General features: G+C 72.9%; 51 protein-coding genes and 1 pseudogene (2 of these 52 cut by a window edge). 19 read left to right on the top strand and 33 right to left on the bottom strand.

What is annotated here, in order from left to right; all coding sequences use genetic code 11:
- Nucleotides 1–802, bottom strand: the 5' portion of a protein-coding gene (locus AC1UE4_RS10485) for an asparaginase (protein WP_482917170.1). It extends 185 nt beyond the left edge of the window; 802 of the gene's 987 nt are visible here — the first part of the coding sequence; its start codon is at nt 800–802; its stop codon lies beyond the left edge, outside the window.
- A 67-nt stretch (nt 803–869) separates the two neighbouring features.
- Here AC1UE4_RS10485 and gltB point away from each other — a divergent pair, with 67 nt between their 5' ends.
- From gltB to AC1UE4_RS10465, 4 genes are all read left to right on the top strand, one after another.
- Nucleotides 870–5429, top strand: coding sequence for a glutamate synthase large subunit (gene gltB, locus AC1UE4_RS10480; RefSeq protein WP_482917169.1), 4560 nt, complete (start codon nt 870–872; stop codon nt 5427–5429).
- Between the two features lie 2 nt (nt 5430–5431).
- The gene (locus tag AC1UE4_RS10475; protein WP_482917168.1) at nt 5432–6946 is read left to right on the top strand and encodes a glutamate synthase subunit beta; all 1515 of its coding nucleotides are present in this window, start codon (nt 5432–5434) and stop codon (nt 6944–6946) included.
- Between the two features lie 68 nt (nt 6947–7014).
- Nucleotides 7015–7404, top strand: a complete 390-nt coding sequence (locus tag AC1UE4_RS10470) for a DUF7144 family membrane protein (RefSeq protein ID WP_482917167.1) — start codon at nt 7015–7017, stop codon at nt 7402–7404.
- A gap of 42 nt (nt 7405–7446) precedes the next feature.
- A complete protein-coding gene (locus AC1UE4_RS10465; protein ID WP_482917166.1) occupies nt 7447–8397 on the top strand; it encodes an ROK family protein in 951 nt (316 codons plus the stop codon).
- Here AC1UE4_RS10465 and AC1UE4_RS10460 read toward each other — a convergent pair.
- From AC1UE4_RS10460 to AC1UE4_RS10450, 3 genes are all read right to left on the bottom strand, one after another.
- The gene (locus AC1UE4_RS10460) at nt 8394–8996 is read right to left on the bottom strand and encodes a LysE family translocator (RefSeq protein ID WP_482917165.1); all 603 of its coding nucleotides are present in this window, start codon (nt 8994–8996) and stop codon (nt 8394–8396) included. The two genes, AC1UE4_RS10465 and AC1UE4_RS10460, sit on opposite strands and share 4 nt — an antisense overlap.
- 84 nt (nt 8997–9080) lie before the next feature.
- Nucleotides 9081–11534, bottom strand: coding sequence for a penicillin acylase family protein (locus tag AC1UE4_RS10455; RefSeq protein WP_482917164.1), 2454 nt, complete (start codon nt 11532–11534; stop codon nt 9081–9083).
- 49 nt (nt 11535–11583) lie between these two features.
- Nucleotides 11584–13557: a hypothetical protein gene (locus AC1UE4_RS10450; protein WP_482917163.1), complete on the bottom strand. Its 1974-nt coding sequence runs from the start codon at nt 13555–13557 to the stop codon at nt 11584–11586.
- 126 nt (nt 13558–13683) lie between these two features.
- Here AC1UE4_RS10450 and AC1UE4_RS10445 point away from each other — a divergent pair, with 126 nt between their 5' ends.
- The 5 genes from AC1UE4_RS10445 to AC1UE4_RS10425 are packed head-to-tail and all read left to right on the top strand — an operon-like array spanning nt 13684 to nt 18829.
- Nucleotides 13684–14985 carry a flavin-containing monooxygenase gene (locus AC1UE4_RS10445; RefSeq protein ID WP_482917162.1) on the top strand — a complete coding sequence of 434 codons (1302 nt, stop codon included), beginning with the start codon at nt 13684–13686 and terminating at the stop codon, nt 14983–14985.
- A complete protein-coding gene (locus AC1UE4_RS10440; protein ID WP_482917161.1) occupies nt 14982–15605 on the top strand; it encodes a TetR/AcrR family transcriptional regulator in 624 nt (207 codons plus the stop codon). The genes AC1UE4_RS10445 and AC1UE4_RS10440 overlap by 4 nt, the downstream gene beginning before the upstream one ends.
- Entirely contained in the window at nt 15606–16574 is a 969-nt protein-coding gene (locus AC1UE4_RS10435) for a hypothetical protein (RefSeq protein ID WP_482917160.1), read from the top strand.
- A 17-nt stretch (nt 16575–16591) separates the two neighbouring features.
- Nucleotides 16592–17263: a cobalamin B12-binding domain-containing protein gene (locus tag AC1UE4_RS10430; RefSeq protein WP_482917159.1), complete on the top strand. Its 672-nt coding sequence runs from the start codon at nt 16592–16594 to the stop codon at nt 17261–17263.
- Between the two features lie 24 nt (nt 17264–17287).
- Nucleotides 17288–18829 (top strand): 4-coumarate--CoA ligase family protein, encoded by a 1542-nt coding sequence (locus tag AC1UE4_RS10425; protein WP_482917158.1) that lies wholly within the window; start codon nt 17288–17290, stop codon nt 18827–18829.
- Here AC1UE4_RS10425 and AC1UE4_RS10420 read toward each other — a convergent pair.
- Both AC1UE4_RS10420 and AC1UE4_RS10415 read right to left on the bottom strand, forming a co-directional pair.
- Complete coding sequence (locus tag AC1UE4_RS10420) at nt 18826–19800, bottom strand: NAD-dependent epimerase/dehydratase family protein (protein WP_482917157.1); 975 nt, start codon at nt 19798–19800, stop codon at nt 18826–18828. The two genes, AC1UE4_RS10425 and AC1UE4_RS10420, sit on opposite strands and share 4 nt — an antisense overlap.
- A 26-nt stretch (nt 19801–19826) precedes the next feature.
- Nucleotides 19827–21035: a PucR family transcriptional regulator gene (locus AC1UE4_RS10415; RefSeq protein ID WP_482917156.1), complete on the bottom strand. Its 1209-nt coding sequence runs from the start codon at nt 21033–21035 to the stop codon at nt 19827–19829.
- A gap of 74 nt (nt 21036–21109) precedes the next feature.
- Here AC1UE4_RS10415 and AC1UE4_RS10410 point away from each other — a divergent pair, with 74 nt between their 5' ends.
- Nucleotides 21110–22027 (top strand): acyl-CoA desaturase, encoded by a 918-nt coding sequence (locus tag AC1UE4_RS10410; protein ID WP_482917155.1) that lies wholly within the window; start codon nt 21110–21112, stop codon nt 22025–22027.
- A gap of 1 nt (nt 22028) precedes the next feature.
- Here AC1UE4_RS10410 and AC1UE4_RS10405 read toward each other — a convergent pair whose 3' ends face one another.
- Nucleotides 22029–23180 carry an SMP-30/gluconolactonase/LRE family protein gene (locus tag AC1UE4_RS10405; RefSeq protein WP_482917154.1) on the bottom strand — a complete coding sequence of 384 codons (1152 nt, stop codon included), beginning with the start codon at nt 23178–23180 and terminating at the stop codon, nt 22029–22031.
- Nucleotides 23177–24685, bottom strand: coding sequence for a flavin monoamine oxidase family protein (locus AC1UE4_RS10400; protein WP_482917153.1), 1509 nt, complete (start codon nt 24683–24685; stop codon nt 23177–23179). The genes AC1UE4_RS10405 and AC1UE4_RS10400 overlap by 4 nt, the downstream gene beginning before the upstream one ends.
- A 70-nt stretch (nt 24686–24755) precedes the next feature.
- On the opposite strand from AC1UE4_RS10400, the gene AC1UE4_RS10395 reads away from it, so the two are divergent.
- Both AC1UE4_RS10395 and AC1UE4_RS10390 read left to right on the top strand, forming a co-directional pair.
- A complete protein-coding gene (locus tag AC1UE4_RS10395) occupies nt 24756–25403 on the top strand; it encodes a class II aldolase/adducin family protein (RefSeq protein WP_482917152.1) in 648 nt (215 codons plus the stop codon).
- Nucleotides 25400–26329: a carbohydrate kinase family protein gene (locus tag AC1UE4_RS10390; RefSeq protein WP_482917151.1), complete on the top strand. Its 930-nt coding sequence runs from the start codon at nt 25400–25402 to the stop codon at nt 26327–26329. Before AC1UE4_RS10395 ends, AC1UE4_RS10390 begins: the two co-directional genes overlap by 4 nt.
- A 61-nt stretch (nt 26330–26390) precedes the next feature.
- Here AC1UE4_RS10390 and AC1UE4_RS10385 read toward each other — a convergent pair whose 3' ends face one another.
- Nucleotides 26391–26840 carry a hypothetical protein gene (locus AC1UE4_RS10385; protein WP_482917150.1) on the bottom strand — a complete coding sequence of 150 codons (450 nt, stop codon included), beginning with the start codon at nt 26838–26840 and terminating at the stop codon, nt 26391–26393.
- A gap of 72 nt (nt 26841–26912) precedes the next feature.
- Between AC1UE4_RS10385 and AC1UE4_RS10380 the strand changes: the two genes are divergently transcribed.
- The 3 genes from AC1UE4_RS10380 to AC1UE4_RS10370 all read left to right on the top strand — a co-directional run bounded on the left by AC1UE4_RS10380 (nt 26913) and on the right by AC1UE4_RS10370 (nt 29115).
- Nucleotides 26913–27623 carry a TetR/AcrR family transcriptional regulator gene (locus tag AC1UE4_RS10380; protein ID WP_482917149.1) on the top strand — a complete coding sequence of 237 codons (711 nt, stop codon included), beginning with the start codon at nt 26913–26915 and terminating at the stop codon, nt 27621–27623.
- A 113-nt stretch (nt 27624–27736) separates the two neighbouring features.
- On the top strand, nt 27737–28804 hold the full coding sequence (locus AC1UE4_RS10375; protein WP_482917148.1) for an alpha/beta fold hydrolase: 1068 nt from the start codon (nt 27737–27739) through the stop codon (nt 28802–28804).
- Between the two features lie 131 nt (nt 28805–28935).
- Nucleotides 28936–29115 (top strand): hypothetical protein, encoded by a 180-nt coding sequence (locus AC1UE4_RS10370; RefSeq protein WP_482917147.1) that lies wholly within the window; start codon nt 28936–28938, stop codon nt 29113–29115.
- A gap of 155 nt (nt 29116–29270) precedes the next feature.
- On the opposite strand, the gene AC1UE4_RS10365 is transcribed toward AC1UE4_RS10370, so the two are convergent.
- From AC1UE4_RS10365 to AC1UE4_RS10330, 8 genes are read right to left on the bottom strand one after another with little or no spacing between them, the layout of a single operon-like run.
- Nucleotides 29271–29606, bottom strand: a complete 336-nt coding sequence (locus AC1UE4_RS10365) for a TfoX/Sxy family protein (RefSeq protein WP_482917146.1) — start codon at nt 29604–29606, stop codon at nt 29271–29273.
- Nucleotides 29607–29611: 5 nt separating this feature from the next.
- On the bottom strand, nt 29612–30853 hold the full coding sequence (locus AC1UE4_RS10360) for an esterase/lipase family protein (RefSeq protein ID WP_482917145.1): 1242 nt from the start codon (nt 30851–30853) through the stop codon (nt 29612–29614).
- Nucleotides 30854–30901: 48 nt separating this feature from the next.
- Complete coding sequence (locus AC1UE4_RS10355) at nt 30902–31648, bottom strand: glutathione S-transferase family protein (RefSeq protein ID WP_482917144.1); 747 nt, start codon at nt 31646–31648, stop codon at nt 30902–30904.
- Nucleotides 31641–31829, bottom strand: a complete 189-nt coding sequence (locus tag AC1UE4_RS10350) for a hypothetical protein (RefSeq protein WP_482917143.1) — start codon at nt 31827–31829, stop codon at nt 31641–31643. Before AC1UE4_RS10350 ends, AC1UE4_RS10355 begins: the two co-directional genes overlap by 8 nt.
- Nucleotides 31830–31834: 5 nt before the next feature.
- Entirely contained in the window at nt 31835–33088 is a 1254-nt protein-coding gene (locus AC1UE4_RS10345; protein WP_482917142.1) for a hydroxyacid-oxoacid transhydrogenase, read from the bottom strand.
- On the bottom strand, nt 33085–33519 hold the full coding sequence (locus AC1UE4_RS10340; protein WP_482917141.1) for an acyl-CoA thioesterase: 435 nt from the start codon (nt 33517–33519) through the stop codon (nt 33085–33087). Before AC1UE4_RS10340 ends, AC1UE4_RS10345 begins: the two co-directional genes overlap by 4 nt.
- Nucleotides 33516–34643 (bottom strand): XdhC family protein, encoded by a 1128-nt coding sequence (locus AC1UE4_RS10335; RefSeq protein WP_482917140.1) that lies wholly within the window; start codon nt 34641–34643, stop codon nt 33516–33518. Before AC1UE4_RS10335 ends, AC1UE4_RS10340 begins: the two co-directional genes overlap by 4 nt.
- Before the next feature lie 10 nt (nt 34644–34653).
- On the bottom strand, nt 34654–35124 hold the full coding sequence (locus tag AC1UE4_RS10330) for an HIRAN domain-containing protein (protein WP_482917139.1): 471 nt from the start codon (nt 35122–35124) through the stop codon (nt 34654–34656).
- A 24-nt stretch (nt 35125–35148) separates the two neighbouring features.
- Here AC1UE4_RS10330 and AC1UE4_RS10325 point away from each other — a divergent pair, with 24 nt between their 5' ends.
- Nucleotides 35149–36351, top strand: coding sequence for an alpha/beta fold hydrolase (locus AC1UE4_RS10325; RefSeq protein ID WP_482917138.1), 1203 nt, complete (start codon nt 35149–35151; stop codon nt 36349–36351).
- Nucleotides 36352–36466: 115 nt separating this feature from the next.
- Complete coding sequence (gene glgP, locus AC1UE4_RS10320; protein WP_482917137.1) at nt 36467–38602, top strand: alpha-glucan family phosphorylase; 2136 nt, start codon at nt 36467–36469, stop codon at nt 38600–38602.
- 43 nt (nt 38603–38645) lie between these two features.
- Here the strand turns inward: glgP and AC1UE4_RS10315 are convergent, their stop codons facing one another.
- Nucleotides 38646–39302 (bottom strand): sterol desaturase family protein, encoded by a 657-nt coding sequence (locus tag AC1UE4_RS10315; protein WP_482917136.1) that lies wholly within the window; start codon nt 39300–39302, stop codon nt 38646–38648.
- 88 nt (nt 39303–39390) lie between these two features.
- Between AC1UE4_RS10315 and AC1UE4_RS10310 the strand changes: the two genes are divergently transcribed.
- Nucleotides 39391–39966: an SPW repeat domain-containing protein gene (locus AC1UE4_RS10310; protein ID WP_482917135.1), complete on the top strand. Its 576-nt coding sequence runs from the start codon at nt 39391–39393 to the stop codon at nt 39964–39966.
- Nucleotides 39967–40084: 118 nt separating this feature from the next.
- Here the strand turns inward: AC1UE4_RS10310 and AC1UE4_RS10305 are convergent, their stop codons facing one another.
- From AC1UE4_RS10305 to AC1UE4_RS10290, 4 genes are all read right to left on the bottom strand, one after another.
- Complete coding sequence (locus AC1UE4_RS10305) at nt 40085–40765, bottom strand: DcrB/PsbP domain-containing protein (RefSeq protein WP_482917134.1); 681 nt, start codon at nt 40763–40765, stop codon at nt 40085–40087.
- Nucleotides 40766–40959: 194 nt separating this feature from the next.
- The gene (locus tag AC1UE4_RS10300) at nt 40960–42441 is read right to left on the bottom strand and encodes a glycosyltransferase family protein (protein WP_482917133.1); all 1482 of its coding nucleotides are present in this window, start codon (nt 42439–42441) and stop codon (nt 40960–40962) included.
- Nucleotides 42442–42635: 194 nt separating this feature from the next.
- The gene (locus AC1UE4_RS10295; protein ID WP_482917132.1) at nt 42636–44111 is read right to left on the bottom strand and encodes an alkaline phosphatase D family protein; all 1476 of its coding nucleotides are present in this window, start codon (nt 44109–44111) and stop codon (nt 42636–42638) included.
- Nucleotides 44112–44144: 33 nt separating this feature from the next.
- Complete coding sequence (locus AC1UE4_RS10290; protein ID WP_482917131.1) at nt 44145–45440, bottom strand: hypothetical protein; 1296 nt, start codon at nt 45438–45440, stop codon at nt 44145–44147.
- 162 nt (nt 45441–45602) lie between these two features.
- Between AC1UE4_RS10290 and AC1UE4_RS10285 the strand changes: the two genes are divergently transcribed.
- Complete coding sequence (locus tag AC1UE4_RS10285) at nt 45603–47270, top strand: O-antigen ligase family protein (protein ID WP_482917130.1); 1668 nt, start codon at nt 45603–45605, stop codon at nt 47268–47270.
- 342 nt (nt 47271–47612) lie between these two features.
- Here AC1UE4_RS10285 and AC1UE4_RS10280 read toward each other — a convergent pair.
- From AC1UE4_RS10280 to AC1UE4_RS10230, 11 genes and pseudogenes are all read right to left on the bottom strand, one after another.
- A pseudogene (locus AC1UE4_RS10280) lies at nt 47613–47918 on the bottom strand (transposase); the annotation flags it as partial.
- 180 nt (nt 47919–48098) lie between these two features.
- On the bottom strand, nt 48099–48476 hold the full coding sequence (locus AC1UE4_RS10275; protein WP_482917129.1) for a GNAT family N-acetyltransferase: 378 nt from the start codon (nt 48474–48476) through the stop codon (nt 48099–48101).
- Between the two features lie 190 nt (nt 48477–48666).
- Nucleotides 48667–49401: an ABC transporter ATP-binding protein gene (locus tag AC1UE4_RS10270; protein WP_482917128.1), complete on the bottom strand. Its 735-nt coding sequence runs from the start codon at nt 49399–49401 to the stop codon at nt 48667–48669.
- Between the two features lie 178 nt (nt 49402–49579).
- Nucleotides 49580–50464, bottom strand: a complete 885-nt coding sequence (locus AC1UE4_RS10265) for an ABC transporter permease (protein WP_482917127.1) — start codon at nt 50462–50464, stop codon at nt 49580–49582.
- A gap of 22 nt (nt 50465–50486) precedes the next feature.
- On the bottom strand, nt 50487–51359 hold the full coding sequence (locus AC1UE4_RS10260) for a glycosyltransferase family 2 protein (protein ID WP_482917126.1): 873 nt from the start codon (nt 51357–51359) through the stop codon (nt 50487–50489).
- Nucleotides 51356–52144 carry a CDP-alcohol phosphatidyltransferase family protein gene (locus AC1UE4_RS10255; RefSeq protein WP_482917125.1) on the bottom strand — a complete coding sequence of 263 codons (789 nt, stop codon included), beginning with the start codon at nt 52142–52144 and terminating at the stop codon, nt 51356–51358. Before AC1UE4_RS10255 ends, AC1UE4_RS10260 begins: the two co-directional genes overlap by 4 nt.
- Nucleotides 52110–53168: an iron-containing alcohol dehydrogenase family protein gene (locus tag AC1UE4_RS10250; RefSeq protein WP_482917124.1), complete on the bottom strand. Its 1059-nt coding sequence runs from the start codon at nt 53166–53168 to the stop codon at nt 52110–52112. The genes AC1UE4_RS10255 and AC1UE4_RS10250 overlap by 35 nt, the downstream gene beginning before the upstream one ends.
- A complete protein-coding gene (locus tag AC1UE4_RS10245; protein ID WP_482917123.1) occupies nt 53156–53887 on the bottom strand; it encodes a phosphocholine cytidylyltransferase family protein in 732 nt (243 codons plus the stop codon). Before AC1UE4_RS10245 ends, AC1UE4_RS10250 begins: the two co-directional genes overlap by 13 nt.
- On the bottom strand, nt 53884–54573 hold the full coding sequence (locus tag AC1UE4_RS10240; RefSeq protein ID WP_482917122.1) for a DUF5941 domain-containing protein: 690 nt from the start codon (nt 54571–54573) through the stop codon (nt 53884–53886). The genes AC1UE4_RS10245 and AC1UE4_RS10240 overlap by 4 nt, the downstream gene beginning before the upstream one ends.
- Complete coding sequence (locus tag AC1UE4_RS10235; RefSeq protein WP_482917121.1) at nt 54570–56561, bottom strand: CDP-alcohol phosphatidyltransferase family protein; 1992 nt, start codon at nt 56559–56561, stop codon at nt 54570–54572. Before AC1UE4_RS10235 ends, AC1UE4_RS10240 begins: the two co-directional genes overlap by 4 nt.
- Before the next feature lie 16 nt (nt 56562–56577).
- Nucleotides 56578–56645, bottom strand: the 3' end of a protein-coding gene (locus tag AC1UE4_RS10230) for a glycosyltransferase family 4 protein (RefSeq protein ID WP_482917120.1). It continues 1417 nt past the right edge of the window; 68 of the gene's 1485 nt are visible here — the last part of the coding sequence; its start codon lies beyond the right edge, outside the window — the gene reads right to left on this strand; it ends in the stop codon at nt 56578–56580.

The following is a 56645-nucleotide window of genomic DNA, read 5'->3' as shown; positions in this document are numbered from 1 at the left end:
GCCGCACCGCGACCGCGACCGGCGTGCCGGCGTCGACCGCGCGGCGCACGCGGGCGAGCACGGCGGGGGAGACGTGGCCCGCGCCGAGGGCGACGAGCACGACGCCGTCGGGCCCGGACGCCAGCACGGCGTCGAGCACCCGCCCGTCGTCGCCGAGGAACGTCGGCACGACCGGCACGTGCAGGCCGTCGAGCGAGCGGACGCGGAGCGGCGGCGTCCGGTTCGGGGCCGCCCGGACGTCGAGGCGGACATGACCCTCCGCCACGCAGCCCGCCGGCCCGGTCCGCGGCGACCCGAAGGCGACCGGCGAGACCGAGTCGGTCTTGCGGACCTCGCGCGCGAGATGCAGCTCACCCGCGAAGGCGACCCACGTACCGCCGTCGAGCGCGCGGGCCGCGGCGACGGCGTCGAGGAGGTTGGCCGGGCCGTCGGCGCCCGGCGAGCTCGCGGGGCGGATCGCGCCCGTGAGGACCACCGGCCCGCCCTCCCCGTCGTCGTGGAGCACGTCGATCAGCACCGCCAGCTCCTCCAGCGTGTCGGTCCCCGTCGTGAGGACCACGCCGTGGCCGGCCTCGGCCTCGCGAACGGCCTCGCGAGCGACCTCCAGCGCGTCGCCGAGGCTCAGGTGGACCCCCGGCAGCCCGCGGACGGTCCTGGCCTCGTCGACCGCCAATCCGGGCACGCCGGAAACCAGCGCATCCGCGCTGAGCGCGGGCGTTGCGCCTGACCCTCCGTCAGCTTGCATCGAGATCGTCCCACCGACCCCGAGCACCACGATCTTGCGCCTTCGCTCTACCGGCATCGAGGCCCCATGCTCTACCATCGCCCCTCCACCTCGGTGCCCTGACCGCCGGCCCCACGGCACTTCCATGACTTCACTTGATCAGCAGGCCATCGGCCTCTACGACCCCCGCTACGAGCACGACGCCTGTGGTGTCGCCTTCGTCGCACGCCTGGACAACGAGCCGACCCACGAGGTCGTCGAGATGGGCCTGCGGGCGCTCGAGAACCTCGAGCACCGCGGCGCGGCCGGCGCCGACCCGCTGACCGGCGACGGTGCCGGGATGCTCGTCCAGATGCCCGACGACTTCTTCCGCCAGGTCGTCGACTTCGAGCTGCCGCCCGTCGGCCAGTACGGCGTCTGCGTCGCGTTCCTCCCGCAGGACGAGACGCGCCGGCGCAAGCTCGAGGAGCTGCTCGAGCTCAACGTCCGCGTCGAGGGCCAGCGGGTCCTCGGGTGGCGCGACGTGCCGGTCGACGAGGAGCACGTCGGCGTCACCGCGAACCGGACGCGCCCGGCGATGCGGCACCTCTTCGTGGGGGCGGGCCCCGGGTTCGAGTCCGACCAGGACGCCTTCGAGCGCAAGCTCTACGTGATCCGGCGCATCGTCGAGCTGGCCGCCGGCCCCGACTTCTACGCCGCCTCGTTCTCGAGCCGCACGGTCGTCTGGAAGGGCATGCTCATGGCCTCCCAGCCGCGCGGCTTCTTCCCCGACCTCGCCGACCCGCGTATGAAGAGCGCGCTCGCGCTCGTGCACTCGCGCTTCAGCACGAACACGTTCCCCAGCTGGGAGCTCTCGCACCCGTACCGCGTGATCGCCCACAACGGCGAGATCAACACGCTCATGGGCAACGTGAACTGGATGCGCGCCCGCGAGAGCGAGCTCGCCTCCGAGCTGTTCGGCCGCGACCTCGACAAGGTCATGCCGATCGTGCGCCCCGGCGGGTCGGACTCGGCGACGTTCGACAACGTGCTCGAGCTGCTCATGCTCGCCGGCCGGTCGCTGCCGCACGCGGTGATGATGATGATCCCGGAGGCGTGGCAGGACCGCGACGACATCCCGGATCACCTCAAGGGCTTCTACGCGTACCACTCCTGCCTCATGGAGCCGTGGGACGGCCCGGCCGCGGTGGCGTTCACCGACGGGCGTGTCATCGGCGCGACGCTGGACCGCAACGGCCTGCGCCCCGGCCGGTGGGTCGAGACGAAGGACGGCCACGTCGTCCTCGGGTCGGAGGCCGGCCTGCTCGACTTCCCGCCGAGCGAGGTCGAGCGCCTCGGCCGCCTGCAGCCCGGCAAGCTCTTCCTCATCGACCTCGAGCAGGGCCGCATCGTCGAGGACGAGGAGGTCAAGCGCGAGGTCTCGACGCAGCGCCCGTACGGCGACTGGTTCGAGCAGAACACCGTCCACTTCTCGGACCTCCCCGAGGCGCACGTGACGCTCACGGGCGTCGAGCCGAACCGCACGCGCCAGCTCGCGTTCGGCTACTCGCAGGAGGACCTGCGGGTGCTCATGGCGCCGATGGCCGCCTCGGGCGCCGAGCCGATCGGCTCGATGGGCAACGACAACGCGCTGCCGGTGCTCTCCGACAACGCGCCGCCGCTCTTCAGCTACTTCAAGCAGCTCTTCGCGCAGGTGACGAACCCGCCGATCGACCCGATCCGCGAGGAGATCGTCATGAGCCTCGGCACCGGGATCGGGGCCGAGCGCAACCTGCTCGAGGAGACGCCCGAGCACGCGCACCAGCTGGTCATGGACCAGCCGATCCTGCGCAACCACGAGCTCGAGACGCTGCGCAACGTCTCGCACGACATCTTCAGCGCGCACACGCTCGACATCACCTGGCCGGTGGCCGAGGGGCCCGAGGGGCTGCAGAAGCGCCTGGCGGTCGTGTGCGACGAGGCCTACGACGCGATCCAGCAGGGCGTCAACGTCCTGATCCTCTCCGACCGCCGCGTCAAGCGCGACCGTGCGCCGATCCCGTCGCTGCTCGCCGTCGCCGCGGTGCACCAGCACCTCGTGCGCGCGGGCACGCGCCTGCGCGCGGGCCTGGTGCTCGAGTCCGGCGAGCCGCGCGAGGTCCACCACTTCGCGACGCTCATCGGCTACGGCGTCAGCGCGATCAACCCGTACCTGCTCTTCGACTCGGTGGACGAGATGGTCGCCGAGGGGCGCATCCCCGGCGTCACCGACGTCCGGACCGCGCAGAAGAACGTCGTCAAGGCGATCGGCAAGGGCCTGCTCAAGACGATCTCGAAGATGGGGATCTCGACGACGCAGTCCTACTGCGGCGCGCAGATCTTCGAGGCGGTCGGGCTGGAGCGCGACTTCGTCGACCGCCACTTCACGGGCACCGCGTCGCGCATCGGCGGCATCGGGGTCGAGGTGCTGGCGCGCGAGACGCTCGAGCGCCACGCCCGTGCGTACCCCGAGCCCGGCGCCCTGCTGCCGGTCGGCGGCGTCTACGCCTGGCGCCGCGACGGCGAGCGCCACATGTGGAACCCGGAGACCGTCGCGTCGCTGCAGCACGCGGTGCGGGCGAACGACGGGTCGGCGCAGGCGAAGTACGACCAGTACGCCGCGCAGTGCAACGACGACGCGACGAAGCGCTCGACGCTGCGCGGGCTCATGAAGATCCGCACCGACCTCGAGCCGATCCCGGTCGACGAGGTGGAGCCGGCCAAGGAGATCGTCAAGCGCTTCGCCACGGGCGCGATGTCGCTCGGCTCGATCTCGACGCCGGCGCACGAGACGCTCGCCAAGGCGATGAACCGCCTCGGCGGCAAGTCGAACACGGGCGAGGGCGGCGAGGACCCGCGGCGCTTCGCCGACGACCGCCGCTCCGCGATCAAGCAGGTCGCCTCGGGCCGCTTCGGCGTGACGATCAACTACCTCGTCAACGCGGACCAGCTGCAGATCAAGATGGCTCAGGGCGCGAAGCCCGGCGAGGGCGGCCAGCTGCCGGGCCACAAGGTCGACCGCTACATCGGCTCGATCCGGCACTCGACGCCGGGCGTCGGCCTCATCTCGCCGCCGCCGCACCACGACATCTACTCGATCGAGGACCTCAAGCAGCTCATCTACGACCTGCGCTGCTCGAACCCGAAGGCCTCGGTGTCGGTGAAGCTCGTGAGCGAGGTCGGCGTCGGCACGGTCGCCGCGGGCGTCGCGAAGGCGAACGCCGACCACGTGCTCATCGCGGGCCACGACGGCGGCACCGGCGCGTCGCCGCTGTCGTCGATCCAGTCGGCCGGCGTGCCGTGGGAGATCGGCCTGGCAGAGACGCAGCAGACGCTGCTGCGCAACGACCTGCGCTCGCGGATCGTCGTCCAGACCGACGGCCAGCTCAAGACGGGCCGCGACGTCGCGATCGCCGCGATGCTCGGCGCCGACGAGTACGGCTTCTCGACCGCTCCGCTGATCGCGACGGGCTGCATCATGATGCGCGCCTGCCACCTGAACACCTGCCCGGTGGGCATCGCGACGCAGGACCCCGAGCTCGTCAAGCGCTTCAAGGGCCAGCCCGAGCACGTCGTGAACTTCTTCTTCTTCGTGGCGGAGGAGCTGCGCGGCATCATGGCCTCGCTCGGCATCCGCACGATGGACGAGCTGATCGGCCGCACCGACCTGCTCGAGGCCGACAAGGCGATCGAGCACTGGAAGGCCCGCGGCGTCGACCTCTCGCACGTGCTGGCGTTCCCCGAGCTGGAGGACGGCGCCCCGCGCCGCCGCGTCGAGCCGCCGCCGCCGGTGCTCGAGGACAACATCGACTGGGAGATCGTCGAGGCGGTCCGCTCCGCGATCGACTCGCGCGAGCCGATCGCGATCGAGCGGCCGGTGCGCAACATCGACCGCTGCGTCGGCGGCATCCTCTCCAGCCACGTCGCGCAGAAGCACGGGCTCGAGGGCCTCGACGACGACTGCATCCGCATCGACTTCCGCGGCACCGCCGGCCAGTCGTTCGGCGCCTGGCTCGCGCACGGCGTGACGTTCGTCCTGCACGGCGAGGCCAACGACTACACGGGCAAGGGCCTGTCGGGCGGCACGCTCGTCGTGCGCCTGCCCGGGGACGCGGCCTATCGCGCCGAGGACAACGTCACTATCGGGAACGTCGTGCTCTACGGCGCGACGTCCGGCAAGGCGTTCTTCCGCGGCAACGCCGGCGAGCGCTTCTGCGTGCGCAACTCGGGCGCCTCCGCGGTGGTCGAGGGCGTCGGCGACCACGGCTGCGAGTACATGACCGGCGGCCGCGCGGTGATCCTCGGCCGGACCGGGCGCAACTTCGCGGCCGGCATGAGCGGCGGCCTGGCGTTCGTGCTCGACGAGGACGGCACGTTCTCCTCGCGCGTGAACCCGACGATGCTCGACCAGCTCGAGGCGCCGGAGGAGAGCGACTTCATCGAGATCCACACGCTCGTCAGCGAGCACGTGGAGCGGACCGGCTCGCCCGTCGGGCAGCGGGTGCTCGACGAGTGGGAGTCGCTGAAGGGCAAGTTCGTGAAGGTCTTCCCGGCCGACTACAAGCGCGTGCTCGCCGAGCTCGCCGCCCAGGAGGACGCGCAGACCTACGAGGCCGACGAGGAGGCGGGCGACGAGACCGTCGACGTCGTCGGCGTCCCGTCCGTCCGCAAGGGCGAGGGGGAGTAGCCATGGGTGAGATCGGCGGCTTCCTGAAGATCGAGCGCTCGGCGCAGAAGTACCGCGACCCCACGCAGCGCGTCGCGGACTACCGCGAGTTCCTCGTCGAGCGTGCCCCGGCCGAGATCAGCGAGCAGGGCGCGCGCTGCATGGAGTGCGGCATCCCGTTCTGCCACAACGGGTGCCCGGTCGGGAACCTCATCCCCGACTGGAACGACCTCGTCTACCGCGACCGCTGGCAGGACGCGATCCGCCAGCTGCACGCGACGAACAACTTCCCCGAGTTCACGGGCCGCCTGTGCCCGGCGCCGTGCGAGGCCTCCTGCGTGCTCGAGATCCGCGAGGGCGACGCGGTCACGATCAAGCAGATCGAGAACGCGATCATCGACCGCGCGTGGGCCGAGGGCTGGGTCGTGCCGCAGCCGCCGTCGCACGAGACCGGTTTCGCGGTCGCCGTCATCGGCGCCGGCCCGGCCGGCATGGCCGCCGCGCAGCAGCTGCGCCGCGAGGGCCACCGCGTCGTGCTGTTCGAGCGCGACGAGGCCGCGGGCGGGCTGGTCCGCTTCGGCGTGCCGGACTTCAAGATCGAGAAGTGGGTCGTCGAGCGGCGCGTGCAGCAGCTCGTCGACGAGGGCGTCGACCTGCGGCTCGGCGTCGACGTCGGCACCGACGTGTCGGTCGAGGAGCTGCGCGAGGAGTTCGACGCGATCGTCATCGCGACCGGCTCGCGCGAGCCGCGCGACCTGCCGGTCCCCGGCCGCGAGCTCGAGGGCATCCATCCCGCGATGGACTACCTCTACGGCCGCAACCGCTGGGTCGCCGACGAGAGCTACGAGGCGCCGATCAGCGCGGCCGGCAAGAACGTCGTCGTGATCGGCGGCGGCGACACCGGCGCGGACTGCGTCGCGCAGTCCGACCGCGAGGGCGCGCTGCAGATCGTCCAGCTCGAGGTGCTCCCGGAGCCGCCCACGTCGCGGCCGGACGATCGCACGCCGTGGCCGCTGTGGCCGCAGAAGTTCCGCCTCTCGTACGCGATGGAGGAGGCGCGCGCGCTCGGCAAGGGCGAGCAGGACTTCCTCGTGGCGACGACGTCGTTCACGGGCGAGGACGGGCGCGTGACGACGCTGAACGCGGCGCGGGCGAACCCCGAGAACCCGTTCGGCCCGCCGCTGCCCGGCACCGAGTTCGAGATCAAGGCCGACCTCGTCCTGCTCGCGATGGGCTTCCTCCACCCCGAGCAGCCCCTGCTCGACCAGCTCGGCATCGCGAAGGACCCGCGCGGCAACGCGAAGGCTCCGACGTACGCGACGACCGAGGAGGGCGTGTTCGCCGCGGGCGACGCCCGCCGCGGCCAGTCGCTCATCGTGTGGGCGATCAACGAGGGCCGCCAGTGCGCCCGCATGGTCGATCGCTACCTCGGCACGCTCGAGCCCCGTGACGAGATCCGGACCGGCAACGTCGAGGCCGAGGACACGGGCCCCGAGGGCCCGCCCGGCCGCGCGCGGTACGGCATCACCGTCTCGTAGCTTCCGTAGGCCCGTTTCACCCCATCGGGATGAGCCGGGCCGCGGCGAGGCGTGGTTGCGTCTCCGGCATGACCACTTCGACCGCACGGCCGGCCGGCGCGGGCTGGTTCACGTTCGCCGGGATCATGTTCGTCATCTCCGGCGCCTCGAACCTCCTGTGGGGCATCGGCGCGCTCGACACCAAGGAGTACCTCCCCGAGGACGGCCTGCTCTTCAGCGACCTGACGCTGTGGGGCTGGATCTCGATCCTCTGGGGCGCCGCCGCGATCGTCACCGCGATCCTCCTGCTGACCCGCAGCGAGTGGAGCGGAGGGATCGCGCTCATCATGGCGACGCTCAGCGCGATCTTCTGGCTCTTCGCGCTGCCGGTCCTGCCGATCTGGGCGCTCATCGTCATCGCGATCGACGTCGCGATCATCTACGGCGTCGCCACCCACCTCGACGACGTCCTCGGCTGACGGCACCGCGTAGCGTCGTCGCGCAGCGGGCATGCTTCCGGCGTGGCACTGCGCGGCGGCGTCGACCTGGGCGGGACGAAGATCCAGACGGTGGTCATCGACGACTCCGACGCCGTCATCGGCGCGGCGCGGCGGCCCACGCCGACCGAGGGCGGGCCCTCCGACGTCGCGGAGGCGATCGCCGGCTCGATGCGCGAGGCCGCTGCGGACGCCAACCTCGAGCCGGGTGCGCTGGCCGGCGTCGGCGTCGGCACGCCGGGGGCCGTCGACGCGAAGGCGGGCACCGTCACGAGCGCGCGGAACCTCCCCGGCTGGGAGGGAACGCACCCGCTGGCCTCCGATCTCGGGGATCGGCTCGGCGTGCCGGTGCGGCTCGGCAACGACGTGGACGTCGCCACGCTCGCCGAGTTCCATCTCGGTGCCGCCAAGCCGTACCGGTCGGTGCTCGGCGTGTTCTGGGGAACGGGCGTCGGCGGCGGCGTCGTCCTCGACGGCGAGCTGTGGCACGGCCGCGCCGCCGCGGGCGAGATCGGCCACATGGTGGTGAAGATCGACGGCGCTCGCTGTCCGTGCGGGCGCCGCGGGTGCATGGAGGCCTACGCCGGCCGCGGCGCCATGGAGATGCGTGCGCGGAAGCTCGTCGACGACGGCGAGAAGACGGACCTCTTCGACATCATGGAGCGGCGGGGCCGCGAACGGCTGACGAGCGGCGTGTTCGCCCGCGCGCTCGACCGCGGCGACAAGATGGCGGTCGGCCTCATCGACCGCGCGATCGAGGCGCTGGGCGCCGGCGTCGCCTCGGCGGTCAACCTGCTCGATGTCGAGGCCGTGATCATCGGCGGCGGGCTCGGCGTGCGCCTCGGGCAGCCGTACGCGGACCGCATCGCCGCCGCGATGCAGCCCCACCTCTTCTCGGACGACCGCCCGCCGGCCGTACACGTCGCCGCGCTCGGCGACCTCGGCGGAGCGGTCGGGGCCGCCACGCTCGTCTAGCGGCTCTGCAACGCCAGGCGGGCCGAGAGGGCGACGAACGAGCCCGCGAACGTGCGGCGCAACCACGTCATGACGTTCGGGCGGGAGACGACGTGGTTGCGGACACCGGCGGCGAAGAGGCCGTAGAGCGCGAAGACGACGAACGTCATCGCCATGAAGACGGCGCTGAGGCCGAGCATCGGGGCGAGGGCTCCGCCGTCGACGAACTGGGGGAGGAAGGCGAAGAAGAAGATCGTCAGCTTCGGGTTGAGGAGGTTGACGAGGACGCCGGCGACGATGACCTGGCGGGCGGTCCGCGGGGCGCTCGCGGCGTCGACGTCGAGGGCGCCGTGCTCGCGCAGGGACGAGAAGGCGAGCCACAGGAGGTACGCGACGCCGGCCCACTTCAGGGCGCTGAACGCGACGGCGCTCGTGTGGAGGAGCGCCGCGAGGCCGGTGATCGCCGCGAGCAGGTGCGGGACGATCCCGAGGGTGCACGCGAAGGCGGCGAGGACGCTCGCGCGGGCGCCGCGGGCGAGGCCGGCGGCGAGCGTGAAGACGACGCCGGTGCCGGGCGTCGCCACGATCACCAGGCTCGTCAGGAGGAACTCGGCGCTCACGCCGCCGAGCCTACGGGCCCGGCGGCGGTTGCGCGAGGGGGAGGGCCGCACCGGCGCGGTGCGGCCCTCCCGACGCGACGGGGCTCAGCGCTTGGGCCGGTGCCCCGTGAACGTGATGACCTGCTGGATGCCGCTCGGCCGGTTGGTGTACCGGATCTTGAGCGGCAGGAGGCCTGGAGCGAACGTGATGCGCTCGGCGTTCGCGTCGGCCTTCCAGGCGAGCGGGTCGGCGGTGCCCTGCTTGGCCTCCAGCGCGGCGCCCGTGTCGTCGAGCGCCTTCCACAGGAGGTCGCGGCAGGCGTTGACGTCGCCGCCGCCGCAGTAGCGCACGGTGAACGGCTTCTTCAGCGGCAGCCCCGCGATCGCGCTCAGGTCCTTGTGGACGTGGTTGATCGCGCCGCCGGTGAACCCGCTGGCGGTGCTGTTGCGCCGGCCGGCGAGCCCCTTGAACTCGTCCTCGAGCTCCGGCCCCAGCGGCCCGGTGAACACGGCGTCGACGAGCCGCGGGTACAGCTCGTCCCAGATCGCCGGCGCGGCGCCGGCGTCGATGGCGCCGTCCCCGTCACGGTCGAGGCGGCTCGAGCCGCTCGCCCGCCACGCCTCGAGCTGGCCCAGCATCGCCGCGGCGCGTGCGCTCGGGGCGGGCCCGCCGCTGAGGATCCGCCCGAGCACCGACGTCAGGCCGAAGCTGCGCAGGTCCGTCGTGGCGGCCGCGTTCATCGCGGACGTCACCGACGCGAGCGTGTGCTTGTCCTGCTTGGCGATCCCCGCGTTCAGCATCTCGACGCGGTGCAGCGAGCCGTGCTCCCAGTCGTCGTCGGCCGCCGCGAAGCCCGGGGCCGCGCGGTTGTTCCAGTTGACGAGCGCGCCGCTCGGCGGGTTCTTCTGCTGCGGGTGCTGCCCGCCCGAGATGAAGCCGCGCCACTCGTACTGGCCGGTGCCCACGGTCGGGAAGCGCTGGTCGACGCGCGGGTCGCGCTTCGGGATCCGCCCGGCGCTGAACGTCGCGATGTCGCGATCGTCGGCGTAGGCGACGTTGAACGTGTACGGCTGCTTGTTGGCGGCCTTGTAGAGGTCCTCGGCCGAGCGCACGCGGCCGAAGGTCGCGTCGCGGAACGGCAGCATCCACATGGCGTCACGGCCGGCGCTCGCGCGCTTGCGCGTGATCGCGACCCGCTTGCCGCCGACGGTCGCGTAGCCGGTGACCGGGCCGTGCACGGTCGCGCGGTACGAGATCTTCGTCGACCCCGTCACGCCGACGTTCACCGTCTGCATCGTGCGGCACTTGCCCTTGTAGCGGTAGCGCGTGTCCGACCCGCACAGCTCCTCGGCGAACTGGTCGGCGGTGTCGTTGCCGGCCGACGTGAGGCTGTAGGCGAAGTCCTCGCCGCGGCCGATGAACACGACGCCCGGATGCGCCGGGGAGTAGACGCCGCGCATCGCATGGCCGGGCCACTTGATGTCGGCCTCGAGCGTGAGGCCGGGGTAGTAGTAGCCGATCTGCGGGCCGGCGACGAAGAGCGGATGCCCGTTCGTCGAGCGCCGCCCGGCGACCATGAGGAAGTTCGACGCGTGCGCCGGCTCCGGCTCGGTCACCGCGGCGCGCGCCGCAGCGCTCGTCGGGAAGACGACCGGCTGGTAGGAGCCGTGGTCGAGGATGGCGTTGCCCGGGCCGGGCGTCGAGCGCCCGCCCATCGTGGCGAACGTCTTCGACATCGTGTCCGGGCGGTCGGGGTCGTTGCGCTCGGAGAGGTCGTCGAAGATCGACTGCGCCTGCGGGGCGCCGAGCTTGTCGCGCAGCCCGTCGAAGAACGCCGACCGGCGCGCCTCGTCGCCGCCGCCGCGGCCGAAGAGCTCACCGGCGAGCGCGATGAACCCGAAGATGTCGACGCGCTTGAACTTCGGCGTCGTCAGCTTGTCGGCCTTCATCTTCGCGTTGATGCCGGCGATGAACATGTCGATGTCGTGCAGCACCGCGCGGCCCTGCTTGCCGGCGCGCTTGAGGTTGCCGACCTGCTGGCGCTCGATGAGCCGGTCCGCCTGCTTGGTCGGCGTGAACGGCTTGAGCCCGACGACGAGGTCGAACGCGCGGATGCCCGGCGTGTCGAGCGCCGCGATGCGGCCGGGATTGCGGCCCTGCTGGAGCAGCAGCCCGCGGTCCTCCTGGAGGACCCAGCCCATCGCCCACGTCACGTCGTCGTGGTTGCGGCCGGTGATGTGCGGGACGTTGAACTTGTCGCGCACGATCTTGACGCCCTTGCGCGGCACGGTCTCCGTGCGCGTCGGCGCGGGCGCGCCCCCGAGCTTCGCGGACTTGAAGTCCTTCTGCAGATCCGCGTCCGTGACCTGGTCGAAGAGCGGGGTGAGCGCGTCGTACATGCGCGCCTGCTCGTCGGCACCGGCGGGGACCGGGAGCGATCCCCATTGGCCGGACGGGACGATGTTCAGTGCGGTGCCCGAGTAGTCACGGGCGGAGGCGGGGGCGGCGGCGATCGCGCAGGCGATCGCGGCGGCCACGAGTGGGACAGCGCGTGGCATGGCGGGCCAGGGTATTGGCTGGCCCACCATGCCCATGTGCGCGGAGCGATCAGGGAGTGGGATCCGGTACGCCCATGCACGCCTGCCCGGCGGGGCAGACGTCGACGATCGCCCCGCCCGGCTTGAGGAACTCCGCCTTCTGACGGCGCGCCTCGGGCGTGTTGCGCGGCACGTAGTGCGAGTCCGCGCCCGTCCGCGGCGGGAGGTTCTCCACCGGCGCCGTGCCGGTGAACGGCGAGCCGCCGTCCCAGTACACGATCGCCGAGCCGCCGAACGGGAAGCTCGTGATCGTCGGGATGCCGTAGAGCTGCTGCTTCTCGGCCGTCCGCCCGCTCGCGATCGCCGGCCGGCGCGCCGACGCGCCGATCGTCCGGGCGAGCTTGTCCGCCATCCACGTCGAGACTTGGTGATCGCCGACCGACGGATGCAGCAGCACCGTGTGCGACGGGGTGTTGGGGATCAGGTCCTTCTGGATGTGCGACGCCCAGGCGTCCGGCTCGCTGCGGTCCCACAGCTGCTGCAGGAGCGAGAGGACGAGCGGCCGGTCGATCTCGTTCGGGTACGCCGGGTAGAGGATCTTGGAGTAGACGTCGAAGTCGACGCTGCGCGGCAGCAGCTCGGCGAACGTCATGCCCGGCACGCCGAGCACGGCCTTGCGGTAGTCGACCGCCAGCGCCGCAAGCGCCGCCCCGAGGATGCCGCCCTGGCTGTTGCCGTCGTAGAACAGCTCGCCGATGTCCATCACGGGCTTGCCCGCCTGCTGGAACGCCGGGTTCGTCACCAGTCCCTGCGGGTGGATCATGAGCCGCCCGAGGTAGAGCTGGTTGAGGAAGCCCTGCTGCATCCGGTCGGGGACCGCGGGGAACTTGCCGATGTCGTTCAGCACGCCGACGAGGTACGGGACGTCGTCGGACGAGAAGCCCTTCCACGCCGTTGCGCAGAACACGTAGTCGTGCTCGGACGCGAAGTTGCGGATGTTGTCCTCGTCGATCTGCCCCGGCCCGCCGAGCAGGCCGTGGCCGTACATCGCGGCGCGGCCCGGCTTGTCGAGCGCGACGCGCGGGATCGTGCACTCGAGCGGCGCCTGCATGACGTTGCCGGGCTTCTGCACCGGCAGCGCCCCCGGCTCCTGGCTGTCGTAGTTGAACGAGGAGCCGGGCGGGCAGCCGTCGCCCTCGAGGTAGCACGGCACCGTGAACGTGCCGGTGATGCGGCGCGCGATGCGCGGGTCGTCGGTGACCTCGCGGACGTCGGTGATCGTGAACTGCGGCGCGGCGCCCTGGATGACGCCGTCGGCGAGGTTCCGGTCGCCGAGCTGCGCGAACGCGTCGTCGCGGATCTGCACCATGCGGCCGGTCAGCGACGCCTTCGACGCGACGGTGAAGTCCCACGCGATGAAGAGGTCCTTGCTCTTCACGCCCGCGCGCTTGAGCGTCGCGCGGATCGACCGGTAGCTCTTCGATGCATAGGCCTTGCGGAAGCTGCGCGACGGCGCGATGCGCTTGCCGGTCGCCGTGCGCAGCCCGCGCAGCGCGACGACGTAGCGCCGGCCCTCGGTGAAGGTCACGCCGGGATGGATCTCGAGCAGCCGGTTCGCGTTCTTGGACGCGACGGCGTCGACCTCGGCCCACACGAGATGGCGCTTGTTCGTCTTCGTGTCGATGACGAGCAGGCCGCTGTTGCGCGCCTTGTACTTGCCCATGTCGTCCTGCGTGGGGAGCTTGGAGCGCACGACCGCGCTGCGGCTCGTCAGGCCGGGCACGCGGACGAGCAGCGGCGCGCCGGTGCTGAAGCCGTCGTTGCGGTTCCACTGCGCGGGGTTGGGCCGCGCGCCGTCCTTGTTGGCGGGCAGCGCCGCGACGGGCAGCTTGACGCGCAGGCCGGTCGCCGACGACGCGTCGCGCACCGTCAGGTTGCGGTTGTTCGGGAACGGCATGGCGCACGCCTTCTTGCCGAACGGATCGCACGTCGCGGACGGCGTGGCCGCCGACGCGGGCGCGGCAACTGCGCCGGCGAGCGCCACAGCAGCTAAGATGACGCAGGCGTCAACTTTCGATCTTGGGACCTTGGGGAGGCTCTTCATATGGGGCACCTACCGAACGCGGCGATCATCGGGGCAGGATCATCGGGCATCGCAGCCGCGAAAGCCTTGCACGAGCGCGGGATCCCGTTCGACTGCTTCGAGAAGTCCGACCGCGTCGGGGGCAACTGGGTCTTCGGCAACAAGAACGGGATGTCGGCCGCCTACCGCTACCTGCACATCAACACGTCGCGGGAGCGGATGCAGTACTCGGACTTCCCGATGCCGGCCTCGTACCCCGACTTCCCCCGGCATGATCAGATCGCCGCGTACTTCGACCAGTACGTCGACCACTTCGGCTTCCGCGACCGGATCCGCTTCGAGACCGGCGTCGAGCGCGCCGCGCGCCGTCCCGACGGCACCTGGGAGGTGACGACCGACGCCGGCGAGACGAGCACGTACGACATGCTCCTCGTCGCCAACGGGCACCACTGGGACAAGCGCTGGCCCGAGCCCGCGTTCCCCGGCGCCGACGAGTTCGAGGGCAAGCAGCTGCACGCGCACGACTACGTCGACAACGACTTCCTGCGCGACAAGGACGTCGTCGTCCTCGGCATGGGCAACAGCGCGATGGACATCTCCGTCGAGTCCAGCGAGGTCGCGAGCAACACGTACCTGGCGGCGCGCCGCGGCGCGTGGATCATCCCGAAGTACCTCTTCGGCAAGCCGCTCGACACGCTGGCGACGAACCCGCGCGTCCCGATGACGATCGGAGCCCGTGTGCTCGAGAAGATCGTCACGCTGCACGTCGGCCGGCCGGAGAGCTTCGGCCTGCCCAAGCCCGACCACAAGTTCGGCCAGGCGCACCCGACCATCTCGGGCCGCATCCACGACCGCATCCAGCACGGCAAGGTCACGCCGAAGCCGAACATCAAGCGGCTGCACCGCAACGAGGTCGAGTTCGACGACGGCACCCGCGTGCACGCCGACGTGATCGTCTACTGCACGGGCTACAAGATCTCGTTCCCGTTCTTCGACGAGGGCTTCATCTCCGCGCCCGACAACCACATCGAGCTGTTCTGGCGCGTGTGGGACCCGTCGCTCCACAATCTGGCGTTCATCGGCCTCCTTCAGCCGCTTGGTGCCATCATGCCGCTCGCGGAGGCGCAAGGTCAGTGGGTCGCCGAGTACTTGCGGGGCGAGTACCGGTTGCCGTCCCCCGACGCGATGCGCGAGTTCATCCGCAGCGACATGGAAACGATGCGCAAGCGCTACGTCAGCTCGAAGCGGCACACCATCCAGGTGGACTTCGACGAGTACCTGTTCCGCCTCGAGCGCGAGCGGCGCGAGGGCGCCCGCCGCGCGGCCGAGGCCGGGTACCCGCTGCCGGTCGAGCCGCGCGCGGCCGCGGAGGCGACGGCCGCCGCGTGACGAGCTCGTCGGCGCCCTCGGCTCCCTCCGGCAAGCGGGAGCGCACGAAGCAGGCCAACCGCGCCGCGATCCTCGCCGCGGCGCGGGAGGTGTTCGTCGACATGGGCTACGGCGCGGCGACGGTGCGCGACATCATCCGGCGCACCGATCTCGCCGCCGGGACGTTCTACAACTACTTCCCGGACAAGGAGTCGGTGTTCCGGGCGCTGCTCGAGGACGCGGCCGTCCGGGCGCGCGAGCGCGTCCGCGCCGGCCGGCTCGGCGGGCGCACGCCGGCGGAGTTCGTCCGCGGCGGCTACCTCGCGTACTTCGAGTTCCTCGCCGAGGACCCGATCAGCTTCGAGCTGACCCGCCGCAACGCGGGGACGATGCGGGCGATGTTCGACGAGCCGCAGCTGTTCGCCGGCACCGAGGAGCTGCGCGCGGACCTCGACCAAGCGGTCGAGCAGGGCCTGCTGCCGGCGATGGACACCGAGTACGTGGCCAGCGCGATGGTCGGCGTCGGCTTCGAGGTGGCGGTGCGGATGCTGCGCCGCGACCCCGTCGATCCGGGGGCCGCCGCGGACTTCGCGACGACGCTGTTCCTCGGCGGGCTCGATCGCCTGTCATCCTCCCGCTGAGTGCCAGAGTTCTGCCGTCACGGCCGCTTCCAGCAGAACTGCCGGATCTGCAACAAGTCCGAGCCGAAGCCCGAGCGCCGGCCCGCTGCCGAGCGCCCCGCCCGATCCACCTCGAGCCCCTCGTCGCGGAGCCGCCGCGGCGCGTCCGCGGTCGTCGTCAAGCGGGTCGGCCGGGCGGTCGAAGACGGGTTCGAGAGCGAGCTCGTGCCCGGTCTGAAGGCGTCCGAGGACGCGCGGCGCCTCGCGGCGGAGCTGGCGTTCAGCACCGCCCGGCTCGCCGAGCTGGCTGCCGACCCGCCCGGCCTCTACGCCGAGGTCGCGATGGCGGACGACCCCGAGGAGGCGCTGTGGCTCGCGTTCCTCATCGCGCACCTGTCGCCGCTGGCGGGCGACGCCGAGGATCCGTTCGCGACGATCCGCGCCGTCCGCACGACGTGGGCGTCGGGGGAGCTGCCGGATCTCGAGCTCGGCAGCGTGCTCGGCCCGCGGACGACCGTCGACCCGCGCCAGCCGGCGCGCACGCTCGCCGCGTACCGGCCGTGGGCGGAGCGGTCGGGCACGCAGGCCAAGGCGTACGCCGGCGACGCGAGCTGGACGCCGAACCGCCGCTTCTCGCGGCTCTACGAGCGCCTGAGCCTGCCCGGCTTCGCGCGCGCCGGTCGCGTCGAGCTGCTCGTCTCCGCCGGCCGGCTGGGCCTCGCGGAGATCGAGCCGGCCGAGCTGCGCCTGGGGGAGGCGGGCGACGAGACGACGCTCGCGGCCAAGCGCGTGTTCGGCATCGGCGACACGTTCCTGCTCGAGCGGCGCGCCGCCGACCTGGCGGCCGCGGTCGAGGTGCCGCTGGGCGCGCTCGACCTCGCGCTCTTCAACTTCGGCCGGCCGGAGGAGCGCCGGGCGACCATGGGCGCGCGCGCCGCCGCCGACCCGGACCTGCAGGCGCGGATCGAAACGGTGTTGGGGCTGAGGTAGCGCCCGCGCCGCGGCACATGGCCTCCGTCGCGACCACCCGTCTGCACGGCGACTACCTGGCGGCGCTGCTCGCCGGCGACGCGCTGCGCGCCCGGCACCTCGTCGACGACGCGATCGCGCGCGGCACCGGCGTCGCCACCGTGTACCTCGACGTCCTCGCGCCGGCGCTGGAGGAGATCGGCTGCCGCTGGGAGGCGGGGGAGCTCGGCATCGCGTGGGAGCACCGCGCGACGGCGATCACGCAGGGCATCCTCGGCGCGCTGGGGCCGCAGATGCGCGTGGCGCCCACGACGGGCCGGCTCGCCGTGCTCGCCTGCACCGAGGGCGAGCTGCACGAGCTGGGCCTGCGGATGGCCGCCGACTTCCTCGAGGGCGCGGGCTGGGAGGTCATCCTCCTCGGCGCGTCGGTGCCCAGCGCGGCGCTCGCCGAGCTCGTGCGCGACGAGCAGCCCGACGTCGTCGCCCTCTCGACCGCCACCGCCGGCCTGCTCGGCGGCGTGCGGGCCGCGGTCGACGCGCTCACCGCCGTCGCGCCGCGCCCGTTCATCGTGGTCGGCGGGCGCGCGTGGCACGAGCCCGGCGCTCCGGACCCCGCGACGTTCGGCGCGGACGGCGCCTTCCCCGACCCGCGCGCCCTGACGCGGGCGCTCGCGCTGCGCTTCCCGGCGGTGCCCGACGAAGTGCTCTAGCGAGCCACTAGGGTGCGGCCTGCGATGACGATCCTCCGCTCCCCGTTCGCCGACGTCGAGATCCCCGACGCCGCGCTCACACCCTTCGTCCTCGAGCACGCCGCCGAGCGCGGCGACAAGCCGGCCCTCATCGACGGGCCCAGCGGCCGGACGGTGACGTACGCCGGCCTGCTCGAAGCGGTCCAGCGGTTCGCCGGCGGGCTGCGGGAGCGCGGCTTCGACGAGGGCGACGCCGTCGGCCTCTTCATGCCGAACTGCCCCGAGTACGGCATCGCGTTCCACGGCACCGCGTGGGCGGGCGGCATCGTCACGACGATCAACCCGGTCTACGGCGCCGAGGAGGTCGCGTTCCAGCTGAAGGACTCGGGCGCCCGCTACCTCGTCACCGTCGAGGCGGGGCTCGAGACGGCGACGGCGGCCGCGAAGGAGACGGAGGTCGAGCACATCTTCGTCGTCGGCAAGGACATGCCGGACGGCGAGCCGCTCGCCGAGCCGGTCGCGCGCGACCCCGAGGACCTCGTCGCGCTGCCGTACTCGAGCGGCACGACGGGCCTCCCGAAGGGCGTGATGCTCACGCACCGCAACACCGTCGCGAACATCGTGCAGACGCTCGACATCCAGGAGCCGAGCGAGGACGACGTCGTCATCGCCGTCCTGCCGTTCTTCCACATCTACGGCATGCAGGTGATCATGAACGTCGGCCTGCGCGCCGGCGCGACGATCGTGACGATGCCGCGCTTCGACCTCGAGGGGTTCCTGCGGCTCATCCAGGAGCACAAGGTCACGCGCGCGTACGTCGTGCCGCCGATCGCGCTCGCGCTCGCCCGCCACCCCGCCGTCGACCAGTTCGACGTCTCGTCGCTGAACTTCGTGATGTCGGGGGCGGCGCCGCTCGGCCCGGAGCTCGAGCAGGAGTGCCGCGACCGGCTGCAGTCGCTCGTCCTGCAGGGCTACGGCATGACCGAGACGAGCCCGGTGACGCACTGCGTGCCGATGGACCCGGACGCCACGCGGCCCGGGTCGATCGGCCCCGCGCTCGCGAACACCGAGTGCCGCATCTACAACATCGAGGAGGACCGCGACGCCGAGCCGGGCGAGCGCGGAGAGCTGTGGATCCGCGGCCCGCAGGTCATGAAGGGCTACCTCAACAACGACGAGGCGACGCGGGCCACCATCGACGACGACGGCTGGCTGCACACGGGCGACGTCGCGATCGTCGACGAGGACGGCTACTTCGCGATCGTCGACCGCGTCAAGGAGCTCATCAAGTACAAGGGCTTCCAGGTCGCGCCCGCCGAGCTCGAGGCGCTGCTCGTCCAGCACCCGTGCGTCGCCGACGCCGCGGTGATCCCGCGGCCCGACGAGGAGGCCGGCGAGATCCCGAAGGCGTTCGTCGTGCTGCGCGGCGACACGACGCCGGAGGACATCATGGAGTTCGTCGCCGGCAAGGTCGCGACCTACAAGCGCGTGCGCGCGGTCGAGATCGTCGACGAGATCCCCAAGTCGCCCTCCGGCAAGATCCTGCGCCGCGTGCTGCGCGACCAGGACCGCGCCGCGACCTCCTAGCCGCCGGCGGCGAGGGTCTCCTCGAGGCCCTCGCGCAGCGGGCGCGTCGTGTAGCCGAGCTCGCGGCGGGCCTTCTCGTCGCTGAAGCGGATCTTCACGCCGTCGGACATGCGGACCAGCTCGCCGAGGTTGGGCGGGAAGCCCATGAGCTTGCCGACCACGGGCCCGATCGGGATGCCGGCCTTCATCGCGGCCGCCGGCATCGCGCGCGTCGGCGGCTTGCGGCCCGAGAGCTCCGCCACGTGGGTGACGAGGTCGCGCATCGTCGCCTCGTCGCCGCCGAGGTTGTAGCTCTCGCCGATCCGGCCCTTGTCGAGCGCCGCGACGATGCCCGCCGCGAGGTCCTCGACGTGGACGTAGTCGAGGGTGAACTCCGGGAACATCAGCAGCTTCATCTTCCCGGTCCGCGTCTGGTCGATGATGTTCGCGACCTGCGACGTGTCGCCGGGCCCGTACACCGCGCCGGGCTGGACGATGAGGACCGGTGCGCCCTTGGCGATGCGGTCCAGCGCGACCTGGTGGGCGCGGTACTTCGTCTCGTCGTAGGCCGACAGGAACCCGTCGGCCTCGTCGCGGCGGTAGCTCTCGTCGGCGACGCGCTCGCCGGTGTTGCCGTAGACGTTGCCGGTCGAGACGTAGACGATCCGCTGCACACCGGCGGCGATCGCCGCGTCGAGCACGCGTTCCGTCCCGCCGACGTTCGCGTCGGCGAGCTGGCCGCGCTCGCGCTTGGGGATCCCCACGCGGTAGTCGGCGGCCGCGTGGATGACGGCGTCGGCGCCCTCGACGCCGCGCTTGATCGCCGCCTCGTCGGCGAGGTCGCCGATCACGAGCTCGCAGCCGGCCTCGCGGAGCGGCTCGGCCTTGGTCGGGTTGCGCACCAGGGCCACGACGTCGTCGCCGCGCGAGCGCAGCTGCTCCGCGACGCGGCGGCCGATGAAGCCGGTGCCCCCGGTCAGGAACACGCGCATTCAGCTTTCTCCTTTCATCATCCGGATCACTGATCCGGATTCTGGACCATCAGGCGGCCGCGAAGCGCCAGCTCGAGGGCGAAGCGCTCCTCCGGGTCGTCGAGCCGGTCGCCGTAGAGCTCGCGAAGGCGGGCCAGGCGGTACCGGACCGTCTGCGGGTGGACGTGGAGCATCGCCGCGACGGTCGGGCGGTGGCCGTGCGCGCGCAGCCACGCCGACAGCGTCTCCGCCAAGCGGTCGCCGCGGGCGCCGGGCAGCGCGTCGAGCGGGCTGAGCACCCGATCGGCGAGGCGCCGGACGAGGGCAGGATCGGCCGTGACGGCGAGCTCGGCGAGATGGGCGTCGGCGAAGACGACCGACTGGGGTCCGGACGCGGCCATCCCGGCTTCCTCGCGCGTCTCCGGACCGCCCGCGCCCACCAGCGCGAGCGCGCGGCGCGCCCACCGCAGCGACGCCGGGAGGTCGCGGAGGGGGAGGGCGGGGCCGGCGGCGGCGCGGGCGCCCTCGAGCGCGGTGGCGAGGCGGCCTCCGGAGCCCGGCGCCTCGGGGTCGGGGACGACGAGCGCCCCGTCCTCGGTGACGAGCACGTCCGGTCCGATCCGGCCGGCGATCCGCGTCGGCTCGATCCCCGGCGCGAGCACGACCGCGGCGGCGGTGCGCGGAAGGGTCCACGACGCCTCGGCGGCCGCGGCGGCGAGCGCGCTCGCCGCCACCGGCTCGCGCGACAGCAGCAGCTGCGCGAGCTGCCGGCGCCGGCGCTGCAGCTCGCCGGCTTGCGTCGCGTGCGCCTCCGCGTACCCGGCGACCGAGAACGAAGCGAGCCGGTCGATGTAGGCGAAGATCGCCTCCGCGAGCAGCCGCTGATGCTCGGGGTCGACGCCGGCCTGCTCGGCGAGCACGCTCGTCCGGCGCCACGCCACGCGCGCGCCGACGCGGTAGGCGGACTGCAGCGCGTCGAGGCTGCGTCCCGCCTGGTGCTCGCCGCGCCCGAGAGCGTGATAGACGCGCGGATCGGGCTCGCGGCCCTCGGGATCGCCCATGAGCGAGAGGAACTCGCTCAGCGCGTCCTCGACGCCGTGGCGGATGCCGCGCCCGAACTCCCCTCGCAGCGGGCGGTCGTAGTCGGGGACGCGCTCGCGCAGGGCGGCGAGGATCTCGTCGGCCAACGCGGGCAGCTCCGGCCGCACGACGGCGGCCAGCGAGCGGGGCAGCGAACGCCACGGTTTGTCATCCACATGACGAATCTAGACCTTCAAGTCGTTGGAGATCCGCCAAGAGACACACGGATTGCGTTCCTACGGTGCAAGTCATGTCTCGCGCCGAACGGATCGCCAACATCGGGGCCGTCTTCGGCCCGTTCCTCGTGCTTGCCGTCGTCGTCCCGATCAGCTGGCGCAGCGACCTGCTTGGCTGGTCGGACGTCGCGATCTTCGCGGTGATGTACCTGCTGACCGGCTTCGGCGTGACGATCGGCTACCACCGCCTGCTCACCCACCGCGCGTTCCAGACCCACAAGAACGTCGAGTACACGTTCGCGGTGCTCGGCTCGCTCGCCGTCCAGGGGGGCGTGCTCGACTGGGTGGCCGATCACCGCAAGCACCACGCCCACACCGACCAGGAGGGCGATCCGCACAGCCCGCACGGCCACGGCGGCGGTGTGCGCGGAGCGCTCAAGGGCCTGTGGTACGCGCATGCCGGCTGGCTGTTCGAGACGCAGGGCCAGGCGCGCTGGGAGAAGTACGCCCGCGAGCTCTACGAGGACCCGAAGATGAAGCGGATCCACAAGAGCTTCGAGCTGCTCGTCCTCGCGACGCTGCTGATCCCGTTCGCGCTCGGGTTCCTGCTGACCGGCACGCTGCACGGCGCGCTCACAGCGCTGCTGTGGGGCGGGATCGTCCGCGTGATGCTGCTGCACCACATCACGTGGAGCGTGAACTCGGTCTGCCACTTCTTCGGCCGCCGCCGCTTCGACGTCGAGGACCACAGCACGAACGTCTGGTGGCTCGCGGTCCCGTCGCTCGGCGAGGCGTGGCACCACAACCACCACGCGTTCCCGCGCGCCGCCAAGCACGGCCTCGGCCGCTTCGAGGTCGACGTGTCCGGCTGGGTGATCGGCGGGATGAAGCGCCTCGGCCTGGCGTGGGACGTCGTCGAGATCTCGCCCGAGCGCCAGGCGCAGAAGATCGCGCGGCCGCAGCCGCACGATCGACCGCCCGTCGCCGCGTGAGCTAGCTGCGCTGCTTCACGCGCGCCAGGCAGCGCACGCGTGCCCGGTGCGTCTTGAGGCGCTTGCAGCGCTTGCGTGCCCGCGCGCGCTCCTTCGCGGTCAGCTTCTTCTTCTTGACCGCGGGCTTCGTCGCCGGCTGGGGCGCGGGCGGGAGGAGCTCGGGCAGGCCCGCCTCGGCCGCCTCGACGTCGAGGAGACCCTGATGGGTGCGGTCGCCGTTGAAGTACGACTGCTGCGCGACGATGAGCCGCGTGCCGAGGAACTTCACGCTCGAGGGCGAGTCGAACGGAACCGCGCTTCCGTTGGCGCCGCTCATCGGCGTCGACGGGAAGCGGTCGCGCTCGGTGCCGTCGGGGTTCACCGCGACGAGCTGGTTGCTGACGAGCAGCGCCACGTAGATCGTCCCGGACTGCGCGATCGCGAAGCCGTCGGGGCCGTCGGCCGGCGCGCTCTCCCACAGCTGCGCCATCGGCCCCGGCTTGCCGTCGGGCTGGATCGGCACCTTCCACAGCCGGCCGGTCGCGGGGTTCCCCGCCGCGCCGCCTGCCTCGCTCTGCATCCCGACCAGGAGGGTGCGCTTGTCGGCCATGAGCGCCAGGCCGGTCATGCCGAACTCGCCGCCGTCGAAGCGCGCGTCGCGCAGCCACTCGATCGCCGCGCCGCCGCCGGGCGGCACGCGCCACAGCACGGGCTTGGCGTAGTCGGTCACGTAGAGGCTGCCGTCCGGGCCCCACGCGGCGTAATTCGGGACGGAGCCCTCGGGGAACGTCGCGTACGTCGTCTGCGCGCCCGTCCTGCGGTCCAGCAGCAGCGCGCGGTGCGTCGAGACCTCGAGCACGACGAGCCGGCCCGACCCGTCGCTGGTGGCGACCTGCACGCCGTGCGGCTGAGACAAGTCCTGCTTCTCGATCGTCCACGAGCGCTGCAGCGTGCCCGCGCCGTCGTACTCGAAGACGCGCGAGGGGACGGTGTCGCCGTTCGGGTTCTCGTACGTGCCGGCGTACACGCGGCCGTCCGGGTGCACGTAGGCCATCGCCGGGTAGCCGGGCGGCGGGACGAGCGCGAAGACGCTCGTCTCCCAGCGCGTGCGCGCGTCGGCGGCGGCCGCCGTGCCGAGCGTCAGCACCGCGACGAGCAGGGCCAGGCGCCTCACAGCTCGTCCAGGACCTCGGCCGCGGCACGCTCGCCCGAGCGCACGGCGCCGTCCATGTAGCCGTTCCAGTACGTCGAGGTCTCCGTGCCCGCCCAGTGGATGCGGTCGAACGGGCGACGCAGCGCCGGGCCGAACGCGAGCAGGGAGCCGGGGCCGTGGATGCCGACCGGGCCGCCGCGGCTCCAGCGCTCCTCGGGCCAGATCGTGTCGAAGAACTCGGCCGCGTTCTGCGCCTGATCGCCCCAGAACTGCGCGAACTCGGACAGCACGCGCGAGCGGCGCGTGGCGGCGTCGAGCGAGAGGTACTCGCGCGCCTTGTCGCCGCCGACGAAGCCGAAGATCACGCCGGGCGAGCCGTCGGGCGGGGAGTCGTCGAAGGTCGCCGACACGAGCCCGTCCGAGCTGAGCGCCGTGCCGTTGTAGCCCGCGTCGCGCCAGAACGGCTTGTCGTAGCGGGCGGCGACCTTCAGCAGCGTGCCCTGCTGCACGCGCTGGGCGAGCTGGTCGCGGTCGTACGGCAGCGCCGGCGTGTAATCGATCCGCCCGGCCAGCGCGGGCGGGATCGCGACGATGACGCGGTTGCCGTAGTACGTGCCCTTGTCGGTCGTCACCTCGGTGCGGCCGCGCACCTGGGCGATCCGCCGGACCGGCGTGCGCAGGACGACGCGCTTGCCGAGCTCCTTCTGGATCTCGAACGCGATCCGCTGCGAGCCGCCGACGAAGCGCTGCTCCTGCGCGCCGTTGCGGGTGTTGAAGTTGCGCTCGAACGTGCCGGCGTTCTTCTCGTCGCCCGAGGCGGCGATGTAGAAGAGGACGTAGAGGAGCGAGAGGTCGCGCGGCTCGGCGCCGAAGATGGGGCGCGTCGCCGCGGCGGCGAGCTTGCGGAACTTCGCGCTCGTCGAGTTGGCCTTCAGCCACGTCTCCATCGTCTGGCCGTCCCACTCGCCGGCCTGCGGCGCCTGCCACGGCGCGTCGACCGGCACCGTGTTCGCCATCGAGTCGAGCTGGGCGACGACGGTGGCGAGGTCGGCGAGGATCGACGGGTCGGGCGGCGCGGTCCCGGTCGGGCCGGTGTCCTCGTACTCCTGGCGCGAGCCGTCGGCGATGTAGACGTTCTTGCCGTCGGCGAACGTGGGGAACGTCTCGATGCCGTACGCCTTGGCGAGGTCGATGACGTGGCCCTGCGTGGGGCCGACGAACGTCCCGCCGCGCTCCGAGATCTCGCCGCCCGGCAGCTCGTGGTTCCACACGCGTCCGCCGACGCGGTCGCGGGCCTCGAGCACGACGACCGACTTGCCGGCGCGCGCGACCTGCCTCGCGGCGGTCAGCCCGGCGAACCCGGCGCCGACCACGACGACGTCGCGGACGACCGGCTTGCGCTTGCGGGGCTTCCTCCTCGTCTTTCGGCGCGCCGCCTCGGCGTCGGCGCCGCCGAGCAGCGTCCCGGCACCGGCGGCCGCGCCGGCGCCGATGAAGCCGCGTCGGGTGAGCGAGCTGTCGGCCATGGGTGAGCGAGGAAGGGTGACGGGAGGCACCCTCCGCATGCGCCGGTTCCCGTCTCTAGGCTTGCGCCGCATGCTGGAGCGCGAGCGCGAGCAGGTCGCCGCGGCCGCGCGGCGCCTCGCCGCCGCGGGGCTCGTCTCCGGCACGAACGGCAACCTCAGCGCGCGCAGCGGCGACCACGTCGCGGTCACGCCGACCGGTGCGGTGCTCGCGGAGCTCGAGCCGAGCCACGTCACCGTCGTCGACCTCGCGGGCACGGTGGTCGACGGGGCGCTGCGGCCGACGAGCGAGCTCGGGCTGCACCTCGGCGTCTACCGGCGCTTCGGGTTCGGCGCGGTCGTGCACACCCACGCGCCGATGGCGACGGCGGTCGCGTGCGTGCTCGACGAGCTGCCGTGCATCCACTACGAGATGCTGCTGCTCGGCGGGTCGGTGCGCGTCGCGCCGTACGCGACGTTCGGCAGCCCCGAGCTGGCCGCGTCGGTGCTCGACGCGCTGGAGGGCAAGACGGCGGCGCTCATGGCGAACCACGGCGCGGTGACGGCGGGCGCCGACGTCGAGGGCGCGGTGCGGGCAACGGAGCTGTTGGAGTGGGCGTGCGCCCTGTGGGCGCGAGCTCGTGCGCTGGGGGAGCCGCGGGTGCTGGACGCCGCGCAGCAGCAGGCGGTCATCGAGTTCGCGTCGCGGACGCGGTACGGGTCGACGCAGGAGGTCGAATGAAGGCCATCGCGATGGGCGTGCACGTCCTTGACGTGTTGGTGCGGCCGGTCGAGGCGATCCCCGAGGGGCAGGGCGGGCAGCTCGTCGAGGAGATCCGGATGACGGCGGCGGGTTCGGCGGGCGGGACCGCTCTGGTCCTCTCGCGGCTCGGCGCGGAGGTGCGCAGTGCGGGGGCGATCGGAGACGACCCCGCCGGCGACATGCTCGTCCGGCTGCTGGAGCGCGACGGCGTCGACACCTCGCTGCTGCTGCGCCGCGCGGACGTGCAGACGTCCGCGAGCGTGCTGCCGATCCGGCCGAACGGCGACCGGCCGGCGTTCCACGTGGTCGGCGCCAACGGGACGTACGGGCCGGACGACGCGCCGTGGGACGCGATCGCCTCTTCCACGCACCTGCACCTCGGCGGTCCCGAGTTCATGGGCGGCGAGGCGGCGGCCAAGATCCTTCGGTTCGCGCGTGAACACGGCGTCGTCACATCGGCCGACGTGCTGGCGCCCGGCGACCCGGGGATCCTCGAGTGGATCGGCCCGGCGCTCGAGCACCTCGACTTCCTGCTGCCCAACGACGAGCAGGCGACGGGGTTCACGGGGGAGAGCGACGTCGCGGACGCCTGCCGCTCGTTGGTGGAGCGCGGCGTCGGCTGCGTCGCGGCGACCTGCGGCGGCGACGGCGTGGTGATCGTCGACGCCGATGGTGTGGAGCACGTCCCCGCGTTCGCGATCGACGTCGTCGACACGACCGGCTGCGGCGACGCCTTCTCGGCCGGGTTCCTCCGCGGGTTGTCGCTGGAGAGGTCGAGGCGCGACGCGGCGGCGCTGGGCTGCGCGGCGGCGGCGATGGTCGCGCAGGGCCTCGGCACCGACGCGGGCGCCTACGACCTCGCGACCGTCGAGGAGTTCGCCGCGGCGACGCCCGTCGCCGGCTAGACCGGCCGGCCCTCTGACTCCGTCGCGCGCGGGCCGGGCCCGTCCGGCGAGGTCTCCGGCGTCAGCCGATGGGGGAGCCGGAGAGGAAGAAGAACCAGGCCTCGAAGGCCACCACGGCGACGACGACGGCGGCGGCGATGGTCTTCTCGAAGCCGGACAGGGGCTTGCGCTCGCGCTCCCACTCCTCGCGCTCGCTGCGCATGCTGCGCAACCACGGCGGCGTCCGGCGCTCGGGCACCTGACCGGTGACGGCCTTGTAGGCGGCCTCCACGCGGGTGAGGAGGAAGACGAGGATGAAGATCGAGACGACGAGGACCCCGATGACGGTGCCGACCGCGCCCATCGTGAGCTGGCTGCCGTTCTGGACGCGCGACCCGACCCAGATCGCCAGCAGCGGCGCGCCGGTGTAGAGGTTGACGGCGAGGATCGCGGTGGCGATCCCGAGCAGCACGCGCAGCGCCGCGTTCGAGACGCGGCCGCCGATGGGGTGGGTTCCGGTGTCCGAGCTCACGTGAAGTTCTCCCTCGACCCCCGAGGGTACAGTGGTGTTTCCCACTTGGCGTCAGTTGGGAACGTCTGCTTCGTGTCGGGTCTTCTGCCTCATGTTCCCACGGTCCTCCCGCGCGGGCCGCACCGGCTCGACCGCGAGGTCGTCGCGGCGTCCCAGCGCGGCCGCCTGCTCGACGCGATGGCGCGGCTCGTCGCGGAGAAGGGCTACGCCGCCGTGTCGGTCGGCGACGTCGTCTCGCTCGCCGGCGTGTCGCGCAAGACCTTCTACGTCCACTTCCGCGACAAGCTCGACTGCTTCCTCGGCGCCTACGACCTGGGCGTCGAGGTGCTGCTGCGGACGATCAGCGAGGCGGGCCGCGACGAGACCGATCCGGTGCAGATCGTCCGCGCCCGCGTCCGCGCGTTCCTCGGCACGCTCGCCGCGCAGCCCGCCTTCGCCCGCACGTTCCTCATCGAGGTCGCCGCTGCGGGCCCGCGAGCGCTCGCCCGCCGCGCCGAGGTCCACGAGCAGTTCGCGGCGCTGACCCGCGAGCTCGCCGCCTCGACGCCCCGAGCCCCGCAGGTCGCCCCGGAGCTCCACCTCGCCGCCGTCGGCGCGACCAACGAGGTCGTCTCCGCCCGGCTCGCCGCGGGGAAGGCCGAGGACCTCCCCGCGCTCGAGGACGTCGTCGTGACGATCCACCTCGCGCTGCTCGGCGCCGCCGGAGAAGCGCCCGCGCGCGACCGCGCCGGCGGAGAAGGCGCCGCCGGGCGAGACCGCGGTCCTTCGGAGGCCGCGCGGTGAGCGCGGCGGCGGCGCGCGCGGACCACGCGGCGCCTCTCCCGGACGCTCTCCGCGCGCTCGTGGGGCGATTCGATCCCTCCGCTCTTCAGCTCGGGCGGCGGGAGCGGGTGACCGTGCAGCTGGAGGTCGACGGTGGCGGCGCGTGGGACGTCGTGCTCGGTGCCGGCGGGGTCGAGTCCGTCGATGACGCGACGGCGGCGCGGCCGGACGCCTCGCTGCGCGCCGACGCGGCGACGTGGGGGCGGGTCGCCAGGGATCTCCGTGGAGGGATGGAGGCGTTCCGCCGGGGGCGGCTGAGCGTGCGGCGCGACCTCGGGCTCGGGGTCGGGTTCCTCGCCGCGACGACCGGCTCGCGCGAGCCGGGGCGGCTGCGGTTCACGCACATCGACACGGCGCTCGGCGGGTTCGCGGCGCTCGAGGCGGGGCAGGGGCCGCCGCTCGTGCTGCTGCACGGGCTCGGCGCCACGAAGGTGTCGTTCCTGCCGACGATCAGCGCGCTCGCCGCACGGCACCGCTGCATCGCGGTCGACCTGCCCGGCTTCGGCGACTCGGACAAGCCGATCGGCGCCTACGACGCCGCGTTCTTCGCCGAGCGCATCCATGCGCTGCTCGAGACGCTGGGGCTCGAGCGGACGCACCTGCTCGGCCACAGCCTCGGCGGGCGGGTCGCGCTGGAGGTGGCGATGACCGACGCCGAGCGGATCGACCGGCTCGTGCTGCTGACGCCGTCGATGGCCTGGCTGCGCAAGCCGCCGTGGGCGAACGCGATCAAGCTGCTGCGACCGGAGCTCGGGCTCGTCCAGCCGGCGCCGCGCGCGATCGTCGAGAAGATCGTGCGCCGGCTCGTGCCGGGGTCCGACCGCGACGGCTGGACGGCGGTCGGCGTCGACGAGTTCCTGCGCGGCTACCTCGACCCCCGCGGCCGCACCGCGTTCTACGCCGCCGCGCGCAACATCCTGCTCGAGGAGCCCGACCGGTTCTGGACCGAGCTGCGCACGCTCTCCCCGAAGTCGCTCTTCGTCTGGGGCCACGAGGACCCGCTCGTCCCGATCGCGTTCCAGCGGCACGTCCGCGACGCGCTCCCGGCCGCCGAGCACATCGAGCTGCAGTGCGGCCACGTGCCCCAGCTGGAGGTGCCCGGCCAGCTGCACAAGGCGATCTCCGGCTTCCTGGATCGCTGAGTCCCGGGGTCCCGGGGTGCCGGGCCGTGAGGAGATGGGGGTACCCCCACCGGCATCAGGGGGGTCCTCCCCATGCGACGGCTCGCATCCCGGACGTAACTTGCACGGTGCAAGAGGGACCAGGAGAGACCATGCAGCCCATCACCGTCATCCCCACGCAGCACCGCCGCTCCTACGACGACGGTGGCCCGCGCATCATCGAGAACGCGCGCGGCACCGCCCACCCGTACGGCCACGTCGATCGCCGCCGTGCTGCCCAGCCGCTCGTCGCCCGCGGGCGCCCCGGGGACCTGCCGCGGTTCGGCCGCTAGGTCCACCTCCCTCCAGCCACCGGAGGGGTCCCTTCCCAAGAGGGACCCCTCCGGCTCCTCCGCCCCCCGGCCCCTTCGCGCTCACCTCCTCCTCCGTCGAGCGTGAAGGGGCCGCCCCTCTTCCGCGCTCTGCGCGGAGGCGCGCCGAGACCGCGTCAGCTCTTCGGCGGCAGCGAGGCGGCGAAGTCCGCGCCCTCGTCGACCCAGCCGGCCAGCGCCTCTTCCTCCTCGATGGCCTCGGGCGAGACGAGGACGAAGCCCTTCGCCGGCCGCCCGCGGCCCATCTCGAACGGTCGGACGCCGCGCTCGGCCAGCGCGCGCTCGGACTCCTCGGGGCCGAGCCGCACCATCAGGTCCTCGCCGGTCACCCCGCACGCGATGTGCCCGCCGATGCAGAAGGCGAGCGCACCGAACATCCGCTTCTCCTCGACGCCCGGCCGTACGCCGATGACGTGACGCACGCGGTCGGCGAGCGCCTCGTCGTACGCCATGCCCGCTAGCGCGCCTGCGCGCGCGTGCCGGCCCCGAGCCAGTCGCGCAGCTGCGCGTACACCTTCGGGTGGTTGAGCAGCGCGAAGTGCGTCGCGCCGCCGATGTGCAGGCCGTCCTCGTCGCGGAACCCGAGCCGCCGCGACCGGCTGCGGCCCGAGGCGCTCGGCTGCAGGACCAGGATGTCGCCGAGCACTCGCGCGATCGGATGGCCGGGGGAGCGGGTGAGCGTCGCCGACACGAAGCAGTGCGTCGCGCCGTCGAGCAGCGGCACCTCCGCGCACGCGGCCGCGCGCAGCGCATCGGGATCGCGGTCGTGCCAGTCCTCGTCGACGAGCGACCCCTGCCGCAGGTCGCGGATGCCCGCGCTGCGCCGGCGCAGGAAGCGCGCGAACGGTGCGGTCTCGGGGAACCGGTTCAGCCCGGCCGACGCGTAGTGCACGGCCTGCTCGAGCGGCGCGCCCATGTGCGGCGTGCCGAGCGACACCACGTGCCGCACCGTGGCCACCCACGCCATGCCGGCCAGCGCCGCCTGATGGCACGCGCTGCGCGCGACGAGGCCGCCCATCGAGTGCCCGACGAGCGCCACCTCGGTGACCTCCTCCGGCCACGCGCCGACGACCTCCTCGAGCAGCTCGGCCAGCGACCGGCCGTTCTCGGAGACGTGGCGGCCGGTGTTGTAGCGGACGTCGATCGCGGTGACGCCGAGGTCGTGCTCGAGCCGCTCGCCGTACGGCGGCAGCTCGCCCAGCCGCCAGGAGAACTCCGTCTCCATCAGCCCGTGCAGGAAGACGACGACGCGCCGGCGCGGCTCGGGGAACGCGGCCGCCAGCGCGTCGCGCGTCGGCTCCACCGGGCGGCCGTCGACGCGGACGCTCATCGGCTCCGCGAGCGGGCTGCCCTCGCGCTCGAGCACGTCGCCGACCAGGCCGTTCAACGTCGCGAGCAGGAACGCGCCGCGCGGGGTGGCCGACAGCTCGCGCTCCGCCGTCGCGTTCAGCCGCGACGCGAGCGCCGCACTCCGGCCGGCGAGCCCGAACGCCCCGCGCACGCCGCCGTAGACGCCGTGCGAGATCGCGTCGTGGATCGCGTGGACCGGCCGCGCCTGCGGGCCGGCGAGCGTGAACGCCCGGTCCGCGATCGCATGGTGGATCGCGCGGATGCCGCCCGCTGCGCCGCGCAGCTCCTCGAAGCCGAGGCGGGTCAGCTCACGCAGCTGCTCCGCGCTGCGGTCGGTCGAAGCGCTCATGGCAGGAACGTACCCCGGCGGTCGGCCGGAGTGACACGGCTCGCGCAGTCAGAGCGCGGCGCGCAGCGGCGCGAGCCACTCCCGCGGCAGCACCGGCCCGACGCGCCCCGTGTAGTCGGGGATCACGCGGCGCGCGTACGCGGCGATCGGGCGCTCCCGCACGAGCGGCTCGATGTCGTCGACCATCAGCAGCGCCCGCGCGTTCACGGCGATCTGGAAGTCCGCCGCGTTGAGCTGCTCGCCGCCGAGGACGCCCTCCTCGAGCCACGCCTCGATCCGCTCGATGCGCTCCGGCAGCGCCGCCAGGTCGGCGCGCCCCGCCTCGTCGGCCGCCTTGTGCTTGAGGCTCGCCGCCCGCACGATGCCCCACTTCGCCGCCTTCAACGCGGCCGCGCGAGCGCCCGACCAGTGGCTGATGATGAGCGAGTCGAACCCGCCGGGATCGCGCCGCGCGGCGCAGTAGAAGACGCGCCGGATGGCGTTCGCGTACTCCTCGCCCCAGCGCTCGGCCTCCTCGACCTTCGCCCGCAGCACCGGGTCGGCGGGGAAGAGCGGCCGCTTCGGCATCAGCTCGTCCAGCGCCCGCGAGATCGCGCGCGTCCCCTGCACGCGCCGCCCGTCGATCGTCATCGCGGGGACCGTCGTGCCGGGGAATCGGTGCAGCTTCAGGTACGCGACGTGCACGGCGGGCGCGACGCGGACCGGCTCGTAGACGATGCCCTTGTGGGCGAGCATCTCCGTCGCGGTGCGGCACGCGTTCGACCCGTCGAAGAAGATGAGGCGGACGTCAGCCATCGCGGCGGAACAGCAGCAGCACGCCGGTCGTGTCGCCGTTGTGCGTCTCGCCGACCGCGGAGACGAGCGACCAGCCGTCCTCCTCGCGCCGGCGCAGCGCCTCGTTCACCAGGTTGACGTTGCGGGCGAGCGTTCCATCGGGGGTGCGGGTGCGCACGTACTCGGCGGCGTGCTCGGCCATGAGCGCTACAGCGACGCCCGCAGGATCGCCTCGACGTCGTCCTCGCTCACCGGCCGCGGCGCGACGTTCAGCAGGCGGGCCTGCTTCATCGCGCCCGCGACGAGGTCCGGGACGTCCTGGACGCCGTACCCGAACGCCGACACGCGATCCGGCGCGCCGACGTCGCGCATCAGCGACCGCAGCTGATCGGGCAGCGCGTCGGGCCCGGGCTCGACGTGGCCGCCGGCGAGCAGCTCGGCCGCCCGGTGATGGCGGTCCGGATCGGCGGTGTACGTGAAGCGGAACGCCTCCGGTGCGGTGACGATGACCGACAGCCCGTGCGGGACGAAGCCGTGGTCGTCCGGGTAGCCGGCCGGGCGGTAGTCGTGGCGCAGCCCGGCGATCGGGTAGGCGCAGGCGTGGGGGATGTGCACCCCGGCGGAGCCGAACCCGATGCCCGCGAGCGTGGCCGACAGCATCATCGCGCCGCGCGCCTCGACGTCGTCGGGATCGGACACCGCGCGGCGCAGGAACTGGCCGCCGTTCTCGATCGCCTTCGACGACCAGATGTCGGCCACGGGGTTGGAGCCCTGGTAGGGCGGCCGCTCGTCCGGCGACGCCGGCTTGTCGCGGCTCGTGTACGGCCGCGCGAGGAACGACTCCACGGCGTGGCAGACGACGTCGAGCCCCGCGGACGCGACGACCTCGGCGGCGAGCGTGCGCGTCAGCTCCGGGTCGACGATCGCCTGGTGCGCGCGCAGGTACCGGTGTGAGATGCCGCTCTTGACCCGCAGCTCGGGCAGGTCGAGCACGGCGACCGTCGTCGCCTCGCTGCCGCTGCCGGGCGTCGTCGGGATCGCGAGGTGCGGCTTGAGCGGCGACGGTGGCTTGCGTCCACCGCCCACGGGCGGGTTGACGTACTCCATGAGCGGCGCCGGGTGCGAGACGATCAGGTCGGCGACCTTCGCCGTGTCCATCGACGAGCCGCCCCCGACCGAGACGAACCCGTCGACGCCGGCGTCGCGCGCGGCGTCGGCCGCGTCCTGGAGCGAGTCGATGGTCGGCTCCACCCGCGACTGGTCGTAGACGACGACCTCGATGCCCTCCGCCTCGACCGACCGCCGCACGCGGTCCGGGTGCCCGGTGGCGGCGACGCGCGGGTCGGTGACGAGGAACGCTCGCGTGACGCCGAGGCGCTTGAGCTCCCACCCCGCCTCGTCCACCGCGCCCGGCCCGTACTTGACGGGCGTGGCCTCGACCGTGAAGACCGTCTCGTTCATGGCTGCAGCCGCTCCAGCGCGTCGCGCAGCGGGGCGGGGATCGGCTTGACCGGCCGGCGCGAGTCGCGGTCGACGAAGACGTGGACGAACCAGCCGGTGGCCCGCGGCTTGGGGTCGTCCTGCGCGAAGAGCCCGATCTCGTAGCGCACCGAGGAGTTCCCGAGGTGACCGACGCGCAGGCCGACCTCGACGACCTCGGGGTAGGTCAGCGAGCCGTGGTACGCGCAGTGCGACTCGGCGCACACGCCGATCACCTTGCCGGCGGCCATGTCGAGCCCGCCCTCCGCGATCAGCCACGCGTTGATGACCGTGTCGAAGTACGAGTAGTAGACGACGTTGTTGACGTGCCCGTAGATGTCGTTGTCCGACAGGCGCGTCGGGATGGTGGTCTGGTGGACGTAGGCGTCGAGCGTCGGTGCGTCGGTGCTCATCGGCCGGAACCGTATGCGACCTCCTCGGACCGCGCATGGATGGGGCCCTGCGCGGTGGCGAGGCGCCCGCCCGCGCGGCCGGCGCGCAGCGCGAGGATCTCCGCGAGGATCGCCACGGCCGTCTCGGCGGGCGTGCGCGCGCCCACGTCGAGCCCGCACGGCGACGAGATCCGGGCGAGGTCCTCGTCGGTCGCGCCCGCCGCGCGCAGGCGCGCGCTGCGGTCCTCGTGCGTCCGGCGGCTGCCGAGCGCGCCGATGTACCCGGCGCCCGACTGCAGCGCCGCCAGCAGCGCGGGCTCGTCGAACTTCGGGTCGTGGCTGAAGACGAGCACGGCGTCGCGCGGCCCGAGCTCGCGCGTCGGCAGGTAGCGGTCCGGCCAGTCGACGACGACCTCCGCGTGCGCGGTGAAGCGCGCGCTGGAGGCGAACGCGCGGCGCGCGTCGCAGATCGTCACGCGGTAGCCGATCTCGCCGGCGACGCGCGCGAGCGCGGCCGAGAAGTCGATCGCGCCGACGATGACCATCTGCGGCGGCGTCGCGAAGGCCTGCAGCGCGACGCGCAGGTCGGCGCCCATCGTCTCGCCGCGCTCGCTGTAGCGGCGCACGTCCGAGCGGCCCTCGTCGAGGAAGCCGCGCGCGTCGCGGGCGACCGAGTCGTCGAGCAGCGCGGGGCCGCCGAGCGAGCCCGTCACGGCGTCCGGCGTCACCGCCATCTGCGCGCCGGCCGTCGGCCCGTCGAGCAGCGTCGCCAGCACGATGGGGCGGCCCTCGGCGACCGCGGCCTCGACCGCCTCGAGCGGCTCGCGCTGCCGCTCGGCCAGCTCGTGCACGAACACGTGGACCGTGCCGCCGCACATGAGCCCGACGTCGGCGGCCTGCTCGTCGCTGATCCCGTACGTCGCGACGCGCGGGGCGCCGCCGGCGAGCACCTCGCCCGCCTGCTCGACGAGCGCGCCCTCGACGCACCCGCCGGTCACCGATCCCTCGATCCGCTGCGTGTCGTCCACGAGCATCTCGGCCCCCGGGTCGAGCGGCGCCGACCCGGCCGTCTCGACGAGCGTCGCCGCCGCCACGCGCCGGCCCTCCGCGAGCCACCGCAGAGCGGTCGCATGCGAGCTCTCCATGGCGGTCACGCTACCGCCGCTGCTCGCGCAGCTCCAGCGTTCCGGCGTGCGCGAGCAGCATCGTGATCCCCGCGCGCGGGTCGCGCGGCGAGGCGCGCTGCTCGCGCAGGACGACCGCCGACCACGCTTCGCCGGCGTCGATGAGGGGCGCGAGCTCGGCCGCCACCTCCCGCGGCACCCACCCGACCTGCTCGCCCGCGCCGGTGTCGACCGCGATCGCGTTCTCGTCGTGCTCGTTGCCTCGATCGCGGCGCAGCCTCAGCGGCCGGCCCGGCGCGGCGTCGTCGCCCGCGAGGACGTCCGCGTGGTGCCGCCGCGCACCCGCCACGGCGGCCACGCGCAGCCCGCGGTCGTGCAGCTCCGGCGCGTCGCGGCCGACGAACCGGCCGTCGGCGTCGACGACGTGGAAGCCGGCGAGCCAGACGATCCCGCCGTCGTCCGGGTACCAGTAGCGCTCCTCGAACGCGACGTCGACGACCACCCCGCGCAGCCTAGGCTGCGACCGGTGCAGAGCGTCACGCACCACGTCCCCGGCCTCGTGGTCACGGAGCACACGACCGCGGTGCCGCTCGACTACGACGATCCCGGCGGCGAGCAGATCGAGCTGTTCGCGCGCGAGGTCGCCGATCCCGACGGGCTCGACCGGCCGTACCTCGTGTTCTTCGCCGGCGGCCCCGGCTACGAGGCCGCCCGACCGTCGACGGGGCCGCGCGGGCCGGGGTTCCTCGACCGCGCGCTTGCCGACTTCCGGGTGCTGCTGCTCGACCAGCGCGGCACCGGGCGCTCGTCGCCGATCGGGCCGGACGCGTCCGTGGAGCGGCTGGCGCACTTCCGCGCCGACGCGATCGTGCGCGACGCCGAGTGGCTGCGGGAGGAGCTCGGGGTGGAGCGGTGGAGCGTCCTCGGCCAGAGCTTCGGCGGCTTCTGCGTCACGCGCTACCTCTCGTCGGCTCCCGGCGCGCTGCGCGAGGCGCTCATCACCGGCGGGCTGCCGGCGATCGGGCGCTCGATCGACGACGTGTACGAGGCGACGTACGCGGAGCTGCTCGCCCGCAGCCGCCGCTACTACGACCGCTACCCGGAGGACCGCGAGCGCGTCGAGGCGCTGTGCGGAACGGTGCTGCCGTCCGGCGACGTCCTGACGCGGCGGCGGGCGCAGGCGCTGGGGCTCGACCTCGGCGTCAGCGGCGGCTTCGAGACCCTCCATCACCTGCTCGAGCTGCCGCCCGGCTCGCCGGCCGCGCTGGCCGACGCGGAGGCGGCCCTGCCCTTCGCGCGCAATCCGCTCTACGCCGTGCTCCACGAGTCGTGCTGGGCGGACGGCGAGGCGACGCGGTGGTCGGCCGACCGCGTCCGGCCCGCGGTCTTCGACGACGAGCCGTGGCTGCTGACGGGCGAGCACGTCGGCCGCTGGCTCTTCGACGACGTCGCCGCGCTGCGCCCGTACGCCGGCGCGGCGGACGCGCTGGCGGAGCGCCCGTGGCCGCGGCTCTACGACGAGGACGTCCTGCGCGCGAACGAGGTGCCGGTCGCCGCGGCCATCTACGCGCACGACGCCTACGTCCCGCGCGCGTTCAGCGAGGAGACCGCCTCGCTGATCCGCGGGCTGCGCTCGTGGACGACGAGCGAGTACGAGCACAACGGCCTGCGAGCCGATGGCGCACGGGTGCTCGAGCACCTGCTCGACCTCGTTCGCGGGCGCGCTTGATGGCGGTTCTCCGCGCCGCCGCCGCCCGGTATCTCCGCGCGTCGCGGGTCGCTCCACGTTTCAGCACTTCGTCTTCGGGCACACGGAGACGCAGCCTGTGACAATCCCGCACTTCGTGTACGCAGGAGACGACGACATCCGCCGGGCGGCGTCCGCGCTTTCGTCGCGGCTGCCCTGGCCGCTGGGCGTGTTCGCGCGCCTCGCCTACAACTACCGCTGGGCCTGGATGCCCGACGGGCCGGACCTGTTCCGCGCGATCGACAACCGTCGCTGGCGGCTGGTCAACGGCAACCCGGTGCGGCTGCTCCAGGAGGCCTCGGCCGAGTCGCTGCTGCGCGCGGCGGCCGACGACGCGCTCGTCGCGAAGGCCGAGGCGATCGAGGCCGGCGTGCAGGACGATCTCGCGCGCCCGTTCGCCGACGAGGTCGTCGCGGCGGACCGCCCCGTCACGTACTTCTGCGCGGAGTTCGGCGTCCACGCGTCGATGCCGATCTACTCGGGCGGCCTCGGCGCGCTCGCCGGCGACGTCGTCAAGGAGGCGTCGGACCTCGCGCTACCCATGGTCGCGGTCGGGTTGATGTACCGCCGCGGGTACTTCCGCCAGCGGATCGACAACAGCGGCTGGCAGCAGGAGTTCTGGGTGCCGACCGACCCGGAGCGCACGCCCGCCGTGCTGGTCACCGCCGGCGACGACCGCACGCCGGTGCAGGTGTGCGTGCCGATCGGCAGCGACGACGTCCACGCGCAGATCTGGCGGGTCGACGTCGGCCGGGTTCCCCTGTACCTGCTCGACACCGAGCTCCCCGAGAACACGAACGCCACGCGCTGGATCACGTCGCGCCTGTACGACGGCGACCCCGAGACGCGGCTCGCGCAGTACACGCTGCTGGGCGCGGGCGGGATCGCCGCGCTGCGCGAGCTCGGGATCGAGCCGGGCGTCGTGCACATGAACGAGGGCCACGCCGCGCTGACTGCGCTGGAGCTGGCGCGCGGGCGGACCGCGTCGGGCACGCCCTTCGAGACCGCGCTCCAGGAGTCGCGCGAGCGCAGCGTGTTCACCACGCACACGCCGGTGCCGGCGGGCAACGACACGTACCCGCCCGACCAGGTGGCGTCGTGCCTGCGGCGGCTGACCGAGGGCGCCGGGACGGACGTCGACGCGATCCTCCGGATGGGCCGCACGAACGTCGACGACGGGGGCGAGCCGTTCGGCGTGACGCAGCTGGCGCTGCGCTCGTCGCGGGCGGCGAACGGCGTCTCCAAGCGCCACGGCGAGGTCGCGCGCGAGATGTGGCATGGCATGTGGCCGGACCGGGGCGTCGACGACGTTCCGATCGGGCACGTGACCAACGGCGTCCACGTCCCGAGCTGGGTGGGCGCGCCGATGCGGCGGCTGCTCGACGAGCACTTGGGGGAGGGGTGGGCGCTGCGCACCGACGACCCCTCGGTGTTCGCCAAGATCGACGACATCCCGGCGGCGGAGCTGTGGGCCGTGCGGCGGGTCCAGCGCGAGCTGCTGGTCAACTTCGTCAAGGAGACGAGCGTTCGCGACCGCGTCGCGCGCGGCGAGCCGCGCTACTACGCCGAGGCGGCCGCGCGTGCCTTCGATCCCGACGTGCTGACGATCGGGTTCGCACGGCGGCTGGCGACGTACAAGCGGCTCCATCTCCTGTTCCGCGACCCCGAGCGTTCCCTGCGGATCATCGGCGGCGAGCGACCGGTGCAGGTGCTGATCGCCGGCAAGGCGCATCCGAGGGACGACGGCGGCAAGCGGCTCGTCCAGGACCTCTTCGGCGTGCGCTGGAACGAGGCCGCGGCCGCGCGGGTCGTGTTCCTCGAGGACTACGACCTCCACATCGCCGGGCGCCTGGTGCGCGGCTGCGACGTGTGGGTGAACGTGCCGCGCCCGCCGCTGGAGGCGAGCGGGACGTCGGGCATGAAGTCCGCGGTGAACGGCGGGCTGAACCTGTCGGTGCTCGACGGCTGGTGGGCCGAGGGGTTCAACGGCGAGAACGGCTGGGGGATCGACGGCGCGACCGACCACGACCACGAGGCCCAGGACCACCGCCATGCGGGCGAGCTCTACCGGCTGCTCGAGGAGGAGGTCGTGCCGACGTTCCACGACCGCGACGCCGACGGGATCCCGCAGGCGTGGGTCCACCGCGTCAAGCAGTCGATGAAGACGAACATCCCGCAGTTCTCGGCGACGCGGATGGTCCGCGACTACGAGCAGCAGCTCTACAAGCGTTAGCCGCTCGTTCTTCGGTCGCGCGGGGTCTCGCCCCGCGCGATCCTCACCGCTCCCGCGTGTGGCGCACGTCGGTTTCCGTGTGGAAGACCTTGTCCCAGTACGGGGCGCTGATGCCGAAGCCCTTGGTGTCGTCCTGGAAGTGGTGGCGCATGTGCCGCTCGCGCAGGCTCTTGCCGAGCTTCGACTTCGGCACGTGGTGGTGCAGCCAGTAGTGCATCTCGTCGTAGATCACGTAGCCGCCGAGGAAGCCGGCCGAGACGGCGAGCCACGCGGGGCCGCTCGCGATCAGCCAGAACGCGAGGACGAAGAGCCCGGCGAGCGGGATCGACGCGGACGGCGGCATGACGAGCCGCAGCGGGTCGTTCGGATGCTCGTGGTGGACGCCGTGCATGAGGAAGTGGATGCGGGCGCCGAGGCCCTTCTCCGGCTCCCAGTGGAAGACGACGCGGTGCAGCCAGTACTCGGTGAGCGTCCACATGACGTAGCCGACGAGCGTCCAGCCGAAGAAGCCGATCGTGTCGAGGCGGTCGGCGGCGAGCGTCGCCAGCAACGCGACGATCGGCACGAAGATGAGGACGGGAACGACGTGGTGGACGCGTGTGAAGCGGTCCATCCAGCCCCAGGGGAGGAGCGGCGGCGAGGCGCGCAGGTGCTCGGCGCGAGACAGCGGGCGCGTGGGATCGGGCTGGTCGGCGGTCATGGCGATTCGGTGAAGCCTAAAGCGGGGGTCTGACGGCCTTCATCATCGCGGCGTGCCCGGGGTGAATGCAACGGGTACGTCCGTGAACATGCCAACACGACCCATCTCCCCCCGCGCTCACGGGGTGCTCGACTACGTGACCGGCGCGACCCTCGTTGCGGCTCCGTCCTTCCTCGGCCTCGACGGCACGCGCGCCGGCCGGACGCTGCGCGCCGCGGGCGCGACCCATGCTGGCTACAGCCTGTTCACCCGCTACCAGTTGGGCGCCGTGCGCGTCCTGCCGTTCCGTGCTCATCTGGCGTTGGACAGCGCGGCCGCGGTCGGCCTCGCCGCGTCGCCGTGGGTGCTCGGCTTCCGGGGCGAGCGCCGGCGCCGGCGCCGCGGCTTCCGGCGGCGGTCGCTGGGTGCGCGGGCGTGGCTGCCGCACGTCGCCCTCGGGCTGTACGAGCTCGGTGCCGTCGCTCTGACCCGCCGCACCGGCGATCCCGTCGTGGAGTCGTCGCTTGCGTCCGCGACGCCCGCTCCCGCGTCGTCGCCGGACGTCGTCATGCCCGATGGCGCCGAGGCGAACGCTTCGTTGGGCGCGCGGACGATCGGCGGCGCCGACCGGCTGGGCAGTGGCGTTGGGAGTGGCACCGGGCCGGTTGCGGGGGAGGAGGCTTAGGCCTCGGCGTTCCGTTTGCGCGACCTCTTGGCCGCGGCGCCGTTTCGGGCGTCGCGGCGGTGGTCTCGGTTCTCGGTGCCTCTTCGCGGCCTGGCCCGGCGCCGCGGCGGGTCGCCCTCTACGGGCGGTCCGTGCCGAAGCGGAACGAGCGGAAGGCGCGCTTGACGTCGTTGAGGCGCCGCCGGTCACCGGGCCGGACCCGGCCGCCCTTCCGGCTGATCTCGAACCGCACCACCACGCCGCCGTCCGATCCCTCCTCGTCAGGCAGCAGCAGGACGTCCCGGGCGAGAACCCGGTCGCCGGGCGGACCCCAGCGGTAGCCGATCTGGTACCCGGGCGCGCCGTTGACACGGGCCTTGCCCTCGTCGGCGACCCGCAGGTCCGGACGGGTCCGCGCGAGCTGGTCGACATAGCGATCGGCGAAGGAGGGGAGGATCGCGTGGCTCGCATCGCCCTTGAACGGCTCGAGCTCCAGCGGCCGGATCGTCACGCTCGCGCGCGCCTTGCGGCGCTGCATGGTGAAGCGCTCGAGCTCACCGGGCCCGGGCGCGGCGTGCTTCACGCGGTCCTGGTTCAGCTTCAGCGTGAACGCGGGCCCGGGGGAGCGGTGGGTGAACACGCTCTCCTTCTGGCGAACCCGGTGCAGGACGGCGGCTGAGACGAGCAGCACGACGAGCGCGCCGACCGCGACAACGAGGATGGTCCGCCCGCGATCGCCGAAGCGCCGCCGCATGAGCGCCGGAAGCGTCGGCCCGAGCTCCGGGCGCACGACGGACGATCGGGCATCCCCTGCGTCCACGGCGAGCCAGTCTAGGCCCGCAACATGAAGGGACTGTCCCCCAACATGAAGGGACTGTCCCCTCCCGAGAAGTGGGGATGCGCTCCGTCTCCGCTCGATGAAGGGTCTGTCCCCCAACGTGAAGGGACTGTCCCCGCGGCTCTCAACGTGAAGGGACTGTCCCCCAACGTGAAGGGACTGTCCCCGCGGGTGGGTCAGCTGGTGGGGACGCGGCACGAGGGCGCCGCGAAGACCCGCCACGTCGCGTTGCGGTAGACGGGGCGCCACCCGGCCGGCGGCTCCATCGTGGGCAGTGCGTCGCGGTAGAACTGCCGCGCGCGCTTGACCTTGCGCGGCAGGACCAGCACCTGGCCGAGCGGGCTCTTGCCGGCCTCGGGCGTTCCGACCGACCCCGGATCGCCGTCGAGCCAGTCGCGCAGGTAGGGGATCGGCCGGTGATCGGCGACCGACAGCGGCCCGCACGCCTCGAACGCCGCTCGGACCGACGACGCCCGCGCCACGTCGCGCAGGTCCTCGTACAGCAGCCCGTCACGCTCGAGCCGCGTCTCGTACCCCCGGATCCCCCGCACCTGCGCCGGGAGGAACACGACGGACAGCAGGAGCGCCACCAGCCCGGCGATCTGCCACCGCCGCCGCTCCCGCCCCGGCGCCAGAAGCACCCAGCCGGCGACGGCGAGCCCGTAGAAGAGCGTCAGCAGGATCGCCGGCGTCCGCACGTACCGCCCGATCAACGGCAGCCCGAAGATCGGCCCCACGGCGAAGACGAGCAGCATCGCGACGACAACCGCCAGTGGCAGCACGGACTCCCGCCGCCGGTGCCGCCACGCGAACGCCAGCCCGATCACCAGGCCGATCAGCGGCGCCTCGCGCAACGTCGACCCGAGGTACTTCGCCGTCCAGTAGGGAACCTGGTCGACGCGCCGCCGCCGCTCGTTCGCCTCTGCGAGATCCGCCGTCCCGTGCAGCGAGTGCAGCGGATCTCCCGTGACGATCCAGTCGCTCACCGTCCACACGAGCGGCGCGATCACCGCGATCGACGCGAAGACCAGCCGCTGCCGCGGCGTCGCCTTCGGCCACAGCCACAGCACGTACAAGCCACCGAGCAGCCACGCCTCCGGCCGCAACAGCCCCGCCACCGCCAGGACGCCGAGCACCGGCAGGCCGCGCCGCGGCCGCCGCGCCTCCATCAGCACCGCCAGCACGATCAGCATCGCGAACGGCACGTCCTGGTAGGCCAGCGCCGCGTCGCGCTCGAGCAGCTGCCGCGTCGCGACGACGATCGCCGCGATCCCGCCGACCCATGGCGAGAAGAGCTCGCTCCCCAGCCTGAACACGAGCCACACCAGCACTCCAAAGCAGATGAGCACGACCCACGTCATCACGACGTCGCCCGAGTCGCCGAACGGCAACGCGAGCGAGCTGACCGCCGTCTGGAGCGGATGCGGCGTGGGAGCGAAGTCCGCCTCGTACTCGGGCTTGAAGCCGCTCCACGCGTCGTGCGCCCACAGCAGCGCGTAGCGCGCGTCGTAGTTCATGTACCACGGCGAGTAGAGGAGCTTCATCGCCACCGCGACGAGCGCCACGACGCCGGCCGCCGGCGCGAGGCGCTTCAGCGATCCGGCGGTTGCGGCGGCCGGCACGCGCCGCCGCCGCGGCGTGGACGGGGCGGTCGCCATGGCCGTGGAGACGGTACTGCCCGGCTCTGTGGGCACATCTCGATGCACGCGCCGGGCACGCGGGGTGAACGGATCCGCGCGCGTGCCCCGGCCATGCGCGTGCCCCGACTACGCGGCGTGCCCCGTACGCCGTGCCCCGTACGCGCGCGCCCCGACTCTGCGAGTTCGCCGGACTGCGCCCGTGCGCCAGCCGTTCAGGCCCGGCGGCGGGCCAGCTGCTCCCGCGACGCCCGGTTCTCACCCGACGGCTGCGTGAACCGCTCGAACGCCGTCACCTGCGGCTTCGGCGAGAAGACCGGCTGGGCGCGGTACTCGGTGACGAGACGCTCCGCGTTGAGGTCGAGCGCCCCGAAGCCGTGCCGCGACCCGTTGTACTGCAGGCACCACGGCGCGACGGCCTGCGCGGACGACTCGGGCGCGTCGCGGCCGGGCGACGAGATCGACCCGCCGACGTACTCGACGGCGGCCGGCTTGCGCGTGCTCCCGTCGTCGAGCGCCTCGAAGTCCGACGCGAGCAGGTTCGCGATGAAGACGTGCACGTCGCCGGTGAGGAAGACGACGTTCGGGATGCCGGCGTCCTCGATCGCTCCGAGCAGCGTCCGGCGATCCTCGTCGTAGCCGTCCCAGGCGTCGTTGTTCGGCCGGCCCTCGAACTGGATCGGCGCGACCTGGACCTGCTGCCCGATGAGCTTCCACGTCGCGGTCGAGGCGCGCAGCTCGGCCAGGAGCCAGTTCATCTGCGCGTCGCCGAGGATCCGCCGCGGGAGCCCGTCGCGGTTGCCCGTGCGGTACTGGCGCTCGTCGAGCATGAAGAGCTCCGCCGTCCGGCCGAAGCCGTACTTGCGGTAGATGCGGTTGCGGTCGCTCGCCAGCGACATCCGCGGCTGCCACTCGAACGCCGCGCGGTACGCGGCGGCGCGCTGCAGCGCGGCCGGCGGCGGGTCGTTCGCCGTGTAGTTGTTGCCGAGCTCGTGGTCGTCCCAGACGGCGATCGTGGGCTGGAGGCGGTGGAGCTCGCGCAGGCCGGGATCGGCGCGGTAGAGCTGGTACTTGGCCCGGTACGACGCCAGGTCGACGGCGAGCACCGGGTCCTCGCGGACGGTGAAGTCGGGGCGCTCGTAGACGTAGTCGCCGAGGAACAGCACCGCGTCCTGCGTGGGGAGCTGCGCGACCGCGGCATGGGCGCCGTAGAAGCCGCCGGCGTACTGCTGGCAGGAGGAGAACGTCATCGCGACCGGCTCGTTCGACGTCGGATCGGGCGCGGTCTTCGTGCGGCCGACGGGGGACACGCCGCTCCCCGACTCCCAGACGTAGAAGTACTCCGTGTCGGGCTTCAGCCCGCCGACCCGCGTCTTGAGCGTGCCGTTGACCGAGCTGCCGGTGGGGATCGTCGCGGTGGCGACGACGCGGCGCATGCCCGGCTCGGTCGCGACGACGAGCCGGGCGCCCGAGCGAGGCCGGTTCGTCGACAGGCGCGACCAGAACGTGATGGCGGCGGCGGCGGGCTCACCCGACGCGACGCCGTCGAGGAACTTGCCGGGGCCGACGCGGACGCGACCGCGGTAGAGCGTCTTCGCCCAGGCGGGCGGCACGGCGGCGTAGGCGCCGGCGGCGACGGTGGCGGCGATGAGCTCGCGGCGGGTGAGGATGGGCTTGCGGGACGGGGGCATCTGGACGCTCGGCGACGGGCTGGTTGCGACGGGTTACTTCTTCAGGCTGAAGCGCACGGAGGACGGGATCCGGGCGCGCACGCCGGCGAGCCCGGCCGCCTCGACCTCGAGGTGATAGCGGCCGCGCTTGAGCAGTCGCTGGCGCGGCAGCTCGATCACCTGGCCCTTCCCGCGCAGCGTCAGGCCGTCGGCCTTGGCGTAGAGCGCGTTGCCGGGTCCGATGAGGCGCACGCGGGCGGCGCACGCGGGACCGGCGGTCGTCCGCAGCACGAGCCCGACGGCGCGGTACTTGTTGCGCTTCTTCGCGCTCTTCGTTCCGGCCGACACGGTGCCCGCGATGCGGGGTCTCGGAGCGCCCAGGCAGCCGCCGCCCGAGGCGGGCGTTCCCTTCCGGGCGGGGACGACGTCGAGCGTCGCCTGGGCGCTGGCGGGCGGCCTGTCGGCTCCGACGCGGATCCAGAGCGAGCGGCCCTTCTTCGCCTTGACTGGGAGCACCAGCGGGCCGGGGCCGTCGCGGTCGACGCAGTCGATGTAGGAGCTGCTGGTGGGCTGCGCGCCGGAGAAGACGGCGAGAGAGCTGGCCTCCTCGCCGGTGGCGGAGATCGCGAGCGTCTGGGACTTGCGCGGCTTGACCTTGCGCCACACGGTGGAGAGCGACGGGCAGGCGGCGACGGCCGGGTCCTCGATCGTGGTGGTCGAGCCACGGAGGGCGACGATGTCGTGGCCGCTGCGGGAGATCGTCGGCGTGCTACGGCCGGCGCGGTCGCCGACCGGCGCCGAGACGCCGGGGAGGGTCGCCTGGGACAGCCCCAGCACCACGCGGTCGTCGTCGGGGTTCGTCGCGGGCCCGCGGCGGCCGACCTGCACCAGGACGGCCGTCCCGGCGGGAACGCGGATGCTGACGGAGGAGGCACGGTCCTCGGCGGCGTCACCGCCGTTGATCCCGGCGCCGGCGCAGGCGTTCGGGCGAGTGACGATGGGAGGCTCACCGCCGGCGTTCTGAACGAACAGCGCGAGGTCGGGGACGTCGAGCGTCCTGCCCGAGGCCTCGACAGTGACCTCCTTGGGGGTCGAGCCGCCGGGGATGCGGTACCAGGCAGTGCGCTGGAAGCTGGCAGGCCCGAGGCACTGGGGGACGCCGGCGTCGGGCGTGGCCTCGAAGAGCTCCGCGACAGCCTGCAGGTCGCTCGGGGGACCCTGGCGGGTGGCGTACGACTCGAAGAACGCAGCCGTACCTGCGGTGTCGTTGGGGGGCGCGGCCGCAACGAGACCCGGCACCGCCAGACCGACGACCAAGAGCACCGCCACCACGAGGGACAGTCCCTTCACGTTGGGGGACAGTCCCTTCACGTTGGGGGACAGTCCCTCCATGTATGGGGACAGACCCTTCCTGGTGACGGTGACGGGCGTGCAGTGCATCCGGAATCCAGACTCGGCAGCTGCCCGCAAGTTGCGGTGCCGTGTCGCGACTCACGGTAGGTTGCGCACCCGATGCAGGGTGCCGCCCTTCTGGCCGCCGCAATTGCCGCCGCGGCGGTCCTCGTCGTCGATCGCCCGTCGGCGCGGACGATCGCGGCGCTTCTCGCCCCGCTGCTGGCGGCCGCGGCTCTGCTGGCGATGGTCGGCGACGACCTGTCCGACACCGTGTCGCGGCGGCCGGCGCTGGCGGGCGCCGCCGCCGGCGCTGGCGTGGTCGTGCTCGCGGTCGTCGCCGCGCTCCTGCGCTCCCGGCCGGCGGTGTTCGCCGTGCTCGTGTTCGTCGCGCTCCCGTTCCGCGTTCCCGTGCCGATCGGCGACGACAACGCGAACTTGCTCGTTCCGCTCTACGGCGTGATCGCCGCCGGCGTGCTGGCGGCCGCGATGGCGTGGTGGCGCAGCAGCTCGACCTCGTCCGCAGCCCCGGAGGCCCACGCCGCGGCCCCGGCGTTCACCGAAGCGACCGGCCTCGGCGGACGCGTCCGATGGCTACGGATCGCGCTCGCCGCGGTGCTCGTCGTCTACGCCGCCCAGGCGCTCTACTCGACCGACCTAGACGAGGCGACCAAGAACCTCTGCTTCTTCTACGTCCCGTTCGCGCTGCTGTTCCGGCTGCTGCTCGACGTGCCGTGGTCGCAGCGTCTCCTGCTCTGGCTCTTCGGCGCCATCGTCGGGCTTGCGGTGCTCTTCGCGGCGATCGGGTTCGTCGAGTACGCCACTGGCGAGCTCGTCGTGAGCAACGCCAAGGTGCTCGAGACCACCGAGCTGAAGGGCTACTTCCGGGTCAACTCGCTGTTCTTCGACCCGAACATCTTCGGCCGGTTCCTCGCGCTGACGATGACGGCCCTCGCCGCTGCTCTGCTGTGGACCCGGCGGTCGCGCGACGTCCCCGTGATCGCGGTCATCCTGGCCGTCCTCTGGGCCGGGCTCGTCCTCTCGCTGTCGCAGTCGAGCTTCGCCGCCCTGCTGTGCGGCCTGGCCGTTCTCGCCGCGCTGAGGTGGCGGGTCCGGCCGGTGCTGGTGTCGCTCCTCGTCGCCGGTCTCGGCGCGATCGCGGCCGTGCTGCTCGCCGGAAGCTCCATCGGCATCTCCACGCACTCCGATCGCGCGATCGACAAGGCGACCAGCGGACGCTTCGATCTGGTCACGGGGGCGCTGCGGATGGCGCGCGACCGACCCGGTTGGGGCTTCGGGAGCGGGGCGTTCGCCGAGCGCTACCGGGCCCGCGAGCAGGTTCGCACCCCCAACGGCGCCGCCGTCTCCCACACCACGCCGCTCACCGTCGCCGCCGAGCAGGGGCTCATCGGGCTGATCCCGTACTTCGTCCTGCTGTGGTGCGCGTTCCTGGTCCTCTTCGATGGAGTCACGCGCGCAGTCCGCGGCGCGTCGGCCGGCATCGAAGGGGTCGTCGGGGCAGCGGTCGCTGCAGCCTTCTGCGGCTTGCTCCTGCACACGTTCGTCTACGCGTCGTTCCTCGAGGATCCGCTGACCTGGGTGCTGCTCGCCGTCGCCGCGGGCGTCGGGCCCGCCTGGCGGGCTGCCGGGGCGGCCGCTGTCGGCGTCCGCGCGCCGGCTGCTGCCCCCGCTGGTGAGGAGAGCGGGCGTGGCGTCGGAGAGAGCAGCGGGCCGTCGAAGGGATCCGTCGTCGGCCCCGGCGCCCGGCCTGCCATCCAGGCGCCCTGAGCGGTCGCTGATCCCGATGCGCGGGCGGGCGTCGAGCGCGTGCAGGCCGCGGACCACCGCGGTCGGCGGCCACGCTTCGTCGTCGCTGAAGGCGTCGCCGAGCAGCTCTTCATCGAGCACGCAATCCAGGTAACGGTCCGCCCCGTTGCCGCCCCAGGCGGTTAGCAGGTCGAAGAGCCGCTCCTCGTCAAGCCAGTCGGGGGTGACGTCGTTCATGACGTCCGCGCATGAGCCCCATCGCCAGTTCTCCGGTCGGTCGGTCAGGCCGGCGGCGACTGGGTTGCGCGCGATGTAGCCGACGACCACCGAGAGGTGCGCGTCGTCGTTGACGGTCGTCGAGCCGTACCGCTCGCCGAAGAGGTGCCCCGTCCGGCCGTGCCTTCGGTTGAACTGCTGCGCGTACGAGCCGTGGAGATCACGCATGCCGTGCCCGAGGTTCGGCTCGCGGGTCTCGACGAGCAGGTGGATGTGGTTCTTCATGAGGCAGTACGCGAGACAGCGCCACCGCCTGTGCTTCGTCACGCCCTCGAGGAGCCGGAGGTAGCGGAAACGATCGAGGTCGTCGGCGAAGATCGGCTGCTTGTCGTTGCCGCGGGCGAAGACATGCGCGATCCCCGCCTCGTGCTCATTGCGTGGACGTCGGGCCATGACGTCAAGAGGCGCCAGGCCCGAAGAACCCGCCCCCACCAAGAGGGACAGTCCCTCAACAAGAAGGGACCGTCCCCGCGTCTGAAGGAGCGCTGTTCGACGTGAAGGGACTGTCCCCCAATGTGAGGGGACTGTCCCGGTGTGCGGCGGTGCCCGGCTTTGGTTGGGTCGGGCGGCTCGTCAGGGGTGCTTCTCGAGGACGAGCTCGTCTCGGATGGGGATGCCGTAGTTGCCGGTGAGCGGGATCTCGGGCTTGAGGCAGGCTCGGCAGAGGTCGGCTCCTCCGGGGCGGATCATTGCGAGGCGGAATCCTCTGCGCTGGTAGAAGCGCACGGCGTCGAGGTTGTCGTTGGTGGTCAGGACCCAGAGGCGGCCCCAACCGCGCTGACGGCAAAGCTCCTCGACCGCCTCGACGAGCGCGGTGCCGGTGCCGCGTCCCCGCGGGGTCGCGTGGAGGGTGAGGATCTCGCAGCCCTCGTCGGCGACGAGGTAGGTCAGGACACCCGCGAGGCGGCCGCCGATCTCCGCGATCAACGCCGGGTGGTCGAGTGGCGCCACGAGCTGGCCGAGTCGTGCGACGCGGGTCGACGAGCTCGCTGCCAGGAAATCCTCGACCGCTGCTTCATCGGCCGGAGAGCGCGGGCGGACGAGCACTGGCCAGTTCTACACCGCCCGCCGGCGCTTGCAGACCGAAAGGGCAGGAACACGCCGCGGCGTCGGAACGGGTGCGTGTAGGGCAGGTCCTGCCCTACACGTCCTCCATCGTCACTGCGTCCTCGCCGACCTCGAGGAACTCGGTGTACGCATCGACCACGGTCTGGGGCTCGTCCCACATCTTGAGCTCGCCCTTGTGCATCCAGATCACGTGGTCGCAGAGCTCCGTGATGGACCCGAGAGCGTGGGATACGAGGACCACCGTCCGGTTCTGCCGGCACAGCTGGCGCATCTTCCGGAACGACTTGCGCTTGAACCGCGCATCGCCGACGGACAGCGCCTCGTCGATGAGCAGGATGTCCGGGTCCATGTTCACGGCGACGGAGAAGGCAAGCCGGCCGTACATGCCCGACGAGTACGTCTGCATCGGCATGTCCATGAACTCCTCGAGCTCCGCGAACGCGACGATGTCGTCGTACTTGAGGGCGAGCTGCTCGCGTGTCAGGCCGGCCGCAAGCCCGCCCAGGACGACGTTGTCGCGCCCCGACAGCTTCTTGTTGAACCCGACGCCCAGGGCCAGCAGCGTCGAAACGCGCCCTTCGACCTCGACGCGCCCGCTCGTGGGCGGGAGGATCCCCGCGATCGTCCGCACCAGGGTCGACTTGCCCGCGCCGTTGGCCCCGACGACGCCCAGGACCGACCCGCGCGGGACGGAGAACGACACATGCTTGACGGCGTTGACCTCGCGGATGATCCGCTCGCGTCGACCCATCCGGCGCAGCGTCTGCTTCAGCGTCGGCTGCTTCTCCAGCGACGTCCGGTAGGTCACCGAGACGTCCTCGACCTGGATGCTCGCCCGCGCGGCGTCCTCGCCGAGAGGAGAGGGGACAGTCCCTTCATGTTGGGGGACAGACCCTTCACGTTGAGGGACAGACCCTTCAGGTTGGGGGACAGTCCCTTCGTGTTGGGGGACAGACCCCTTAGGGAGGTCGGGGTGGGACATCGGCTCAGAGGCGGACAGCGAACTCACGCTCCCTCGACATGAAGAACAGCGCCCCGCCGACGAACAGCACGACGGCCCACGCCAGCCCGATCCCGATGTCCCCCACCGACGGCGTGATCCCGCGGTTGATGACGTCGCTCCACGCCGACAGCAGCCGCCCGATCGGGTTGGCGATCAGCAGCGGCTTGTACCGCTCCGGCACCTCGTGCGCGTAGTAGAGGATCGGCGTCGCGTACAGCCACACCCGCAGCACGTACGGCAGGAAGTTCCGCAGGTCGCGGAAGTACACCTGGGCCGCGGAGACGAACATCGTCAGCCCCGCCGCGATGAACACGAGCAGCACGAAGATCGGGATCGTCCACAGCAGGTGCGGGCCGAACGGCAGCCCCGACGCGATGTGGATCGGGATGTAGATGAGCACCGTCGGGAGGAACCGCATGAACGCGGTCACGACGCTCGACAGCGGCAGCAGCGCCCGCGGGAACGCCGTGTTGAGGATCAGGCGGCCGCCCGACACGACGGATCGGACGCCCTGCTGCAGCGACTGCTGGAAGAAGTAGTACGCGAACAGCCCCGCCACCAGGTGCGCGAAGAACCCCTGCGGCCGCGCGCCGCTGCGCAGGATGTCGACGAGGATGAAGTAGACGCCCGCCATCAGCAGCGGGTTCAGGACGAGCCACAGCTGCCCGAACGCCGTGTTGAAGTGCTGGGCGCGCAGGTTGGTCCGCGACAGCTCGCGCGCGAAGTCGCGCCGCCGCCACAGCTCGCGCACGTACGGCCCGATCGGCGGCAGGCCGACCTTGTGCGGCTCGTGCACGTGGCGCACGGAGGAGAACTCGTCCTCACGGGCGCGACGGCGCGCCGCAGGGGTGCGCGTCTCGGCGGTCATCGGCTCAAGAGGCTAGTGAGGGTCAGATCAGGGGCGGACGGCCGGCGCGGGTCATGCGCCACAGCGTGCGGAGCCGAAGCGGCTTGCGCTCGCCCGCCGGGCCCCGCAGCCCGTCACGGTACCCGCGCAGCGCGTCGCGAAGCTCCACCGACGTTCGCATGCGGGGGAGCGTCCGCAGCGCGAACGTCGCGACGTACACCGGCGCCAGCCACAGCGGGAGCCGCCGCCGCGCCAGCCACACGCGGTTCCGCGCGCCGTAGTAGTTGGAGTACCCGTGGCGGGTCACGGCGCGCGGCGGAGGCGGGTGCTCGGCGACGAGGTCGCCCGCGTACTCGATCCGGTACCCCGCGTCGAGCAGCCGCCACGCGAGGTCGACGCCCTCGTGGACGAGGAAGAACTCGGCCGGCCAGCCGCCGACCTCCTCGAACACGCGGCGCGGGATCGCCACGGCGCCCTCCCAGATCGCGGTGAGGTCGCTCGTCCGCGCCCGGTCGCCGACGCGCAGCCGCGGAACCCAGTCGCGCGAGTAGCGGCGGTCGGCGCCGCGGGGCTCGACGTGCAGCTGCACGAGCCCCAACCCCGGCTCGCGCGCGAAGCGCGATTCAAGCTCCGACAGGGTCCGCTCCGACACGATGGACGCGTCGTCGTCGAGGAAGAACAGCAGCTCGCCGGAGACCAGGGGCACGCCCGCGTTCCGCCCGGCCGGGATGCCCACGTTCGACGCGAGCCCCAGCCCGCGCACCCCGGCCGGCAGCCCGACCGGCTCCCACGCGTTCCCGACGACCACCACGTCCACCTCGGCACCGGCGGAGCGCTGAGCCAGCAGCGACCGCACCGCCCGGTCGAGGTCGTCCGGCCGGCCGCCCTGCGTGAGGACGACGCAGCCCCAGCTCACCGCAGACGCCCCGACGTCAGGATCGCCACGAGGTGCCCGAGCGCCGTGATCGCCGCCACCGGCACCAGCGCGATCACCAAGGCACGCGTCCCGTCCAGGGAACCGAGAGCCACATCGACGACGGCGGCCGCCAACGCCAGGAACGTGAACTCCATCGCCACGAACGCCCGGTAGAACGGCAACCGCCCCGCGAGACGCCGCAGCCGCGCGAGCCCGCTCACCCGCGGCGACGCCACCGCGACGGTGTCCTCAACGAGCGGCTTGCCGCTCTCCATCCGTGCCACGTGCACCAAAGCCGTCTCGCCCTTGACGAACAGCACGAGAACGGACGTCAAGAGGCCCAAGGACGTCCACCCACCCAGCGAATCCCAGCCGCCGTCCGCGCGCACCGCGAGCCCGATCGGCAGCGCCGCCTCGGTCACCCAGTGCGCCAGCCGGTCCAGGTAGACCCCCACCGGCGACGAGATCCCGCGCCACCGCGCGAGCTCCCCATCGGAGCAGTCGAGCAGGATCTGCAGCTGGATGAGCAGCGCCGCCAGCACGACCCAGCCGAGCCCCGGCAGCGTCAGCGCGGCAGCGCACGCGACGCCGCTCAGCAGCATCAGCCACGTCACCATGTTCGGCGTCAGCGGCGTGCGGATCAGCAGCCGCGTCAGGTACGGCGAGAACCGCCGCACGTAGAGGCGGCCGGCCCAGTGCTCGCCGCTGTTGCGCGCGAAGATCGACGCGGGCTGCGTCGCCGCGCGCAGCTCAGCGATCGAAGGCCGCGACGTACGCGCGGACACGCTCGCTCACCCCCTGCCGATCCAGGGCGAGATGCTCGAGGATCGTGTAGCGATCGGGGCGCGTGCCGGGGGCGTAGTGCACCGCCTCGCAGAACTGCTCCTCCGTCAAGCCGAGATCGGCCGGCAGCCGCGGCAGCCCGTGATGCAGGAGGCAGCCATCGAGCTCGCGCACCATCGCCTCATCCGAGCGCAGGAACGCGGTGAACAGCGACGCCGCGCCGGCGAGCTCCCCGTGCGTCGCGGTCCCGGGGAAGAGGTGGTCGATCGCGTGGAGGATCTCGTGGTCGCCGCCGCTGCACGGGCGGCTCGTCCCGGCGGCGGCCATCGCCATCCCGCCGAACACCAGCGCCTCCGCCAGCGCAACGAGGAACTCGTCGTCGTCGATCGTGTCGCGCCGGTGGACGATCGCCATCGCCGCCGTCCGCGCGAACGTCAGCGCGAGCCCGTCGACGACCTCGCCGCGCTCCCGTTCCGCCAGCCGCCAGTCGGCGACCGCGCCGAGGTTCGAGATGACGTCGCCGATGCCCGAGCGGCGCATCTCCGGCTCGCTGCGCCGCACGTAGTCGAGGTCGACCACGACCGCGATCGGCATCTGCACGCCGTAGGAGCCCTTGCGGCCGTCGTGCTCCAAGGAGGCGACCGGCGACGCGATGCCGTCGTGGGCGAGGCTCGTGGCGACGGCGACCATCGGCAGGCCGCACAGCGACGCGGCGTACTTCGCGACGTCGAGCGTCCGCCCGCCGCCGATCCCGACGACCGCGTCGTGGAAGTCGTGGCGCAGCTCGTCCGCGAGCGCGCGCGCCGCCTCGATCGACCCGCCTTCCACCCTGTGCACGTCGGCGTTGACGAGCTGATCGCGCAGCTTCGACGCGATCTCGGCTCCCATGCCCGGCCCGACGACGACCGCGACGTGCCCGCCGCTCGACACGCGATGGTCGGCGAGCAGCGGAGCGAGCCGCTCGACGGTCCCCGGTCCGACGTCGATGGCCAGCGGCGTGCCGACCATGCGCGTCAGGAGCGGCAAACGACCTCCCGGGCGTGCGCGAGGTCGGCGTGGTCGTCGATCTCGACCCACGACGTCGGCCCGATCGGCGCGGCGCCGACGTGGCCGCCGCGCTCGGCGAGCTCCTGGAAGCCGTCCTCGTAGTACAGCTGCGGGTCGCGCTCGAACGTCGCCTTCAGCGCGTCGGCGAGCGGCCCGGCCGCCTCCGGCTCGATGAGCGTCACGCCGATGTACTCGCCCTGCGCCTGCGACGGGTCCATGAGCTTGGTGATCTTCTGCAGCCGGTTCTCGGCCGAGAGGCGGACCTTCATCGCCTCCTCGTTGAGCTCCTTGACGTCGTCGAGCGCGAGCAGCACGTCGGGGCCGCGGTTGGCGAGCAGCGTCTGCTCGACGCTCGGCGGATGCACCGTGTCGCCGTTGCAGAGCAGGACGCCCTCGGCGAACAGCTCGCGCGCGCACCACAGCGAGTACGCGTTGTTCCACTCGAGCGCCTTGTCGTTGAAGACGAGCTCGAGCTCGACGTCGTGGGTCTCCTCGAGGTCCGCGACCCGCTCCTCGATCCGGTGGGCGGCGAAGCCTGTGACGATCGCAACGCGCTCCATCCCCGCCTCGCGCAGGTTGGAGAGCGCGATGTCGAGGATCGTCCGGTCGCCGTCGACCGGGAGCAGCGTCTTGGGGAGATCCGTCGTGAGCGGCTCCAGCCGCCGTCCCGCTCCTGCGGCGAGCACCATGCCGATCACAGCGTCTCGTCCTCCTCGTCCTCGTAGGTCACGACCGTCGCTCCGCGCTGCCGGTCCAGGAACTGCCGCCATCCGCTGACGCACTCGACCGCGAAGAGGATGCCGAGCGCTGTGCCGAGCACGAACAGCCCGGCCGGCAGCGCGCCGAGCGCGAGCAGCAGCCACGCGACCAGCAGCCGGCCCTCCCAGCCGCCGCTGACCGTGTTCAGCCAGGCGGGCGGCGTCTCGGCGCGCGTGCGCAGCCGGTACACCAGGTCGTAGTGGCGGAACGCGCAGGCGGCGATGACGGCGTACGCGCCGGGCACGGCGTCGCCGCCGTGCAGCGACGCGAGCCAGATGAGGCCGCCGTACTCGGCCGCGCGCAGCAGCGGCGGGGCGAGCCAGCGCAGCCCCGTCGTGTCGCGCGCGCCGCGGCTCGCTCCGGCGACGAGCACCGCCCAGGCGACGACCGCGAGCGCGAGGCCGTTCGACGCGCCGTCGCCGTCGATCGCGATGACGGCGAAGAGCGGCAGCACGGCAAGGAGGACGAGCGCGAACGCGGGCAGCGGGATCGCGCGGCCGGCCGGCGCGAGCGCGTGGGCGATCGGCCCGTCGTCGCGGTAGAGCAGCAGCGTCTCGGGGGAGCCGACCGCCAGCGGCTTGCTCGGCAGCGGCTTGGAGGCGGGTGTCGCGGCGCTGGCGCTCACTTGTTCACCGACCGCAGGACGCGGCCCGTCAGCTGGTACAGGCCGGCGAAGCCGCCGCACGCGAGGACGACGACGAACGTCGTGTGCGGCGTGAAGAGCGCGGTGACGATCGCGATCGTCGCGAACCGCTCGCCGATCGGGAACGCGACGATCCGCTTGAGCCAGACCACGGCGGGCAGCTTGTCGAGCCGGCGCCAGATCCGCAGGACGCGGTTCGGGACGTCGCGCAGCCTGAGCGGCTCGGGCGCCGGCGGCTGCTCCTCCGTCGCGACCGCTTCGGCCTGCGTGTGACGCGTGCCGGGCGCGGGGCGGGGGACGAGCGAGTCGTCCGGCTGCGCGAGCGGCGCGTGCTTCGTCGCGCCGATCACCTGATGGCGCGCGGCGGCGAACGCGAAGTCGAGCTGGTGGCGGATCGTCTGCAGCGTCAGCGCCGCCCCGGCGAGGACCCACACGCCGTCCTCGCCCATGCGCGCGCCGCCGATCGCCAGGCCCGCGAAGACGAGGTACTCCTTCGAGCGGTCGAAGATCGAGTCCAGCCAGGCGCCGAGCTTGGAGAACGTGCGCGTGTAGCGCGCGAGCTGGCCGTCGACGCAGTCGGTGACGAACGCCGTGTGGAGCAGGACCGCGCCGGCGATCAGGCCCCAGCGCTCCCCCGTCGCGAACGCGGCCGCGGAGAGGAACCCGATGAGCAGCGAGACCGTGGTGATCTGGTTCGGCGTGAAGCCGCGGCGGGCGGCCCAGCGCGCGATGTGCTTCGAGTAGGGGCTGACGAAGAAGGTCGTGAAGAAGCCGTCGGTCGCCTTGACGGCGCTGTCGAGCAGGACCTTGTCCTCGTCGTAGAGCTGGATCCGCTCCTCCGCGCGCTCGATGCCCGCGTGCGAGATCGGGCGGCTCCAGAAGAGCTTGCGCAGGTGGGTCGTCGCGACGTGCGTTCCGTTGCGGACGAGGCCGACGAGCAGAAGCGAGACGGCGTCCTCGCGCGCCGCGACGAGCCGCTGGGCGACGAGCGCCTCGTCCTCGGCCGTGAGCTCGAGGTCGGTGCCGAGCTCCTCGTCGTCCTGATCGTGGTCGTGATCGGCGTCGCTGGACTCGGCGAACTCGCTGGGTTCGCCGTCGTCGAGGATGCCCTCGGCCTCGAGCTCGGCGCGGCGTGCGGCGACGCGGGCGAGCCAGCCGCGCCACATGTCGCCCTTGCGCTCGAGCTCCTCGGCCCAGCCTTCGGGCAGGCCGTCCTTCGTGAGCTCGTGGAGCTGGCGCGCGACGTCGGCGAGCGTGCTCGCGTCGCTGGGCGAGGCCTTGAGGACGCCGAGGAACGTCCCGCGCGGCCCGCGCGTGAAGTGGTACGGCGAGGCGGCGCTGACGATGCGGCCGCGGTTGCCGCGGTACTTCGGGGCGAACGGGCGGCCGATGCGGCGCCCGGCGCTGAGGATCCCGGTGGCGACGCGGGGGTCCGCGAGCAGGCCGGCGAGCGCCTCGCGGTGGGTGAGCACCTCGCCGGCGAGGACGACGACGCCTCCGGTGGCGGCAGTGGTGACGTCGGCGATGAGGCGGAGGTCCTCGGTGAGCGCCGGGCTCGTGTGGACCTCGACGGCGGCGCCGAGGTCGATGCGGGTGACGTCGGGCGTCGGCCCCGGGGCGCCGTCGTGCCGGGGATCGTGCTGCCGGGGGTCGTGCGCGGGGTCGTGCTCGACGAGGCCCGCGAGCGCGGCGCGGACGGCGGCGTCGTCGGCGGGGCGGGCGACGACGTGGATGTCGGGAACGCCGACGTCGGCGAGCTGGCCGACGAGGCGGCGCAGCACGGTCGCTCCCTCCCAGGGGAGCAGCGCGGCGGGGCCGCCCTCGGCCGCCGGGGCGGTGGCGAGGACGATCGCGGTCGAGGTGGCGATCGAGGGCGTGCGACGACCCGGCCGGCCCGCGGGGCCGGCCGTGGCGGCGGTGCCGTGGACGCCCGCCGCAGCGCCCGTTCTGGTCTGCGTCGCGCCGCTCATTCGACCGCGCGAGACCCTAGCGTCCGGGCCCCACGGCTCCGGCAGGTCCTTCGACCGTCCGGCCCTCCGTCTTCGCCGGGCGGC

The sequence above is a fragment of the Parviterribacter kavangonensis genome (genome assembly GCF_056863335.1).
This window is presented reverse-complemented; position numbering and strand designations above follow the sequence as displayed.

Coding starts and splice junctions, on each gene's coding strand:
- gltB (WP_482917169.1), top strand. CDS start 870: ATGACTTCACTTGATCAGCAGGCCATCGGCCTCTACGACCCCCGCTAC.
- AC1UE4_RS10475 (WP_482917168.1), top strand. CDS start 5,432: ATGGGTGAGATCGGCGGCTTCCTGAAGATCGAGCGCTCGGCGCAGAAG.
- AC1UE4_RS10470 (WP_482917167.1), top strand. CDS start 7,015: ATGACCACTTCGACCGCACGGCCGGCCGGCGCGGGCTGGTTCACGTTC.
- AC1UE4_RS10455 (WP_482917164.1), bottom strand. CDS start 11,534: ATGCCACGCGCTGTCCCACTCGTGGCCGCCGCGATCGCCTGCGCGATC.
- AC1UE4_RS10430 (WP_482917159.1), top strand. CDS start 16,592: ATGGCCTCCGTCGCGACCACCCGTCTGCACGGCGACTACCTGGCGGCG.
- AC1UE4_RS10425 (WP_482917158.1), top strand. CDS start 17,288: ATGACGATCCTCCGCTCCCCGTTCGCCGACGTCGAGATCCCCGACGCC.
- AC1UE4_RS10420 (WP_482917157.1), bottom strand. CDS start 19,800: ATGCGCGTGTTCCTGACCGGGGGCACCGGCTTCATCGGCCGCCGCGTC.
- AC1UE4_RS10410 (WP_482917155.1), top strand. CDS start 21,110: ATGTCTCGCGCCGAACGGATCGCCAACATCGGGGCCGTCTTCGGCCCG.
- AC1UE4_RS10400 (WP_482917153.1), bottom strand. CDS start 24,685: ATGGCCGACAGCTCGCTCACCCGACGCGGCTTCATCGGCGCCGGCGCG.
- AC1UE4_RS10395 (WP_482917152.1), top strand. CDS start 24,756: ATGCTGGAGCGCGAGCGCGAGCAGGTCGCCGCGGCCGCGCGGCGCCTC.
- AC1UE4_RS10390 (WP_482917151.1), top strand. CDS start 25,400: ATGAAGGCCATCGCGATGGGCGTGCACGTCCTTGACGTGTTGGTGCGG.
- AC1UE4_RS10370 (WP_482917147.1), top strand. CDS start 28,936: ATGCAGCCCATCACCGTCATCCCCACGCAGCACCGCCGCTCCTACGAC.
- AC1UE4_RS10365 (WP_482917146.1), bottom strand. CDS start 29,606: ATGGCGTACGACGAGGCGCTCGCCGACCGCGTGCGTCACGTCATCGGC.
- AC1UE4_RS10360 (WP_482917145.1), bottom strand. CDS start 30,853: ATGAGCGCTTCGACCGACCGCAGCGCGGAGCAGCTGCGTGAGCTGACC.
- AC1UE4_RS10355 (WP_482917144.1), bottom strand. CDS start 31,648: ATGGCTGACGTCCGCCTCATCTTCTTCGACGGGTCGAACGCGTGCCGC.
- AC1UE4_RS10350 (WP_482917143.1), bottom strand. CDS start 31,829: ATGGCCGAGCACGCCGCCGAGTACGTGCGCACCCGCACCCCCGATGGA.
- AC1UE4_RS10345 (WP_482917142.1), bottom strand. CDS start 33,088: ATGAACGAGACGGTCTTCACGGTCGAGGCCACGCCCGTCAAGTACGGG.
- AC1UE4_RS10340 (WP_482917141.1), bottom strand. CDS start 33,519: ATGAGCACCGACGCACCGACGCTCGACGCCTACGTCCACCAGACCACC.
- AC1UE4_RS10335 (WP_482917140.1), bottom strand. CDS start 34,643: ATGGAGAGCTCGCATGCGACCGCTCTGCGGTGGCTCGCGGAGGGCCGG.
- AC1UE4_RS10315 (WP_482917136.1), bottom strand. CDS start 39,302: ATGACCGCCGACCAGCCCGATCCCACGCGCCCGCTGTCTCGCGCCGAG.
- AC1UE4_RS10310 (WP_482917135.1), top strand. CDS start 39,391: ATGCCAACACGACCCATCTCCCCCCGCGCTCACGGGGTGCTCGACTAC.
- AC1UE4_RS10300 (WP_482917133.1), bottom strand. CDS start 42,441: ATGGCGACCGCCCCGTCCACGCCGCGGCGGCGGCGCGTGCCGGCCGCC.
- AC1UE4_RS10295 (WP_482917132.1), bottom strand. CDS start 44,111: ATGCCCCCGTCCCGCAAGCCCATCCTCACCCGCCGCGAGCTCATCGCC.
- AC1UE4_RS10285 (WP_482917130.1), top strand. CDS start 45,603: ATGCAGGGTGCCGCCCTTCTGGCCGCCGCAATTGCCGCCGCGGCGGTC.
- AC1UE4_RS10265 (WP_482917127.1), bottom strand. CDS start 50,464: ATGACCGCCGAGACGCGCACCCCTGCGGCGCGCCGTCGCGCCCGTGAG.
- AC1UE4_RS10235 (WP_482917121.1), bottom strand. CDS start 56,561: ATGAGCGGCGCGACGCAGACCAGAACGGGCGCTGCGGCGGGCGTCCAC.